The following is a 56838-nucleotide window of genomic DNA, read 5'->3' on the forward strand; positions in this document are numbered from 1 at the left end:
GCCTGTCGATGACGTGGTCATCACGCTCGGCTCCAAGGGGTGCGACTGGGTGACGTCGCGGGGGACGACGCATTTCGACGCCATGAAGGTCGACCCGGTCGATACGACGGGCGCAGGCGACACGTTCACCGGTTACGTTCTTGCCGGTCTCGACCAGGGCATGCCGATGGGGCAGGCGATCGAGCAGGCGACCCGCGCCGCCGCGCTGATGGTGACGCGGCACGGAACGTCTGACGTCATCCCGGACCTTTCCGAGGTTCGCGCGTTCAGGATGTAGGGTGCGCGCTCGATGCGCACCCGTGTGGAGGACACGCCATGAGCGAGATCGTCATCACCACCTACGACTGGGTCCCCGAGCCGCCGCGCGGATACGTTCGCGACATTCGACTGCGCTGGGCGCTGGAAGAAGCCGGGTTGCCCTATCGCGTCGAAAGCACGTCGTTCAGGGATCGCGGTCCCGGACACCTCGAGCGGCAGCCGTTCGGACAGGTGCCCTGGATCACCGATGGCGGGATCTCGGTCTTCGAAAGCGGTGCAGGCCTGCTCCATATCGCTGAAAAGAGCGAACTCCTGATGCCGAAGGACCCTGCCCTGCGGACCGAGGTGGTCGAATGGCTCTTTGCCGCGCTGAACTCGGTCGAGATGGCGTCGCTTCCGTGGAGCCTGTTCGTCTTCACCGGCGACGAAACCGAATCGCGCGGCAAGTTCGACGACTTCCTCGCCAACCGGCTCAGTCGCCTCGAGCCCGTGATGGCGGAGCGCGAGTGGCTCGCCGGCGGACGGTTCACGGTGGCGGATCTCATCATGGCGGAGGTGCTGCGTCTGCCCGACCGCTTCGACGCGCTGGGCCCCTACCCGTCCGTAAAGGCTTATGTCGACCGGATGACGGCCCGGCCGGCCTTCCGCAAGGCCTACGACGACCAGATGGCGCACTTCGCGGACTAGCGGAGCTCCATCTGCGTGTAACGCGCCCGCATCTGGTGCGGCGACAGGCCGTAGGCAGATCGGAAGTGGTCGTAGAACTGGCTGGTGGAGGTGAATCCCGACTGTTCCACCACCTGCCCGATGCCCATGGACGACCCCATCAATAGTGCCCTCGCCCGCAGCAGGCGCATCCGGATGATGAACTTTTTCATCGGCAGCCGCATGGTGCGCGAGAACAGCGACAGCGCGTAATTCTGGTGGAGCCCGGTGACGGCGGCGACGTCCGCGTTGGTCAGCGGCTCGGACAGGTGTTCGAGGATGTGCTTCACCATCGCCACCACGTGCCGGATGTGCGCCGATGACAGGATGCGCTCCTCTCCAATCTCGGCCAGCGGCGCGAGCAGGTAGGGAATGTCGTCGAGCAATGCCCGTCGAAGGAGCGCGTTGAGCTCCATCTTCATGATCTCGAGCCGCTCGTACTCGTTCGCGCGGTAATCCTTGTACCAGCCCTCGATGCAGTCTGAGGTCACCATATCCTCCGGCAACGCGGCAATCGCACCGCCGAGCAGCGACACCTGCAGGCGCGCGATGTGCGGCATGAAGAGAAACGCATCGAGCGGCAGGTAGATGTTGGCGAGTCGCGGCGTGCCGGTTCCGGTTGGCGTGACTTCGACAAGCTGGTGCGGGAGCCCGGCCCAGAACAGGATCAGCCGGCCCTCCGGCACATGCACGCGGACGCCGTCGACATCGTAGATCATCGTCGCGCCGGTGATGAAATTGCCTTCGACGTGGCCGTGCCAGTGCGGCGCGTCCATCACGGAAGGTTCGAACAGGCGCATGCCGAAGCGGCCGATGGCGCGCGTCAGGGCGTAGAAGTGCCGCTCGTGGCTGGGGACGCCCTTGAGAGGGCCGGCATCAATTTGGTCGCGAGGCATATGACTTCGGTGCCGATCTTAAAAACCCGGAATACAATTTCGCATTTCGCTGTTGAGGATGCAACGTCCTTGGGCGCAAGTTCTGTGCCACCGACACGGTCGCGTTCGAGGAGAGATGCGAGCCGGAAAGGTGAATGGCAGAAAAAGCCGGGTCGCCCGCGACCCAATGGGAGGACACTACATGAGACTTATGTCGCGCGCCGCTCCGGCGGCGCTCCTTATCGGCGTCGCCGCGCCTGCGATGGCGCAGGTGGTTGAGCCGACAGCTCCGCCGGAACCCCCGCCTTTCTCGGCGCAGGGCGAGCCTAACTTCGTCAACAGAGACGAGATCTTCACGTATCGCAGCCTGGATAGCTACAGCCAGCCCGAATACATGGATGCCTTCGTCGAGAACGGCACGCTGCCGCCCGTCGAGGAGCGTCTGCCGACCGAACCGATGGTCTACGAGACCTCGAACATGGTCGACGGTGCCGGCGTCTACGGCGACACCATGCGCCACGTCATTGGTGGCCGGCCCGAGGGCTGGAACTACTGGGGCGGCCAGGTGACCGGCTGGGGCGGCATCGACATCGGCCTGTTCGAGTGCCTGACCCGTACCGGCCCGCTGTTCACCCTGAACGCCGACAGCCTCGAGCCGCTGCCGAACCTGGCGAAAAGCTGGGAGTGGTCCGACGACGGCATGGAGCTGACGGTCAGTCTGATCGAAGGCGCCAAGTGGTCCGACGGCGACCCGTTCGATTCCGAGGACGTCATGTTCTACTGGGATCACATCGTACAGGATCCGGAAGTGCAGCCGCTCAACGGCGCCACGCCCGAGACCTTCGGCCAGGGCACGACGCTCGAGAAGGTCGATGACTATACGGTCAAGTTCACCTTCACGACCGAGCGGCCCGAGCAGGTGCTCTACTCGATGGCCTACGGCACGTTCTGCCCGGGACCGAGCCACATCCTCGCGCCCGAGCATCCGGCCAACAACCCGGACAATTCCTACGAGGATTTCCGTAATGCCTTCCCGCCGGAGTACATGAACTTCCCGGTCATGGGCGGTTGGGTTCCGGTCGAGTACCGGGCCGACGATATCGTCGTGATGCGGCGCAACCCCTACTACTGGAAAGTCGACAGCGACGGAAACCAGCTGCCCTACCTGAACGAGATGCAGTACCGCCTGTCCACCTGGGCGGACCGTGACGTTCAGGCCGTGGCCGGCACCGGCGACTTCAGCAACCTCGAACAGGCCGAGAACTTCGTCGAATCGCTGCGTCGCGCGGCAGAGGACGATGCGCCGGCCCGTCTCGAGTTCGGTCCCCGGATCATCGGCTATTCGCTCTACATGAACTTTTCCGGCAACGGATGGGGCGAGCCCGACGACCGTCAGCAGGCCGTGCGCGAGCTGAACCGCAACCTCGAATTCCGCCAGGGCGTCACGCAGGCGCTGGATCGGGTCCGGCTGGGCGAAAGCCTGGTGAAAGGTCCGTTCACCTCGCAATATCCGGGCGGCCTCTACGCGGGCACGACGTTCTATGACAAGGACAGCACCGTCTTCTATCCCTACTCGCTCGAAAGCGCGGCTGCGCATTTCGAGGCCGCAGGGCTCGAGGATACCGACGGCAACGGGTTCTACAACTGGCCCGAGGGTTCGCCCGCCGGTGACGGTGACGTGACCATCACGCTGCTGGCGAACACCGACTACCAGACCGACCGTAACCTCGCCGAGGCCGTGGTCGCGATGATGGAAGAGGCTGGCATCAAGCTGTCCCTCAACCTGATGTCGGGTAACGACCGGGACGCCACGCGCGACTCCGGCCGGTACGACTGGCGGGTCGAGCGGAACGCGTCGGACCTGATCACCGTGGTGCAGAACACCGCGCAGCTGGCTCCGACCGGCCCGCGGACGAGCTCCGTCCACTTCGCCAACGACGACGGCGAACTCGACCTGATGCCCTTCGAGGAAGAGATGGTCGACGCAGTGAACGGCTTCATGGCCACGAACGATTCCGAAGAGCGGGCCGAGCTGATGAAGACCTATCAGCAGCTCTACACCGAGAACCTCTACGGCATCGGTCTGACCAACTACCCGGGTGCACTGATCATCAACAAGCGTTTCGACAACATCCCGTCGGGGGCGCCGATCTTCATGTACAACTGGGCCGAGGACAACATCATCCGCGAGCGGGTGTTCGTCCCGGAGGCCGACCAGATGGATACCGAACTGTATCCTGATGCAATTCCGGGTGAGCCCGGCAGCGACGGTCCCGTGACCGCAGGCTGACCTGTTCCTCCCAGGCTCCGGGGCGGCGGCACGCTGTCGCCCCGGGTCCGTTCCCAGACTGCTCCCGGAGCGCAAATGCTGCGATTTCTCGTCATAAGACTGCTTCAGGCGATCCCGGTGCTGATCGTCATGTCGATCATCACCTTCATCATCATCAACGCGCCGCCGGGCGACTACGGCGACTACATCCGCACGATGATGATCACGCAGGGCAACGCCTCCATCGCCGTCGCCAATGAGGCGGCCGAGCGTTACCGCGAGGCGAACGGCCTGAACGACCCCATGGTCATCCAGTACTTCCGCTGGATCTGGGGCATCGTCAGCGAGGGCGACTTCGGTCACTCGTTCTACTACAACAAGCCCGTGGCCGAGGTCGTGGGCGAGCGCCTGCCCCGCACCATCCTGCTGGCGCTGACCTGTCACTTCTTCGCGTCGCTGCTCGGCATCGGCTTCGGCATCATCGCCGCGACGCGCCAGTATTCCTGGGCCGATACGGTGCTGTCCTTCGTGTCGTTCCTCGGGATGACCGTGCCGCGCTTCCTGCTGGCGCTCATCATCCTCTACGTCCTCGCGTTCAAACTGAACGTGCAGGAGCTGGGCAGCTTTTATTCCAGCCGTTACGGCGGTCAGCCCTACTGGCTTGGTCCGTTCGACTTCAACTGGGCCAAGCTCTGGAACCTGATCCAGCACGTCTGGCCCGTGGTCTTCATCGCCACCGTCGGCGGCCTGGCCTACAACCTGCGTGTCATGCGGGGGAACCTGCTCGACACGCTGAACCAGCAATATGTCGAAACCGCCCGCGCCAAGGGCCTGCCCGAGCGGCGGGTCATCATGGGCCACGCCGTGCCGAACGCCCTGCACCCGCTCGTCGCCTATCAGGGCGTCGTGCTGCCCTACATGCTGACCGGCGAGATTGAGGTGGCCATCGTCTTTTCGCTGGCGACCGTCGGTCCCGCGATCGTCGGCTCGATGGGCATCGGCGATGTCTACGTGACGGCGACGTTGCTGCTCGTGCTCGGGGCGACTCTGATCATCGGCAACATCATCGCAGACCTTCTGCTTGCGGTTCTCGATCCGCGAATCCGGGTTGGGAGCGACTGAGATGACTCACGGACCGGACTACACCGACGACAAGGATCCGATGCGCCGCATCACCGATGAACTGGCACCGCCGGTGGACGAGGGCGAGGACATGCGTCTCTCGACCGTCTCGACCGAGAGCCAGTCCTACAGCTCGCTCGTCTGGCAGCGGTTCCGCCGCTCGATCCCGGGGATGCTGGGGCTGACGATGGTGGTGATGCTGCTGGTGATCGCACTCTTCGGTCAGTTCTTCGCCCCGATGAACCCGAAGGAGCCGGACATCGCCTTCGCCCCGCCGGCCAAGTTCTCCTGGTACGTGCCGGAGATCGAGAACCCGCCCGAAGGCCGGGTCGAGCCGGGCTGGCGGCTGATGCCGGTGGTCTACCCGATCGTCGAGAGCGAGGAGTACGACCCGATCACGTTCCAGCCGCTGATGGCGCCCGATTACGAGAACCCGCGCCGGATCGTGCTCTTCGCCAAAGGCTGGGAGTACCAGATGCTCGGCATGACGTGGGAGCGGCACTTCATCGGCACGGCCGACGGCTCTCCGCTGCACTTCCTGGGCACCGACAAGCTGGGCCGGGACATCCTGAGCCGCGGCATCGTCGGCAGCCAGATTTCGCTGGCGATCGCGCTGAGTTCGATCACCCTCATCACGATCATCGGCACGCTTGTCGGGATCACCTCGGGTTATATCGGCGGTCGGTTCGACCTCTGGTTCCAGCGGTTCGTCGAGATCATCCTCGCCTTCCCGCAGCTGCCCTTCTACCTGGCGCTGACCACGCTGATCCCCGTTACGGCGCCGTCGACACTTTTCATCAGCTTCGTGGTGCTGGTGATCGTCGGGCTGGGGTGGGCACAGCTCTCGCGAGAGGTGCGCGGAAAGACGATGGCGCTCCGCCAGGTGGATTACGTCCGCGCGGCGATGGCCGTGGGAGCGAGCGACCGGCGGATCATCACGCGGCACATCCTGCCCAACGTGACCAGCCACGTGATCGTCGCCGTCACCCTCGGCATCCCGACGATCGTTCTGCTCGAGAGCTTCCTCGGCTTCCTCGGCTTCGCCGTGAAACCGCCGCTGATCTCCTGGGGGCTGATGCTTCAGGATGCCGGCACCTTCTCGGTCATTGGGTCCTATCCGTGGATCCTGTCGCCGGTCGGCTTCGTGCTCGTCACCGTCTTCGCCTTCAACGCGCTCGGCGACGGGCTGCGTGACGCGATCGACCCGTATTGAGGAAGGACAATGACAATGACTTCTTTCCCCAATGCGGCTCTGACAAAGGCGTTCGGCCATGAATGACCTCACTCCCATCCTCGACGCGCACAAGGTCGGCGTGACCTTCACCGTGGACGGCGGCAAGGTCGAAGCGGTGCGGGACGTGTCCTTCAAGCTCTACCCCGGCAAGACGACCGCGCTGGTCGGCGAGTCCGGATCGGGCAAGTCGGTCACGGCGCGGGCCGTGATGCGGCTGTTGTCCAAGCGGGCAACCGTCTCGAACGACACCAAGATCATGTACCGTGACAAGGACATGGCGCACCTTTCGCTGAAGGAGATGCGCCAGCTTCGGGGCAACCGGATCAGCATGATCTTCCAGGAGCCGATGTCGTCGCTCAACCCGATCTACAAGATCGGCGTTCAGCTGGTGGAGGTCATCATGCTCCACCAGAGGCTCGGCAAGAAAGCCGCTTGGAACCGCGCGATCGAGCTGCTGGACGAAGTGCGCATTCCGAACCCCGAAGCGCGGGTGCAGCAGTATCCGCACCAGCTCTCGGGCGGGCAGCGGCAGCGGGTGATGATCGCGATGGCGCTGGCCAATCGTCCCGACGTGCTGATCGCGGATGAGCCGACCACGGCGCTCGACGTGACAGTGCAGGCGGAAATCCTGCATCTGATCGACGACCTGAAGGACAAGTTCGGGATGGGCGTCGTGCTCATCACCCACGACCTGACGGTCGTGCGCGAGTTCGCGGACCACGTCTATGTCATGCAGCACGGCGAAGTGCGCGAACAGGGCCCGACGGAGCAGATCTTCACCAACCCGACGCACGCCTATACCAAGCGGCTGCTCGCGGCGGAACCGACGGGCCAGGCCAATCCGCTGGAGGGCGATCAAGAGTCCGTCCTGACCGGTGAGGGCGTCCGGGTGGAGTTCATGCTCCGCAAGGGTGGCGCCTTCCGGGGCACCTACGAACCGCTCATCGCGGTCGACAGCCTCGACCTCGACCTCAAGCGAGGCGAGACGCTCGGCCTCGTCGGCGAATCCGGCTCGGGAAAGACCACCTTCGGGCAGGCCATGCTGCGGCTGATCCACATGGACGACGGCCGCGTCACGTTCCTCGGCGACGAGATCCAGAACAAGACCCGCAAGGAGATGGTGCCCTACCGCTCCCGGATGCAGATCGTGTTCCAGGACCCCTTCGCCTCGCTCAACCCCCGGATGTCGGTCCGCCAGATCATCGAGGAAGGTCTCGTGGTCAACGGCATCGGCAACAGCCGCCGGGAGCGCTACGAGCGCATGAAGCAGGCGCTCCGCGACGCGGGGTTGCCCGACACGATCTCTCACCGTTTCCCGCACGAGTTCTCGGGCGGGCAACGGCAGAGGCTCGCCATCGCGCGTGCCATCGCGCTGGAGCCGGAATTCATCCTGCTGGATGAGCCGACCTCGGCGCTCGATCTTTCCGTGCAGGCCCAGATCATCGAGCTGTTGCGCAAGCTGCAGCGCGAAAAGGGTCTGAGCTACCTGTTCATCAGCCATGACCTGAAGGTGGTGAGAGCGCTGTGCCACCGGGTCATGGTGATGCAGCACGGCAAGATCGTCGAACAGGGCCCGGTCAACGAGGTCCTCGTAAACCCGAAATCCGACTACACACAGCGGCTTGTCCGCGCAGCCTTCGAGATTGCCACATGACGACAGTTACCTTCATCGGCGCCGGCAGCGCCGTGTTCGCCAAGAACCTCGCCGGCGACATCCTTCAGCGTCCCGCATTGAAGAATGCGACCATCCGGCTGATGGACATCAACCCCCAGCGGCTCGAGGAATCCGAGCTGATCATCGGCAAGATGGCCAAGACGCTCGGCGGCCACGCCAAGATCGAAACCTACACCGACCAGCGCCGCGCGCTCGCCGGCACGGACTTCGTCGTCTGCTGCTTCCAAGTGGGCGGCTACGAGCCCTGCACCGTCACGGACTTCGAGGTGCCGAAGAAATTCGGCCTCCGCCAGACGATCGCCGACACGCTCGGCATCGGCGGCATCATGCGCGGCCTGCGCACGGTGCCCGTGCTCTGGAGCATCTGCGAGGACCTGATGGAGGTCGCCCCGAACGCGATCGTCATGCAGTACGTGAACCCGATGGCGATCAACACCTGGGCGATCGGCGCGAAGTTCCCGTCGATCCAGCAGGTCGGTCTCTGCCACTCGGTCCAGGGTACGGCGGAAGAGCTGGCCAAGGATCTCGACATCCCGATCGGCGACATCCGCTACCAGTGCGCCGGCATCAACCACATGGCGTTCTACAAGTACTTCGAGCAGCGCCAGCCCGACGGCAGCTACAAGGATCTCTACCCGGCGCTGAAGCAGGGCTACCTCGAGGGTCGCTTCCCGAAAGCCGGCTGGAACCCGCGCTGCCCGAACAAGGTGCGCTACGAGATGTTCACCCGTCTGGGCTACTTCGTCACTGAATCGTCGGAGCACTTCGCCGAGTACGTGCCCTATTTCATCAAGCGCGACCGTCCGGACCTGATCGAGAAGTTCGGTATCCCGCTCGACGAATACCCGAAGCGCTGCGTGGAACAGGTCGAACGCTGGACCAAGCAGGCGCAGGAATACCGTGACGCCGAAGAAGTTGTCGTGAAGCCGTCCCATGAATACGCGTCGGAGATCGTGAACTCCGTCATCACGGGCGAGCCCTCGGTGATCTATGGCAACTTCCCGAACAAGGGGAACATCCCGCAGCTGCCCGACGGCTGTGCCATCGAGGTGCCGACCCTGGTCGACGCGAACGGCCTGCAACCGACCGTGGTGGAAGACATCCCGCCGCAGCTCATCGCGCTGATGCGGACCAACATCAACGTGCAGGACCTCACGGTTCAGGCGCTCCTGACGGAGAACCCGGAGCACATCTACCACGCCGCGATGCTTGACCCGCACACGGCGGCGGAGCTCGATCTTGACCAGATCTGGGATCTGACCCACGACCTGCTGGCCGCCCACGGCGACTGGTTGCCGGAATGGGCCCGTCCGGAGCAGCGCAAGTCGGCATGAGCAAACGTGTCGTCATCGTCGGAGGGGGCACGGCGGGCTGGCTCGCCGCGCTCATCCTCTCTCGCGCGCCGGGTCGGCGCGTGACGGTGGTCGAATCCTCCCGCATCCCGACCATCGGGGTGGGGGAGGGGACCACGGCGGTGTTCCGGCACATGCTCAAGCACCTCGGTCTCGATGAACGCAAGTTCATCGCGGAGACCGGGGCGACGGTGAAATACGGCATTCGTCACAGGGACTGGCGCCGCAAGGGCCACAGCTATGACGGGCCGATCGACGAGATCGCGCAGGTGGCGGGGCAGGGGCTTGACCTATACGCCGTTGCCTCCGGTCGTCCGGTAGGCGAGGCGCACCTCTTCCGTCACCTGATGGAGAAGCGCCGCGCGCCCTATGCCGAGGTGAAGGGCCGTGAAGTCGCGGCCGGTCCGTTTCATTTCGCCTACCATTTCGACCAGGCGAAGGCCGGCGCCTGGCTCAAGAGCCAAGCTAGCGGGATCACCCTTGTCGACGACGTGGTCGAAGGGTTGGAGCGAGACGGCGAAACAGGCTCTGTAAAGGGGCTTCGGCTCGAATCCGGACAGGTTCTGGAAGGCGACGTCTTCCTCGACTGCACCGGCTTCCGCCGGGCGCTGATCGGACCGATGGGTGCGGAGTGGCAGAGCTACTCGGACACGCTGCCGGTCAACCGGGCGATGCCGTTCTGGATCGACCTGAAACCGGGAGAGGAGATAGACCCCCTTACGCTCGCATGGGCGCAGGGGGCGGGCTGGATGTGGAAGATCCCGACCTCGGATCGCTACGGCTGCGGCTACGTCTACTCGGACGCGCACACGTCGCCGGACGAGGCCAGGGCGGAGATCGAAACCGCGCTCGGCCACGCGATCGAGCCGCGCAACGACATCAGGATCGACGCAGGCCGCCTGAAGGACGCTTGGATCGGCAACGTCATCGCGCTGGGCCTGTCGTCGTCATTCCTCGAACCGCTGGAGGCGACGTCGATCCACGGGACAGTGGTGCAGTGCATGTGGCTGGACCGGTGGCTCGACGACCCGAAGGGACGCGATCACTACAATGCCGCCGTCGCGCGGCAGGTCGATGATTTCCGGGACTTCATCCGCCTTCATTACGTCAGCGAGCGGAACGACACGCCGTTCTGGCGCGACGTTGCCGCGAGCCACCCGCAGACCCTGCGCGACCGCCTCGCGGCGTGGCAGACGCGGATGCCCGAGCGGCGAGACTTCACGACCCTGCCGGGGAATTTCCCCCACGTGCAGGAGCAGCTTTATATCCCCGTCCTCGACGGGCTGGGACTTCTGAACCGGGCGGCGGCGAAAGAGGCGCTGTCCCGTGATCCCAAGCGGCGGGCGACGCTGCGCAAGACACACGAGCAACTGACGAAAGATTACACCCGTGCGGCCGGCAAGTGCCTCCCTCACCGGGCCTGGCTTTCGTCCCTAACGAAAGAGATGGCAGCATGAGCTTCAAGATCTGCATCATCGGCGCGGGGAGCGTCGGCTTCACCAAGAAACTCTGTTCCGACATCCTGAAGGTGCCGGAATTCGAAGAGATCGAGATCGCGCTGACCGACATCAACGCGCACAACCTCGACATGGTCCGCCAGATCATCGAGCGGATCGTGGACGTGAATGGCCTCAAGACGACCGTCACCGCGACGACCGACCGGCGCGAGGCGCTGAAGGATGCGCGCTATATCATGTGCTGCGTCCGGATCGGCGGGCTCGAAGCCTTCGAGAGCGACATCAACATCCCGCTCAAGTACGGCGTCGACCAGTGCGTCGGTGACACGATCTGCGCCGGCGGCATCATGTACGGCCAGCGCGGCATCAACGCGATGCTCGACTTCTGCAAGGACATCAAGGAAGTGGCAGAGCCGAATGCCCTGCTTCTGAACTACGCCAACCCGATGGTCATGATGACCTGGGCCGCGCTCGGCGCCGGGATCAACACCGTCGGCCTGTGCCACGGCGTCCCCAACGGCCACCGCCAGATCGCCAAGGCGCTGAAGGTGCCGTTCGAAGATGTCGACATCGTCTGCTCGGGCATCAACCACCAGACGTGGTACCTCGACATCAAGGTGAACGGGCGCGACGTCTCCAAGGAAGAGCTGATCGAGGCGTTCGAGAGCCACAACCTCTATTCCCAGCAGGAAAAGGTGCGCATCGATGTGCTGAAGCGGTTCGGCTACTACTCGACGGAGTCCAACGGACACCTGTCCGAGTACCTGCCGTGGTATCGGAAGCGCCCGGAAGAGATCAACGACTGGATCAGCACCGACGTCTGGATCAACGGTGAGACCGGCGGTTACCTTCGGTATTGCCGCGAGAACCGGAACTGGTTCGAAGAGGACTTTCCGAAGTTCCTCGAGGAAGCGGGCACCAAGCTGGAGGATTACGAGCGTACCGACGAGCACGCGAGCTGGATTCTCGAGGCGATGGAAACCGGCCGCCCGTATCGTGGTCACTTCAATATGCGCAACGGCGGGATCATCACGAACCTGCCCGAGGACTGCATCATCGAAAGCCCCGGCTACGTCGACCGTTTCGGTATCAACATGATCGAAGGCATCGAGTTGCCGATGGCGTGCCAGGCGACCTGCAACGTCTCGGTCAACGTGCAGCGGATGGCCGTTCACGCCGCCCTGACCGGTGACGTCGACCTGCTGAAACAGGCCGTTCTGCACGACCCGCTCGTCGGTGCGATCTGCACCCCGGACGAAGTCTGGCAGATGGTCGACGAGATGCTGATCGCGCAGGCTGAGTGGCTGCCGCAATACGCGCACGCCATTCCGGCGGCAGAAGAGCGGATGAAGAACCCCAAGGTGAAGACGCGCGAGTGGGCCGGTGCAGCCCGCCTGAAGGAGCGCACCGTCGAGGAACTCCGCGAAGCGAAGGAGCGCGCGAAGAAGGGCGCAACGCTTGGCACCGTGATGAGCTGAACGCTCAATCGCTTGGGTCAATGACGAAGGCGGGCAAGAGATTGCCCGCCTTTTTCGATGTTTTTGGCCGGTTTCGGTCGCCTCACGAAACTGTGGCTCTAGGTCGGATTGAAACAAAACAGCCCTGAGGGACAGACGCATGGAACGACTGGCGGCGCGACTCGGACTGCGGACCGATCCGACGATCTTCTTCATCTCGGCAGGGGCGACCATCGTTTTCGTGCTCGCGCTCGTCATAGCGCCGGACACGATCGGCGCGGCCTTCGCGACGGGGCGCGAGTGGATCGTCACCAACCTCGGCTGGTTCTTCATCTTCGGCGTGAACCTCTGGCTCGGCTTCCTGATCTGGGCGGCGGTGTCCCGGCACGGGCATATTCGCCTCGGGCCCAGGGACAGCCGGCCGGACTACGACAACATGTCGTGGTTCACGATGCTCTTCGCCGGCGGCATCGGCACAGTCCTGATGTTCTGGGGCGTGGCAGAGCCGATCAGCCACTTCATGGAGCCGCCGCTTCCCGGTGTCGAACCCTACAGCGAGCAGGCCGCGAAGGACGGTATTTCCATCGCGATCTACCACCTCGGCCTGCACACCTGGACGATCTTCACGCTGCCGGGTCTGGCCTTCGCCTATTTCATCAACCGCTACGATCTGCCGGTGCGCGTGTCATCGGTCTTCTACCCGCTGCTGCGTGAGGGCATCCACGGCCCCGTCGGCAAGGCCATCGACATTGCCTCGATCCTCGGCACGTTGTTCGGGGTCGCCGTGTCGCTCGGCCTCGGGTCCAGCCAGATCGCCGCCGGTCTTTCGGAGCTGTTCGGAGTCGGCGACGGCACCGTCACGCAGGTCCTGATCCTCGCCGTCCTGACCTGCGTTGCGGTCGGGTCGATCGTTGCCGGGCTCGACAAGGGCGTGAAGATGCTCTCGAACCTCAACATCGGCATGGCGATCGCGCTGATGGTCTTCGTGCTGGTCTGCGGATCGACCCTGTTCCTGCTGCGCGGCATCGTCGAGACGTTCGGCCTCTACTTCGGCAACCTGCCGCGACTGGCCTTCTGGAACGACATGCTGGCCGACACCAACCCCGACAACGGTGAATGGGGCTGGCAGGGCAGCTGGACGGTCTTCTACTGGGCGTGGACCGTGACGTGGTCGCCCTTCATCGGCCTGTTCGTCGCCCGCATCAGCCGGGGCCGCACCATCCGGGAGTTCGTCTTCGGTGTGCTGCTGGCACCGTCGCTGTTCACCCTGATCTGGTTCGCGATCTTCGGCTGGCAGGCGATGGAGTTCGACGGCATCGGGCAGGCGGCCCGGACCGCACTTGGCGATCAGGCGGGCGAGATCAGCGACGCAGTCGCGGAGAGCATCCCGCTGGCCATGTTCGCCTTCTTCGAACATTTTCCCTTCACGTCCATCGTGCAGGGCCTCGCCGTCATCATCGTGGCGATCTTCTTCGCTACGTCGTCGGACTCGGCGTCGCTCGTGGTCGACATGCTCTGCACCGGCACGCCCGATCCGGGCCCGGTCCATCAGCGGGTGTTCTGGGGCGCTGCCGAGGGCCTCGTCGCCGCGATGCTGATCGTGTTGGCCGGGGATGCAGGGCTCGACGCGCTGCAACAGGTCATCACCGTGGTTGGTCTGCCGATCTTCATCCTCGTCACGATGATGATCCCGGCGCTGATCCGGGGCTTCATGCTGGAAGACATCGACTCCGTCTCGGTCGGCAAGCGGCCGCAGCTCGAGGGCTTCCACAAGGACGAAGCAGAGGCGTCGAGCTCCTGATCGGGGCAGACTGCACAAGGAAGCGGCAACCGCCCGCGTCCTGAGCGCGGGCGGTATTTTACCATTTGGTAAAATCTCAGGCCTGTGGCAGGCTTTCTCAAAACAGGGAGAGCCGATGACCACTCCATCCACGCCAGGGATCGTTCCGGGACGGCTGCCTCCCGACGAGATCGCCTCGAACTTCGCCGACCTCCACGCGCCCTATGACCCGCACGAGGCACATGTGGCCGCGGATCGCTGTTATTTCTGCCACGATGCGCCCTGCGTCACGGCCTGCCCGACGGCGATCGACATCCCGCTGTTCATCCGCCAGATCGCGACCGGACAGCCGGAGGCCGCGGGCAAGACGATCTTCGACCAGAACATCCTCGGCGGGATGTGCGCCCGTGTCTGTCCGACTGAGGAGCTGTGCGAAGAGGCCTGTGTCCGTGAGCTCGCAGAGGGCAAGCCGGTCGAGATCGGGCGCCTTCAGCGTTACGCCACCGACAGCGTCATGGCGCGGCAGGGGCACCCGTTCGTTCGCGCCGCCGATACGGGAAAATCCATCGCCATCGTCGGGTCCGGCCCGGCCGGCCTCGCCTGTGCGCACCGGCTGGCCATGAAGGGTCACGCGGTCACGATCTACGAGGCGCGGGACAAGGCCGGCGGCCTCAACGAGTACGGTATCGCCTCCTACAAGACGGTCGACGAATTCGCGCAGCGGGAGGTCGACTGGCTTCTCTCCATCGGGGGGATCACGGTGAAGACCAGCGAGGTTATCGACGACGCCCGACTGACCGAGCTGCGGGCGAGCCACGACGCCGTCTTCCTCGGCATCGGTCTGCCCGGCGCCTACGGCCTGCCGGAGCTCGGCGACGAGGGTGTGACGTCGGCCATCGATTTCATCGCGGCGCTGCGGCAGTCTGACGATCTCACCTCGCTTCCCATCGGGCGCAATGTCGTCGTCATCGGTGGTGGCATGACGGCGATCGACGCAGCCGTGCAATCCAAGCTGCTCGGCGCGGATTCAGTCACGATCCTGTACCGCAGAGACAAGGGCGCGATGCCCGCGTCAGAATACGAACAGGACCTCGCCGCCTCGAAAGGGGTGCGCCTGATGTTCAACGCTCAAGCCATCGGCAGCCACGGCACCGGTGCCGACCGGATGATCGAGGTTGCCCGCACCGGAGATCTGGACGGCACGGAGCCGATGCAGATCCCGGCGGACCAGGTGCTGCTTGCGATCGGACAGATGCTCGACACGCCACCGGAAGAGATCGACCTCGACGGCAAGGTGCTGGGGGCAGGGGAGACGGGCAAGACCTCGCTCGCCGGTGTCTGGGCGGGTGGCGACTGTGTCAGTCCCGGCAAGAACCTCACCGTCTGGGCCGTGCGGCAGGGCCGCGATGCGGCCGAGGATATTCACGAGGCACTCTGACTCATGGTCCGCATCACGACACTCGCCCTTCTCTGCCTCGTTGCCGCGCCCGCCACGGCGCAGGAGCGCGAGAGCGAACGTTACGAGCGCAAGCGCCTGAGCGCCGGCGAAGTCGTGTCCCGCACCTATGAATGTTCCGGCGGAATGACGGCGATCTCCGGTGGATACCGGCTGTATGGCCAGCCCGACAACAGCATCGATTTCATGGTCGTTGCCAACTACCCCGACGGTCGGGGTGGATGGCGCATCGACATCCGCAACGTGACGGACCGCGCGCAGGAGCTCGCCTTCCGCATCTACGCGATCTGCCAATAGGAGGCTCTGATGGCTGACCTGACGACGGACTTTCTGGGCATCAAGAGCCCGAACCCCTTCTGGCTGGCCTCCGCGCCGCCGACCGACAAGGAATACAACGTTCGCCGCGCTTTCGACGCAGGCTGGGGCGGGGTCGTGTGGAAGACGCTCGGCGCCGAGGGGCCGCCGGTCGTCAACGTGAACGGCCCCCGGTACGGCGCGATCTACGGTGCCGACCGTCGGCTGCTCGGGCTCAACAACATCGAGCTAATCACCGACCGCCCGCTCGAGACGAACCTCGAGGAAATGACGCGCGTGAAGAAGGACTATCCGGATCACGCGCTGATCGCGTCCATCATGGTCCCCTGTGACGAGGAAAGCTGGCGTGCGATCCTGCCTCGCGTCACAGAGACCAATGCCGACGGGATCGAGCTGAACTTCGGGTGCCCCCACGGGATGAGCGAGCGCGGCATGGGCTCAGCCGTCGGACAGGTGCCCGAGTACATTCAGATGGTCACCGAGTGGTGCAAGAAATACTACGATCGTCCGGTGATCGTGAAGCTGACGCCCAATATCACGGACATCCGCAAACCCGCGGCCGCCGCAAAGGCCGGTGGGGCCGACGCGGTGAGCCTCATCAACACGATCAACTCGATCACCGGGGTGGACCTCGACAATTTCGCGCCGATGCCGACGATCGACGGCAAGGGCTCGCACGGCGGCTATTGCGGCCCGGCGGTAAAGCCGATCGCGATGTCGATGGTCTCCGAGATTGCGCGGGGCGAGGACACGCGCGGCCTGCCGATCAGCGGGATCGGCGGCATCACCACGTGGCGCGACGCGGCGGAGTTCATGGCGCTCGGCTGCGGCAACGTTCAGGTCTGCACGGCGGCGATGACCTACGGCTTCCGCATCGTCGAAGAGATGAAGCGCGGTCTGTCGGCATGGATGGACGAGAAAGGCTACACCTCGACCGCCGATTTCGTCGGCAAGGCTGTTCCGAACGTCACTGATTGGCAGTACCTGAACCTGAATTACGTCACCAAGGCGCGGATCGATCAGGACGCCTGCATCAAGTGCGGCCGCTGCTATGCGGCCTGCGAGGACACGTCTCACCAGGCAATCGCGATGAAAGAAGGCCGGGTGTTCGAGGTGATCGACGAGGAATGCGTCGCCTGCAACCTCTGCGTCGACGTCTGCCCGGTCGAGGATTGCATCACGATGGAACGCCTCGCCGCAGGCACCACCGATCCGAGGACCGGCAAGGTCGTGCAGGACGAATACGCCAACTGGACGACGCACCCGAACAACCCGATGGCCAAAGCGGCGGAGTGATCCGCCGGTTCAGGCCTGCTTAGAGCCTGTTCGCCGCTCGATACCTGGGATTGCAACGGCAATCAGACCCTTGCCGCCGCGGTGCGTGGCGTCATAGTCCGGGGGCAATAGCCCCCGAACTGGACGACACAGATGAAGATCACCGCCATCACTCCCTATCCCGTCCGTATCGGCGTCCGGAACCAGCTTCTGGTCAAGGTCGAGACCGACGAGGGCATCTACGGCTGGGGCGAATCCGGCCTGTCCTACCGCGAACTCGCTGTGGCCGGCGCGATCAAGCATTACGCGAATTTCCTGATCGGGCGTGATCCGATGCAATCCGGCGCTCTCTGGCAGGAGATGTATCGCAGCCAGTACTTTGAAGGCGGGCGCGTGCTGACCGCCGCGCAGGCGGCGCTCGACATCGCGTTCCATGACATCCGGGGCAAGGCGCTTGGCGTGCCGGTGCACCAGCTTCTCGGCGGCCAGCATCGCAAAACGGTTCCGGCATTCGGAACGACTTCGGCCGCGCCGGGGCCGGAGATGGTCGAACAGGCTCTGATCCTGCGCGATGCGGGATGGAATTGCGTCAGGCTCCTCGCCGAAGGGCAGGAGAATCCGGAGATGTTCGAACCCCGCGAGTCGATCGGCAAGACTGCCGAATGGGCCATGAAGGTGCGCGAGGCGATCGGCCACGAGGTCGTGCTCGGGGTCGAGTATCACCATCGCCTCAGTGTCGGCGAAGCGGCGAACTTCGCGCAGAAGGTGCCCGCCGGGACGCTCGATTTCCTCGAAGAACCGATCCGTGACGAGGCCCCCGGCGCCTACGAGGCGTTGCGCCGGATGACCGACATCCCCTTCGCATTGGGCGAGGAGTTCTCGTCCAAGTGGCAGTTCCTGCCCTATCTCGAACGCGACATCGTGCAATATGCCCGCCTCGACATCTGCAACGTCGGCGGTTTCACCGAGGCGATGAAAGTCGCCGGGCTGGCAGAGGCGCATTACATCGACCTGATGCCGCACAACCCGCTCGGACCGGTTTGTACCGCGGCGAGCGTTCATCTCGGCGCGGCAGTGCCGAACTTCGCATGGCTTGAATGCCGGGCGTCCCCGGTCGAACAGCTTGGCTTCGAGAGTGCGGAGCTCTGTCCGAAGAAGGTCGAGCTCGACGGCGCGGCTTACGTGGTGCCGATGGAGCCGGGGCTTGGCGTCGAGGTCGATGAAGAGTTCCTGAAGCGGGCCGAGTTCGAATATATCGACCCGCCGATGCTGCGTCGGCGCGACGGGTCGATCACCAACTGGTAACCCGTCTCAGGTATCGCGCAGGAAGCAGACGACCGGTCCGGTCGAGAACTTCTGCGAGTAATAGAAGCCGCGCTTCATCATCTCGGAGAACACGGTGTTCACGCCGGCAGGCCCGGTAGCCCCGGTGTGAACCTCGACCATGAACTTGTTCACGCTCGGCATCTCCGCCGCCTTGAGCAGTTCGACTTCGCCACCTTCGATGTCGCAGATGATCATCGTCGGCTGACGCTCTGCGACGAAGGCGTTGAAGGACATGGTCGGGACTTCGACTTCGTCCCGGACGAGCGATCCGCCACCCCGCAGGGACGAACCCCAGAACGGCTCGCGAATGTAGAACGTCGCCGTGCCGCCCTCGTCGCCTTCGCGGAACAGCGCGTTGATGACCTCGACCTTCACCGCGTTCAGCGAATGGGTCTTGGCGATGTAGGGGATCAGGGCCGGGTTCGCTTCAACCGTCACGATGGATTTGGTGTACCGGTGCTTGGCGCAGAAGGTGGAGATGAAGCCGAGCCCGGCGCCGATCTCGAGGATCTGTTCGCCCGGCTCGATCAGCTTGTCGAGGAACATGCGTTCCTGCATCTCGTAGTTGCCGTTCAGCAGGTTCTTGCGGACACGCGGGACCACGATCTTCTCGTCATCCTCGAGCACGATTCCCTGGCAATTGATCGTACCGTCGTTCGGCAGCCTCCTGGCCGCCGCGTTCTTGAGCCTCGTCCACATGCTGCGCCCCTCAACCAACTGTCTGTGACAGTCTCATCCGGGGCTGACTATTCCATCCGCGAAGGTGTCAGACCAAACCTTTTGGCGTGGGGTCGCACGAGGCGCGGCAGAATGCCGACGCCTGTGCGAAATCCGACACGTGTCAGGCGGTGACGGGACCTTCGCCCGCACCCGTGGTCTCGATCGCCTTGGTGAGCGCGGCGAGGTCCTCGGAGTCGAGCTCAAGCGTCGCGGCGGGTAGCCAGCCGTCGATCTGCGCGGGGGAGCGCGCCCCGACGATGGTGCCGGTCAGGCCCGGCCAGCTCAGGCACCAGGCTAGGGCGACGGGACCGGTGCCGGGCAGGCCGTGCTTCTCGGCGATCGGTTTCAGGGCTTCGGCGAGGGCGAGGTTCCGCTCCAGTGCCTCGCCCTGGAAGTCGGGTGCGTTACGGCGCCAGTCGTTCTCGGGGAGGTTGGCGGCGCGTTCCGCAGTGAAGGCCCCGGTCAGCAGGCCGGCCTGCATCGGCGAGTAGCAGATCGTGCCGGTGCCGTTCCGGTCGCACCACGGCAGCACAGTGTCACCGGCGGCGCGCTTGATCATCGAGAACGGCGGTTGCAGCGTCTCGACGTGGCCCATCGCCTCGGCCGTGTCGAGCTGGTCGACCCAGTGGTTCGACAAGCCGACATGATTCACAAGGCCGTCTTTCTTCAGGTCCAGCATCGCCTGCCAGCTTTCCTCGAGCGACACGTCGTCGGACGGCCAGTGCAGCTGGTAGAGGTCGATGACGTCGACCTTCAATCGGGCGAGCGACTCCTCGCACTGACGGCGCAGCGTCGCGCCTTCGCGGCGGGGGTTAGTCCCGTCGGCGTCGCGGATGATGCCGCCCTTTGTAAAGACATAGGGGCGATCGGCCTCGGGCATGTCCTTCAGCGCCTCGGCGATCACCTCTTCCGAGTGGCCGTTGCCATAGACGGCGGCCGTGTCGATCCAGTTCACCCCGACAGAGATCGCGTGGCGGATGGCGTCGATGGAGTCCTGATCGTCCTGCGGCCCCCACATGTTGCCACCGATGGCCCATGCGCCGAAGCCGGTGCGGGTGATGTCCATGCCGGTCTTGCCGAACGGTCGTGTGGGAAGCGGGGTCTGCATCGGGGGTCTCCTCTATCTCCGTCCGGTCAGCACATAGCCTGCCGGGCGGAGAGTCCAGTGCCCGTGCGGTCAGAACCCGCCCTTGGCATGGGGACCGGCCCACGTCAGCCAGATTGCAGCGGTCCACGAGAAGTTGCGCCCGCCGGCGGGGGTGCCGTCGACCGGGCTCCAGTATTCGTAGAAGCCGTGATCCTCGATCAGTTCGCGTGTGTCCTTGCGCAGTCGTTCCGCGGTGAGGGTGTGTCCCTGATCCTTGAGACCGATGGCGATAAGCGCATTCATCATGCCCCAGACCGGCCCCCGCCAATAGCGTAGCGGATTGAACGTCTCGGCTCTCGGGTCGTTGCTCGGCACGCCGTAGCGGACCTCGGCAAGGATGGCTTTCAGATGGCTCATCATCTCCGGCGGATCGACACCGGCATACCAGCAGAGGAAAGAACCGGAAGAGAGCGAGCCGGTGAACTCTCCGGTGCGAAGATTCACTGAGTCGTAGTAGCCCTCGGGGTTCCAGTGGTTCGCGACGCCAGCCTCCAGCGTTTCGATCCAGCCTTCGATCTCCGGCGTGTCGTGATCGAGGTCGGCGGCGATCTGCAAGAGGTCCCGACAGGCGCGCAGCAGGATGAATGTCATGCCGACATCGGCAACGCGGAAGGCGGCGTGTTCCGCGATGTATTTCTCGTTCCAGCCATTGTCCCGGCTGAACTGGACGAGCGCGAGGTAGCGGTCGTAATCCTCTTTCTTCGGGCGCATCTCGGGGTTCACGTGGCTCGTGTCGCGGCGGGTGTAGTCGCCGACGTTGCTGCCATCGACCGCCTGCATCGCGCTGTCCCAGTCGACGGCGTTGTCGCGCCCGGATTCCCACGGATGGGTGATCGCGACCATGCCGTCCTGCACGCGGTTCTTCATCCACCAGCGATGCCACGAGACGAGACGCCCGTAGATCAGCTCCATATGGACGCGCCCGGCCTTCTTGTCGGACTCGTAGATCGAGCGGATCATCGTCGCCGCGACCGGCGGCTGGCTGATGCCGCTGGTGTGGGGGACGCGCTCCACCGCCCAGACATCGGGACCGGGGAAATACCCCTCGGCCCGTTTGTGGAAGATGATGTGCGGGATCATTCCGTTATCCCACTGCCCGTAGAGCAGGGTCGTGATCTCGAACCACGCGCGACGCACGTCGAAGGTGGCGATGCCCCAGGCGGAGAACATGGAATCCCAGTTCCACTGGTAGGGGTAAAGGCCCGACGTCGGCACCGTGTAGCCGCCCCGGTCGTTGTCACGCAGGATCTTGCGCGCCTGCTTGTCGAGCTTCTCGTCGGTAACGGCGGTCACGTATCCTATCCTTTGACCGGCCCGGTGGCCGGACTGCTGGTCAAGCGGCGCGGTCTGCCGGAACAGAGACTGGTCCGGGGAGGGCGGTACCGCCGATCGCGGCACGCGGTTCGGCCGTGCCGGGCTGCGGCCTGCGGATGTGGCGTGGCTTTTCGGGCAAGTGTCGTCCTTCCGGCTTCAAGTGTTCGTGCCGAAGCCGGATGAGGCAAGTCTTTATTCCCGACAGCCCCGATCGGTGGCCGTCTGTCGGCGGCACCGCTGCGAAACGACAATGAATTTGGCAGGTTAAGGGTCTGTTTTGCGTGACGGGGGCAATCTGGCGGCCCTGAGGGCCGCGCCGCGAGGGCAGGGCGGGCCGGTGGCCCGCCCCCGTCTTTCACATATCGCCGCCGAGCGCTTCGTCGGTGATATCGGTCGTGTAGGCGCCTTCCGGCTCTTCCGTGATCGCCGGGTTGTCTTCGGACACGGCGGACAGCAGCGTGGCGACCGTCTGCTCGTAATCGGCCGGGTCGAGCGCACCTTCGGAGCCTTCGGTCAGCTTGGCGACCTCACCCATCATGTAGATCTGGTGCTCAAGCGTCTGGGCGCCGGTCTGGTCGTTGTCGACCACGATCTGCGCGGCCTCTTCCGGGTTTTCCTCGGCCCATTTCCAGCCCTTCATCGAAGCGCGGACGAAGCGGACCATCTTGTCGGCGAACTCCGGATCCTCAAGGTCTTCCTCAAGCACGTAGAGCCCGTCTTCGAGCATCCCGTTGCCCATCTCGAGGTAGTTGAAGTTCACCAGCTCGTCTTCCGAGATACCGGCATCAAGGACCTGGCCGTACTCGTTGTAGGTCATGGTCGAGATGCAATCGGCCTGACCTTCGAGAAGCGGGTTCACGTTGAACGCCTGGCGGAGCACGTCCACCCCGTCCTCATCCGCGCCATCGGTTGCGATGCCGAGCTGCGCCATCCACGCGTAGAATGGATATTCGTTGCCGTAGAACCAGACGCCGAGCGTCTTGCCGGGGAAATCCTCTTCCGTCTCAATGCCGGAGGATTTCAGGCAGGTGAGCTGCAGACCACCCGTCTTGAACGGCTGCGCGATGTTGACGAGTCCGAGGCCCCGTTCCCGCGCGGCGAGTGCGGCAGCCATCCAGGTGGTGATGACGTCGGCCCCGTCGCCGGCGATCACCTGCTCGGGCGCGATGTCCGGGCCGCCGGGAAGGATGGTGACGTCGAGCCCCTCTTCCTCGTAGAAGCCCTGGTCCTGCGCCACGTAGTAGCCCGCGAACTGGGCCTGCGTGACCCACTTCAACTGAAGTGTCACCTCGTCCTGCGCCCATGCCGGGGCGGCCAGACCGAGCGCGGCAACCGCCGCTGTCACTAGTGTCTTCATTGTCCGTTCTCCAAGTATTTCCCTGTTGGTCTTTTCTTTGCTCTTGCCTCAATGCCAGTGCGACGGGTGCCAGAAGGTCACGCGCCGTTCGAACCAAGCGACCAGCCCGTAGAACAACGTGCCGGCGAGGGCGGCGACTGCAATCTCAGCCCAGACGAGGTCGATGCTCAAGCTTCCGACGCCGGTGGAGATGCGAAATCCCATTCCGTGCGTGGGAGAGCCGAAATACTCGGCAACGATGGCCCCGATCAGCGCGAGAGAGCTGGAAATCTTGAGCCCGTTGAAGATGAACGGCATCGCTGCCGGAAGCCGCAGCTTCATCAGCGTCTGCCAGTAGGATGCCCCGTAGGTGCGCATCAGGTCGCGCTGCATGGCGTCCGTTTCGCGCAGGCCCTGGACGGTGTTCACCAGCATCGGGAAGAACACCATGACGACGACCACGGCTGCCTTGCTTTGCCAGTCGAAGCCGTACCAGCTGACGAGGATCGGGGCGATGCCGACGATCGGAAGCGCCGCCACGAAGTTCCCGATCGGCAGAAGCCCTCGAGTCAGAAACGGCACCCGGTCGATCAGGACCGCGACAAGGAACGCCACCACGCAGCCGATGGCATAGCCCGACAGAGCACCTTTCAGCAGCGTCTGGCGGAAGTCGATCCACAGCATACCGGTCGAGCCGGCGATCGTCTGAGCCACCTGCGACGGGGGCGGCAGGATGACGCCCGGCACGTTGAACGCGGTGACCAGACCTTCCCACAGGACGAGCAGCGCCACGCCGAACATAAGCGGCACCATGACCCGTGCCGGCGTGGTGTCGCGCCCGGGTGAGTTCGCGATCGCGACGTTCATGCCCCACGCGGCGAGCCAGAAGACGATGGCGGCGACCAGCATCAGCGCACTCCCATCCGGCGTAGCGTCAGCCTCTGCGTCACGTCGAGCAGCGTGACGAGGATGCCGGCGAGGATCGCGGCGGCGAACAGGGCCGCCCAGATGGCGAGCGGCGTGCCGAACTGGTCGCCGATCAGGATCCGCGCGCCGAGCCCGGAGATCGCGCCGGTCGGCAGCTCTCCGACGATGGTTCCGACAAGCGCCGCCGCGATGCCGATCTTGAGCGAGGCGAAGAGATAGGGCAGCGACGCCGGCATCCGCAGCTTGGAAAAGACCTGCCATTGCGAGGCGTTGTAAGTCTTCAGCAGGTCGAGCTGCGACCGGTCGGGGGACCGCAGCCCGGTCACCATCCCGACCAGAACAGGGAAATAGCAGAGGTAGGCCGAGATGATCGCCTTTGGCACGCCGCGCCCGTCGATGCCGACCTGGCTCGACAGGACGATGATCATCGGGGCGAGCGCGACGATCGGGATCGTCTGGCTGATGATCGCCCACGGCATCAGGCTCATGTCCACGACGCGCGCATGCACGATCGCAACCGCGCCGAGCAGGCCAAGGAAAGTACCGAGAAGGAAGCCCCAGAGGGTCGAGCGCAGCGTGATCCAGCCATGATAGATCAGCGACCGGTTGGAGAATCCGTTCCCCTCCAGCGCCATTGCGCCGGTCGAGGCCCATAGCTCGCCGGCCACTTGGCCCGGTGTCGGCAGCCGGGGCCGGTCGAGCCCGTAGGCGAGGTGGATGTGGTCGGGATTGTCGGCCATCAGTTTCCAGACCGACACGTCGAAGCGGGTCGAGGTGCCCTCCGGCACCACTGTCTCGCCCGACCGCTCCGCGACCATCAGCGCGCCGCGAATGTTCATCGGGGCGACGGCCGCGTACCAGAGGCCCGCGATCACGGCGAGGACGACCAGAACGGGGACGAGATTCCTCATGCGGCTCGGTCCCCGCGTGACGGGAGAAAGCGGCGCACGCTACTCATCGATATGCCCCGCCCGCAGACCTTCGCGCACGCGGTGCGCGACCTCGATGAATTCCCGGCTGTCGCGGATGTCGAGCGGTCGCTCCGCAGGAAGCGGGCTTTCGATCACGTCTGTGATCCGGCCCGGCCGCGGCGACATGACGACGATCCGGGTCGAGAGGTAGACCGCCTCGGGGATCGAGTGGGTCACGAAACCGACCGTCTTGCCGGTGCGCGCCCAGAGGTCGAGCAGCTCCTCGTTCAGGCGGTCGCGCACGATCTCGTCCAGCGCGCCGAACGGTTCGTCCATCAGCAGGATGTCGGCATCGAAGGACAGGGCACGCGCGATGCTCGCCCGTTGCTGCATACCGCCCGACAGTTGCCACGGATATTTCTTCTCGAACCCGCCCAGATCGACGAGCTCCAGCGTATCGCGCACGCGCCGCGCCTGTTCCTCTTTCGAGAAGCCCATGATCTCCAGCGGAAGGCGGACGTTGCCGCCGATGGTCCGCCAGGGATAGAGCCCCGCTGCCTGGAAGACGTAACCATAGGCGCGGGCGCGCCGTGCCTCGTCCGGGCTCATGCCGTTGACGGTCAGCTTGCCGCCGGTCGGTGTCTCCAGGCCGGCGATACAACGCAGGAACGTCGTCTTGCCGCAGCCGGACGGACCGATGAAGCTGACGAACTCGCCCTTGCCGATGTCGAGGTTCACCCCCGACAGCGCATGGACGGGGCCGTCGTTGGTGCGAAACGTGAGGTCCACGTCGCGGGCGGAGACGACCGCACCACTCACGCGGCGCGCTCCGTCATGGACGGCGCGGCGCTGCCGTTGCTCAGGTGGTGGCTCATCAGACCCCCGTCGCCGGGATGCCGGACCGTTCCACCGGGCGTGGCGCGGTGAGGTCTTTCCACTGCGACAGAGCCTTGTTGACGGTGCCGTTCGGGGCGCGCTTCACAAACTCGCCGTGACCCTCCTTCGGCTTCACCTCGCCGTCGACCAGCGCGACGCGGCCCCGAGTGAGGGTGTAGCGGGGCAGACCCTTCACGTGCTTGCCCTCGAAGACGTTGTAGTCGATCGCAGAGACCTGCTTGTCGGCCGTGATCGTCTTTTCCTTCTCCGGATCCCATACGACGATGTCGGCGTCGGCCCCGACCAGGATCGCACCCTTGCGCGGGTAACAGTTCAGGATCTTGGCGATGTTGGTCGATGTGACGGCCACGAACTCGTTCGGGGTCAGCCGTCCGGTGCCCACGCCGTAGGTCCAGAGCATGGGCATCCGGTCCTCGAGCCCGCCGGTGCCGTTCGGGATCTTGGTGAAATCGCCGACGCCGTAGCGCTTCTGATCCGTGGTGAAGGCGCAGTGATCGGTCGCCACCACCGACAGCGTGCCGGACTGAAGGCCGGCCCAGAGACTGTCCTGGTGTTTCTTGTCACGGAACGGCGGGGACATGACGCGACGGGCGGCATGGTCCCAGTCCTGGTTGAAATACTCGGACTCATCGAGCGTCAGGTGCTGGATCAGCGGCTCGCCCCAGACCCGCTTGCCGGCCATCTTGGCCCGCCGGATCGCTTCGTGGCTCTCTTCGCAGGAGGTGTGAACGACGTAGAGCGGCACGCCCGCCATGTCGGCGATCATGATCGCGCGGTTCGTGGCCTCGCCCTCGACCTGGCTGGGGCGGGAATAGGCGTGGGCCTCGGGGCCGGTATTGCCGGCTGCGAGCAGCTTGGCCGACAGTTCCGCGACGACGTCACCGTTCTCGGCATGGACCATCGCGATGGCGCCGAGTTCGGCCAGGCGCTGGAACGACGAATACATCTCGTCGTCGTTGACCATCAGCGCGTCCTTGTAGGCCATGAAGTGTTTGAAGGTGTTGATCCCCCGCTCCTTCACGACTGTCTCCATCTCGTTGAAGACCTGCTCGCTCCACCACGTGACGGCCATGTGGAAAGAGTAGTCGCAATGGGCGCGGGTCGACTTGTTGTCCCACATCTGGATCGCGTCGAGCAGACCCTGTCCCGGCTGCGGAAGCGCGAAATCGACGACCATCGTCGTGCCGCCGGCGAGCGCGGCCTGCGTGCCGCTGTCGAAATCGTCGGTGGAGTAGGTGCCCATGAACGGCATCTCGAGGTGCGTGTGCGGGTCGATCCCGCCGGGCATCACGTAGCAGCCGGTCGCGTCGAGGACCTCGTCGCCTTTCAGGTCGGGGCCGATCTCGACGATCTTGCCGCCCTCGACCAAGACGTCGGCCTCGTAGGTCAGGTCCGCCGTGACGATGGTGCCGTTCTTGATGACGGTGGTCATGGGTCGTTCTCCCTGTTTCGTGCTTCGCCCCGGCGGACCGGGACGTTCACCAGTCGCGTGCCTCGCACGCCGTGATTAGGTCTTCAGCGGACAGGCCGGCCGATGCGAAGGCGCTGCCTTCGACAAGGCTGCAGGCCTGTGCCGCGTAGTCGATTTCCATCTCGTAGACGTCTTCGAACATGCCGTTGGCGGTGGTCATTGCCGTCTCGTAGTATACGGCGGCGCTGCTGCGCTCGTTGTTGATGATGAGCCCGTCGCGCAGTTCGATGCTGGCCGCGCCGAACCCGCCGAGGTCGCCCATGTAGGACCAGCCCGCCTCGGTCGGCGTCCAGACCTGGTTGTAGATGTTCACCATGCCGGCGGAGTAGGGCACGAACAGCTCCGCCGTGCCGTCGCCGGTGATGTCGCGCAGCTCGGGCGCGGTGTTCACGCCCTCCACATCGATGACGGGCGAGGTGAAGAGTACGGTCTCACTGTCGAGCTCGATGAAGGCGAGTTGCCAGAGGCCCTCGTCGCCGGTGTAGTCGAAGACGAGGCGAGCCTCGCCGCGACCGGGCAAGGAGCAGTCGACACCGCCGGCATCGCCGGGCTCGAGCGTGTCACAAGCCGGCAGGGCCTCCTGAGCCGCAGCGCCCGTGGCCGCCAGCGCGACGAGAATGGACAGGACCGTTTTCATGCCAGGCACTCCTCGATGATCGTCTCTCCGCCGTCGGGCGTGTAGCGGGAGCAGCTTTCCCGCGTCGGGGCGGGCGGCTCCATCGTACCGGCGGGCATCGGGAACGCACCCGGCGGCGGGCCGGGACGCGGCGGGCTACAAGCGGCTGCGAGAAGCAGCGGTAGCAGTAGAATGACTTTTTTCATCAATGACGTCGCCTTCTTACATAATGCAGTTCAGCAGCACCTCTTCGCCGCGGTCGTTCCTGTAGAAATAGCAGGGACCGCCCGGAGGCTCCGATGAGCGGCTGTAGACTTCGGAGGGCGAAACGCCCGGCGGCAGCTCCTCGAGTATACCGGCGGGAACAGGCTCCACCGGCATGGAAGGATCGGGCTGACACGCGGCCAATCCGAGCGGAAGAAGGAGGAGGCCGAAGACCCTCACGCCGGTATCAGCGCGACGGGTCGCGGTGCCTTGAAGTCGCGGTTCTGAAGCTGAATGGTCATGTACAGATCCTCTGGCCAGACGGTCCCTCGATCGAGAGGATAACGTCGATCTGGTAGTAATAGGCCCAGCATCCGTCATTGAGTTGCAGCGTGTCGCTGATCGGGACGCCCTCGGGCAGGTTCGCGCGGACAACGTCGGGCACATCGACCGGCACTACCGCCTCTGTCGCGCAGGCCGCGAGCAGAGTGAGCGGCGCGAGCCACTTCACTCGACGATCTCCGCCGTCTCGACGACCGCGTGGAACAGCACGTCGGCCCCGGCCTTGGCCCAGTCCTTGCTGATCTCCTCGGCCTCGTTGTGGGACAGGCCGTCGACGCAGGGACACATCACCATCGCCGTCGGAGCGACCTGGTTGATCCAGCAGGCGTCGTGGCCGGCGCCGGAAATCAGGTTCATGTGGCTGTAGCCGAGCCGATCCGCCGCGTTGCGGACGGCGGTCACGCAGCCGGCGTCGAACTCCACCGGATCGAAGCCGCCGACCTTCTCGAACTCGACCGAGAGGCCCATCTGCTCGCAAATCTCGGTCGCTTCCTCGCGGAGGCGGCGCTCCATGTCCTCGATCACCTCCAGCTCGGGCGAGCGGAAGTCGACGGTGAAGACCGCCTTGCCCGGGATCACGTTGCGGCTGTTGGGATAGACATTGATCTGGCCCGCCGCGCCCACGGCGTGGGGCTTGTGGCTCCACGCGATCGCGTCGACCCGCTCCAGCACGCGGGCCATGCCGAGGCCGGCGTTCTTGCGCATCGGCATCGGAGTGGAGCCGGTGTGCGCCTCCTTCCCGGTGATCGTGACCTGCGTCCAGCTGAGGCCCTGACCGTGAGTGACCACGCCGATGTCGGTCTTCTCGGCCTCGAGGATCGGGCCCTGTTCGATGTGCAACTCGAAGAACGCGTGCATCTTGCGCGCGCCGACCTCCTCGTCGCCCTTCCAGCCGATACGTTCCAGTTCAGACCCGAAGGCCTTGCCGTCCGCGTCGGTGCGGTCATAGGCCCAGTCCTGCGTGTGAACGCCGGCAAAGACGCCGGACGACAGCATGGCCGGGGCGAAGCGGGTGCCTTCCTCGTTCGTCCAGTTGGTCACGACGATCGGGTGCTTCGTCTTGATGTTCAGGTCATTGAGCGAGCGGATGATCTCGAGCGCGCCGAGCACACCGAGCACGCCGTCGTACTTGCCGCCGGTCGGCTGCGTGTCGAGGTGCGAGCCTACATAGACCGGCAGCGCGTCCGGATCGGTGCCGTCGCGCCGGGCGAACATGTTGCCCATCTGGTCGAGGCCCATCGTGCAGCCCGCGTCCTCGCACCATGTCTGGAACAGCGCGCGGCCTTCCGCATCGGCATCCGTGAGGGTCTGTCGGTTGTTGCCGCCGGCAATGCCGGGGCCGATCTTCGCCATCTCCATGAGGCTGTCCCAGAGCCTGTCGCCATTGATCGTGAGGTTCGCGGCGGGGGCTGCAGGCATGCTCTCTCCTGTCGGCATGGCTGGTGCGCCTCGGACCCGGCGCACCTTCTGATTTGACCATCTGGTCAAACTGACGCTACCAGAGCCGAAAGGTCAGTCAAGGCGGCGGAGGCTGTCAGCGGCCCCGAAGTGCCCGCTCGACGGGCAAATGCACAGTTGGTCGGCAGTGGCCCTCGCGATACGGATAGATATGACCGCCGAGACCCGGATCCAGAAGAAGAACAGGGAAGCGATCCTCGACGCGGGGCTCGAAGCGTTTTCCGAAGCGGGCTTTCGCGGTGCGACCCTCGACCGGATCGCCAGCGGGGCCGGGCTGTCGAAGCCGAACCTGCTGTATTACTTTCCGTCGAAAGAGGCGATCTACACTGCCCTGCTGGAAGAGTTGCTGTCGATCTGGCTCGCGCCGCTGCAGGCGCTCGACCCCGAGGGCGACCCGATGGAGGAACTGCTTCTCTACGTGGACCGCAAGCTCGCCCTGTCCCGCGACTACCCGCGTGAGAGCCGCCTGTTCGCCAACGAGGTCCTGCAAGGCGCGCCCCACATCCTCGGCGCGCTCGAAGGAGAGCTGCGCGACATGGTCGATCACGCGTCGTCCGTGATCCAGAGGTGGGTGTCGGAAGGGCGGATCGCGGCGCTCGACCCGACGCACCTGATCTTCTCGGTCTGGGCGCTGACTCAGCATTACGCGGATTTCGACGTGCAAATACGTGCGGTACGCGGCAATACAGACCCATTCGACGGCGCCGGGCCGCATCTTGACCTTCTGTTCCGGCGTTTCCTCGCTCCCGGCGGCGATACCGCTTGAACTGCTATGTCCTTGGTCTAGGAATGACCTCTAAATTTCGATCCGGCCTTTCTCATTATGCGTGCTGACGAACACCCACAGGAATCCAAGAGGCTCGAAGAGCTGGCGTCGTATGACATCCTCGACACGCCCCAGGACGTGGCGTTCGACGATATCGTCGGCCTCGCAACCCGGATCTGCGAAGCGCCGGTCGGGCTTATCAGCCTCGTCGCCGAGGGTCGTCAGTGGTTCAAGTCGGAGCAGGGGCTCGGCGAACCGGAGACGGACCTCGACCGGTCGATCTGCGCCCATGCGATCCAACAGTCCGACATCTTCGAAATTCCGGACACGCTGAAGGACGAGCGGACGCTCGACAATCCGATCTGCGTCGGCGACCCGAACCTGCGGTTCTATGCCGGTGCGCCACTGATCACGTCGTCCGGACTGCCGCTCGGCACGCTCTGTATTCTCGACTACAAGCCGCGCACCCTGACGGACCTGCAGAAGACGACCCTCCGCATCCTCGCCGACCAGGTCGTCGCACGGATGGAAGGCAAGCGGGCGCTGCGCCTTGCCGAGGTCCAGCAGAAGGAAGTCGACCACCGGGTGAAGAACTCGCTCCAGTCGATCGCCTCCTACGCCCGGTTGCTCGGCCTCGACGCCAAGGAGGAGGAGACGAAGCTTGCGCTTTCGACCCTGCGCAGCCGGATCGAGACTGTCGCGGCACTGCACGAGGCGCTCTACCAGTCCGGCACGGACTCGCTGATCGACCTCGGCAACTACCTCTCCCGGGTGACCCGGCTGCTGCAGAACAACACGCCGGACAACATCCGCATCAAGCTTGATCCGGTGAAGGCGCGGGTTCATTCGCGGACCGCGACGGCCTGTGCCGTGATCCTGAACGAAGTCGTCGCCAATGCCGTGAAGCACGCCTTCCCGGACGGACAGGACGGCGAGGTCACGATCCGCTGCGAACGGGACGCGGATGATTATCGGCTGGTCTGCATCGACAACGGCGTCGGCATGGATGACGAGGCGACCCCGGGACTCGGCCTGCGGATCATCGACTCCGCGGTGAACCAGCTCGGCGGCGAGCTCGAGCGTCTGACGCTCGACACCGGCGGGCACGGTATTGCCATCACCCTTCCCATGACCGTCGACGACTGACCTCAGACGGGCATTGACAGCCTCGGCGCTACCGCTAACGGTGTGGCGCGAGGAGGACTTATGTCGAACATCGGGAAAGGTGCCGAGAAATCGGGGCCCGTGCTGTCTCTTGACGCCATCGACCGGAGCTTTGGCCCGGTTCAGGTGCTGTTCGGCGTGTCGCTCGACATGCGGCCGGGCGAAGTCCATGCGCTGATCGGTGAGAACGGCGCGGGCAAATCCACCACCATGAAGATCATGTCCGGCTACCTGTCCCCCACGTCGGGAACGGTCAGCCTCGCCGGTACGCCGCATCGCTTCCGCAACAGCCAGCAGGCCGAAGCCGAAGGCGTCGTACTGATCCACCAGGAGTTCAACCTTGCCGAGCAACTGACGGTCGAGGAGAACATCTTCCTCGGCCATGAGCTTCGGAAGGGCATGTTCCTCGACAAGGCGCGGATGCGGTCGGAGACGGTGTCGCTGCTTGAGCGGCTGCACTGCCGGGTCGATCCGAGAGCGCGGGTTCGGGACATCTCGACCCCCGACAAGCAGATGGTTGAAATCGCGAAGGCGCTGCTGCGCAACGCCCGCGTGCTCATCATGGACGAACCGACGGCCGTGCTCACCAGCCGCGAGTCCGAGGTGCTGTTCGAGCAGATCGAACGCCTGAAGGCGGACGGCGTCGCGATCCTGTTCACCAGTCACAAGCTCGACGAGGTGAAGCGCATCTCCGACCGGCTGACGATCATGCGGGACGGTCGCGTGGTACATTCCGGCCCAACGTCGGAGATGAGCGAAGACCAGATGGCAGAGGGTATGGTCGGCCGCGAATTGTCCGACCTGTTCCCGGAACGCGCGACCAGCATCGGCGACGATGTCGCGCTGTCGGTGAAGGACCTGACGGTGCCCGGCTACGCGAAAGGCGTGTCCTTCGACCTCCGCAAGAGCGAGATCCTCGGCATTGCCGGGTTGATCGGCTCCGGCCGGACGGAAGCGATGGAGGGCCTCGTCGGCCTGCGCACCCATAGCGGCGCAGTCGAGATCGACGGCAAATCCGTTCGCATCTCCTCGCCCCGCGACGCACAGCGGCTGGGGCTCGTCTACCTGACGGAGGACCGGAAAGGTCGGGGCCTCGTCCTCAACATGGGGCTGAAGGAGAACCTGACGCTTCAGTCCCTTCCGCGGTTCGCCAAGCCGTTCCTGAACGACGCGGAAGAGGTGGAGGCGCTGGACAAGGCGATTTCCGATTTCGACATCCGCGCCCCGCAGAAGCGGATGAACGCCGGCAACCTGTCGGGCGGCAACCAGCAGAAGCTGCTGATCGCCAAGATCATGCTGGCCGATCCGCGCATCGTCATCATCGACGAGCCGACGCGCGGCATCGACATTGGCACGAAGCAGCAGATCTACGATTTCATTCACGACCTCGCCGCCAAAGGCGTGTCGATCATCGTCATCAGTTCCGAAATGACCGAGGTCATCGGCCTATCCGACCGGGTGCTGGTCATGCGGCAGGGCCGCATCGCCGGCGAAGTCTCCGGCGCGGACAAGTCCGAAGACGCCATCGTCCGCCTCGCCATGGGGCTGGAACACAAGATCGAAGAGGCCTCCCCATGAGCGCATCCGACACTGCAACGCCCGCTCCCGCCCGCCGGGGGCTCGACCTGCATGCGCTGGGCCCGCTGATCGCGCTGCTCGTGCTTGTGGTGGTCGGGGCGCTGATGAACAGCAACTTCCTGAGCTACGCCAACATCACGAACGTGCTCGCACGCTCGGCCTTCATCGGGATCATCGCGGTCGGCATGACCTTCGTCATCACGGCCGGCGGGCTCGATCTGTCGGTCGGGTCGATGGCGGCCTTCATCGCGGGTCTGATGATCCTCGTGATGAACTGGCTGCTGCCGTCGATGGGGCAGGGGGTGCCGATCATCCTCGTCGGGATGGTCGCCGCGCTGATCGCGGGGCTCGGGGCTGGGTTCCTGAACGGGTTTCTCATAACGAACATGCGGATCGAAGCCTTCATCGTCACGCTCGGCACGATGGGCATCTACCGCTCGCTCGTCACGTGGCTGGCGGACGGGGGGACGCTGTCGCTCGACTTCGGGCTGCGGCAGACCTACCGGCCGGTCTATTACGACGGGCTTCTGGGGATCAGCTGGCCGATCATCGTCTTCGCGATCGTCGCGATCATCGGTGAGGTCATCATGCGCAAGACGACCTTCGGGCGCTATTGTGCCGCGTTGGGGTCGAACGACCAGGTCGCGCGCTATTCCTCGATCGACGTGAACCGGGTGCGGATCATGACCTACATCCTGCTTGGCCTGCTCGTGGGGGTGGCGACGATCATGTACGTGCCGCGCCTCGGCTCCGCATCGGCCTCGACCGGCGTGTTGTGGGAGCTCGAAGCGATCGCCGCCGTCATCATCGGCGGCACCATGCTGAAGGGTGGCTTCGGCCGGGTCTGGGGCACCGTTGTCGGTGTGCTGATCCTGTCCCTGATCGGCAATATCCTGAACCTCACGGACTTCGTGTCGCCGTACCTGAACGGCGCGATCCAGGGGATCATCATCATTCTCGCTGTGATCCTGCAGCGAGGGAAGACTGCGGAGGGGTAAACCCCCGCATCATGGTTGTTAATGGAGGAGGTAACCCATGAAACATCTTGCAACGGCCAGCGTGCTCGCGCTTCTCGCCGCGCCCGCGTTCGCCCAGGACACCACCGTGATCGGTGTCTCGATCCCGGCGGCCACGCACGGCTGGGCCGGCGGCATGAACTACCACGCGCAGGAAGCCGTGGATCGACTGGAAGAAGTCTATCCCGAGCTCGACTTCGTGCTGGCCACCGCCGGTGACCCGGCTGAACAGGTGTCCGACATCGAGGACATGGTCGCGACGCGCAACATCTCCGCGCTCGTCGTGCTTCCCTTCGAATCCGAGCCGCTGACCGGCCCGGTGAAGTCCGTCGCCGACAGCGGCGTCTGGGTGACAGTCGTCGACCGTGGCCTGTCGGAAGAGGGGATCGAGGACCTGTATGTCGCCGGTGACAACTCCGGCTTCGGACAGGTGTCCGGTGAATACATGGCCGCCAATCTCGAGGAAGGCGCCAAGATCGTCGGCCTGCGCGGCATCCCGACGACCATCGACAACATGCGTGTCGAAGGGTTCGAGGCCGCGATCGAGGGCTCCGGCATCGAAGTGCTCGAGATGGAGCACGGCAACTGGAACCGCGACGACAGCTTCACCGTGATGCAGGACTTCCTGTCGAAGTATCCGGAAATCGACGCTGTGTGGGCTTCGGATGACGACATGGCCGTCGGCGTTCTGGCTGCCATCGACGCAGCCGGCCGCGACGACATCCAGTTCGTGCTCGGCGGTGCCGGCATGAAGGAGATGATCCAGCGCACGATGGAAGGCGACGAGATGATCCCCGCCAACGTGACCTACCCGCCGGCGATGATCGCCACCGCGATCGAGATGACGGCTGTCGGCATGACCTCGTCGGCTCCGGTCTCCGGCACCTTCACCATCGGCTCCGTGCTCATCACGCCGGACAACGCGGAAGACTACTACTTCCCCGACAGCCCGTTCTGATCGGGACGGAGGCGGGCCGTCGCGGCCCGCCTCCTCACGCCCATGTGTTCCGTCCGGGTCTGGACGGGGCACCCCGCACGGGCACACTTGCCGCCATGCGCATCGCATCCCGCCTTTTCGTCGTCGTCGCGCTCTGTTTCGCGATGCTGCCCCTCGGGGCCTTCTCCGCGCGACTGCCGGCGACTGATGGGCCATCCATTTCGGCGACTTCGCCAGAGGATGGCGGCACGGTCCTTGCGCTCCTGAAACATTGTCGCAGCACCTCACTGCCCGCCTCGATCTGCTGGCCCGACCGGGCGCTGCCGTCCGACGTCGACCTGCCCTGCGTGCCCGACGAGGTCGCCGTGCTCCTGCCGGCGACCGGAAGGTTCCTGTCCGATCCCGGCCAGGCCCCGCCGCGGAGGCCCCCGAGACCTGTCTGATCCCTCGCCCGTCAGATCAGACAGTCAAAGGACCAGACACATGTTCACCAGACGCACTTTTCTTGGCGCAGCCTCGGCTGCTGCCGTTTCCGCCTGTACTCGGACGCCGGAGCCACAACCGGCGATGGCGTTCCAGCAGACCGACGCACCCCCGCCGGAGCCTGTCATTCCGCCGCTCCCAGCGCGCTATGGCGCCATCACCGACGAACCGTTCCCGGTGCCCGCGATTCCCGAAGGGGTCGTGCCCGAGAACCTCTGGATGCAGGAGGTCGACAGCCCGTTCAGAGGCCATGCGCCGGGGTCGATCGTGATCGACCCCGATGCGGGGTTCCTGCACTTCATGCTGCAGGACGGTCGCGCCCTGCGTTACGGCGTCGGGACCGGTGCGCAGGGGCGTGGCTGGCATGGCGAAGCGGTCGTGCAGTTCGCCCGCGAGTGGCCGCGCTGGAAAGTTCCGGACGAGATGATCGCCCGCCGGCCCGACCTCGAACCCTACTCGGTCGCCAATGGCGGCATGGACGGCGGGCCGGGCAACCCGCTCGGGGCGCGGGCGCTCTACCTGTTTCAGAACGGGCAGGACACGCTCTATCGCATCCACGGCGCCTGCGAGCCGGAGTATCTGGGGCAGGCCGTGTCGTCGGGCTGTATCCGGATGCTGGACCAGGACGTGATCGACCTGAACGAGCGGGTGGCCCACCACGCGAAGGTGACGGTCCTGCCGTCGCTGCGTCCCGGACCGCTGCCGGGCGTCTATTGACGGCGTCGGGGGCATCGCCCCCGACCCCACCCGGGGAGTACGGTCGAAATCGCGAATCCTCGCAACTCTTTCCCGACTGACTGCGTTCAGACACTGGATATGTCAGGGGACGCATCATGGCGAATGCCGGTCTTGCAGAGACAACGGACCACTTCACCGCGCGCAAGGTGCGGGTCATCGCGAACCCCGGGTCGGGGCGCAATTCCCGTGACAAGGAGGCGATCGACGCCGCGCTGGATGTGTTCGGCGCAGAGACGGAGCTTGTTCGCTGGGACCCGAAAGAAGACATCGCTGAACTGGTCCGCCGGCTGATCGACGACGGCGCGGACCTGATCGTCTCGGCGGGGGGCGATGGCACCACGATGGCGATCGCTGGTGCCATGGTCGGGACCGGTGTGCCGATGGGTGCGCTACCCCTCGGCACTTTCAACTATTTTGCCCGTGGCCTTGGCCTGTCGGAAGAACCCGAGGAAGCGGCGCGGCAGATCCTGAAGGGCGCGCCGCATGCGATCCGGGTCGGCATGGTGAACGGACAGGTCTTCCTGAACAATGCCAGCCTCGGCATCTATCCGTCGATCCTGCGCGAGCGGGAGACGGTGTACAAACGGTGGGGCCGCTTGCGGCTGATGGCGCACTGGTCGGTCGCCAAGACGTTCTTCCGCTTCCAAAGGCCCATGCACCTCGAGATCGACGCCGACGGCAAGAAGACGACCCAGCGCACCGCGCTGGTCTTCGTGTCGCGCTCCGCCTTCCAGCTGGAGCGGTTTGGGCTCGAGGGCGAGCCTGCGATTTCACACGACGCCTTCGCCGTTCTGGTCGCGAACGCCGAAAGCCGCCTCGACCTGTTCAAGTTGTCTTGGCGGCTGGTCATGCGCACCGTGCGCAGCGGCCGGGACTACGACGTGATCGAGGCAAAGACCCTCGACATCGCCACCCGCCGTCGCAAGGCGCTGCTCGCGTTCGATGGCGAAAAGCGGCTCGAAGAGAGCCCGTTCAATTTCCGAATGTCCGACGAGGATTTGCTGATCATGATCCCTGAAGAAGGACCGGCATGAGCCGGATCGTCCATCTCTCTGACCTGCATTTCGGCCGGGACAGGCCCGAACTGGAAGACCCGCTCCTCGCCAAGCTGGAAGAGATCGACCCCGATCTCGTCGTGATCTCGGGCGATTTCACCCAGCGCGCCCGCGTCTCGCAATACGAAGAAGCGCGGCGCTTCGTCGAGCGGATCGGCCCGCGCGTCATCGCGGTGCCCGGCAATCATGACACGCCGCTCGACAACCTGTGGGTCCGTTTCGTGCGCCCGTGGGCGCGTTATCGTGCCGCCATCGACCGGGAGCTGGAGCCGACCTTCTCCGACAATTCAGTCGTGATCGTCGGGGTAAACACGGTGAACCGCTTCTCGTGGCAACGCGGCAAGATCGGGCGCCATACGGTCGATCGCGTCTGCCGTGCCTTCGACGGGGTCGAGCGCCGCACCCGGATCGCGGTGATGCACCATCCGCTCGAGCACGGGCCCGATGTCGACAAACGACTGATGCAGGGATCGAACGAGGCGCTTCGGCGTCTCGAGGCCTGCGGAACCGACCTCGTCCTGTCGGGGCATCTGCACAATGCCTCCGCCGCGCCGTTTACCAATGCGCCGGGCCTGTTGTTCGTTCAGGCCGGTACGGGGCTGTCGACGCGGTTGCGAGGCGAGGCGAACACCTTCAACCTGATCGAGGCAGAGCCCGGGTTGATCCATATCGACGTCTATTCGGCCGGCGAAAGCCCGACTTTCGAGAAGCGCGAAAGCGCGTCATTCTACCGGACGGGACATGGCTGGGCCGAGACGCCGTCGGACGAGCCGAAGGCGCAGCGCGCTCAGGCGTGACCGAGGACCGGCGCGCCGGAGCAGGCGTGTACCGCGCATTCCAGTTCCAGCGTCGAATGCTCGATCCCGAAACGGTCGTGCAGGCGTGACTTGATCTTGGACTTGATCGCGTCCGCGTCGGCCCAGCGGCCATTCGCGATGACCACGTGCGCCTCGAACCCGGCGAGCCGTTCCTCGACCTGCCAGAGGTGGACATGGTGCACGTCGCGCACCCCGGACACGCCGGCGATCTCGGCGATGACCTTGCCGGTGTCGATCCCGGTGGGTTTGCCCAGCATCAGGACGCGGATCACTTCGCCGATCTCGGAGAACGACATCCAAAGGATGTAGGCCGAGATCAGCAGCGTGATGACCGGGTCGATCCACATCCAGCCGAACATGATGATGAGCGTGCCCGAAAGGATCACCGCGACGGACCCTGCCGCGTCGGCCACGTTGTGCAGGAAGGCGGCGCGGATGTTCTGGCTCGACTTCGACATCGCGTAGGTCAGCGCGGCGGTCGCCAGGTCGATGACCAGCGCGATGCCCGCGATGATGACCACGGCCCAGCCTGCCACCGGCTCCGGCGAGAAGAAGCGCATGACTGCTTCGTAGGCGAGGTAGAGGCCCAGGACGATCAGTGTGGTGTAGTTGATCAGCGCCGCGACCGTTTCGGCCCGCGCGTACCCGAAGGTCATGTCCTTGTCCGCCGGACGCCGCGCGATCTTGCGGGCGGCAAAGGCGATGACGAGCGCCATCGCGTCCGACAGGTTGTGCAGCGCGTCGGCGATCAGTGCGAGCGAGCCCGAGAAGATACCACCGACGATCTGCGCGACCGTCAGGCCGAGGTTGCCGGCCACCGCAAGCGCAAGCCGCCCATCGCCTTCGGGGACTTCGTGATGATGGTGATGGTGGCTGTGATCGTGCGGCATGCTCGACAGCTAAACATCAAAAATATTCATGTCGAGTGTCACAAGTTGGTGCGCACCGGATATTGACCGGACCCGCTGTGACTGAAGAACAATACAGGCGGCGGCGATGTAGGGAAAACCAGTCTTGGTGAACGGCGCGCGTGCGGATTAAATTCCTGAAAAGCAATTTTGCATGACGGAGCCGATCCATGTTTCCCAGACCACTATTCCTGCTCTTTTCACTCCTTTTGTTTCCCCTTCAGGCCATGGCCGAAGGCCGGTTCTCCGGCGCTTGGGAAGTCGTGCTGAACGGCTCCGGCCCGCAGATCATGTGGCTCGAACTTTTTGACGACGGCGCGGGCGACGTGACCGGGTCGGGTACGACGACAGATGACTTCCAACCGGGCGGGGCGTCGTCCGTGTCGGTGCTGTCGGGCACGACGGTCGGTAACTCCATGCAGCTGGTTATGCGGAGCGACTTCTCCGCCGGCGGCAGCGCGACGGTGCAGCTTTCCGCGGTCGAGTCTGGCGGCGGCCTTTCGGGCTCCATCATCCACAACGGCTCTTTCCTGCCTGTCACACTCGTCAATCGCGCCGCGCCGTCCGACCCGGCGAGTTGCCTCGAGCTCGACGCGGTGACCGCGGAGTTGAACGCCTCCGCCGACACCGAGATGGTGCAGCAGATCCGTGGCATCTACACGATCAACGGCCTCGCCTTCGGAGGAGAACGCACGGACGCCAAGTGCAGCGCCGCGCTGATCGACCTCGAGGAGATGGTCTACAGCATGAATGAACCAAACCCGCTCGCCCCGGTTCGGGTCGATCCGGTGACTTACGATGTCAGTTCGTGGCGGCCGGTTGCGGGTGGCTCGGGCATTTCGCTCTGGAATCACAACAACTCGTCGATGGGGTGGGAAAGCGGCCCCGGTGATCGCCGCGTGATCTGGTATTACCAACCGCGCAGCGGGCTGAGCGGCGTCGGCGTCCGGCAGGGCACCCTGCTGTTCGAGGGCACCCGCGTCGGCAACCGGATGGAAGGCCGCGCCCGGATCTTCACCGGGGCTTGCGGTCCTTACAGCTACTACGTCGAAGGGCCGATCGCTTCGAACAATATCGAGGTGACGATGACGGGTCAGAAGCCCGTGGTGAACGATGCCTGCCAGATCACCGGCACCGCGCCCGATACGCTGCGCTTCAACTATGTCGCTGATGCGCCGAATTCCGGCCCGGCAGAGCCGTCGGACGAGCCGATGGAGGGTGATGTGCCCGGTTTCGGCGTCTGGGCCGACCGTTTCGCCGTGCAGCGTGTCGCCTCGAATGACACCCTGAATGTCCGCACCGGGCCCGGAACGGGCTATGCCGTCGTCGGAGAACTGCCGCCAACCGCGCAGGGCATTCTGGTCGAGGCGGGCGGCTGCACCCCCGAGATGGACCAGATCGCCTACGATCAGGCGAACCGGGCCCAGCGGACGCAGATGATCTCGACCCGGTGGTGCGACGTCTCGTGGGGCAGCCTGCGCGGCTGGGTCTATGCGGGGTATCTGCGGTCCAGCGACTGACCTGTTCGCCCCGTCCCTCGACGGGCGGGGCGAAATGCTTCGGCGCCTCACGTTCGCGTTTGGCCGATGGACGAAAGCGCAGCCATGGTGCACGACTTGTCGCACCATGCTGGACGCCGCTTTTCGCAAGATCATCGACCCGCCACTCAACCGGCTTGGCCGGAGGATGGCCGACCGTGGGATCAGCGCGAATGCCGTCACGCTCGCCGGGCTCGGGATCGGCATCCTCGCGGTGCCGGCGATCTGGGCCGGGGCTTTTGGCCTCGCCCTGGTGATCGTGCTGGTATCGCGATTGTCGGACGGTCTCGACGGGGCGATTGCGCGGGCGTCGCAGAAGACCGCGTTCGGCGGCTACCTCGACATTGTCGCCGACTTCGCCTTCTACGGGATCATCCCGCTCGCCTTCGTGCTGCATGACCCTGACGCGAACGGACTGGCCGGGGCGTTCGTGCTCGCCAGTTTCTACGTCAACGGCAGCAGCTTCCTCGGCTACGCGATCCTCGCCGAGAAGAAAGGGATCGAGACCTCAGCCCAGGGGCAAAAGACGCTCTACTACTCCAACGGCCTGCTGGAGGGCGCGGAGACGATCGGTTTCTTCGTCGCCATCTGCCTGTTCCCGGACGCCTTCCCGGCGCTCGCGTGGGTCTTCGGTGGCCTCTGTTTCGTTACTGCGACCCTGCGCGTCTACGGCGCCAGCAGGGTCTTCACCGCCTGAAAGGACAAGAACATGCGTGCTGTCGTCATCGCCGCGCTCATCGCGACCCCCGCTTTCGCCGACCCCGATCCCGCCGACTGGGATGCCGTGCTGGCCGAGGCCGAGGGGCAGACCGTCTACTGGTACGCCTGGGGCGGGTCGACCACGACCAACGACTTCATCGCCTGGACCGGTGAGCGGTTGTCGGAAGAGTACGGCGTCACGGTCGAGCAAGTGAAACTCACCGACACTGCCGACGCTGTCACCCGCGTGCTGGCGGAGCGTGAAGCGGGCGAGGACGCTGACGGCGCGGTCGATCTCATCTGGATCAACGGCGCGAACTTCGCTTCCATGAAAGAGCAGGAGCTTCTGTTTGGCCCCTTCGCCGAGGACCTGCCGAACTGGCAATATGTCGATGTCGACGGCAAGACCGTGCAGACCGACTTTACCGTTCCCACTGAAGGCTACGAGTCCCCGTGGGCGATGGCGCAGGTCGTCTTCATGCACGACACCGCCGACCTCGAAGAGCCGCTCGGCTCCATGGAAGAGATCCTCACCTGGGCAGAAGCGAATCCGGGTCGGTTCACCTATCCCCAGCCGCCGGACTTCCTCGGCACCACGTTCCTGAAACAGGCACTGATCGAACTGGTCGACGATCCCGCTGTCCTGTCGGAGCCTGTGGACGCAGTCGATTACGAGGCTGTCACCGCGCCGCTCTGGGAGTATCTCGACGCTCTGACGCCGGTCCTCTGGCGGGAAGGGCGGGCCTATCCCGACACCGGGCCCCGGCAGCTTCAGCTGATGAACGACGAGGAAATCGACCTCGCCATTTCCTTCTCGCCGGGGGAGGCCTCGACCGCCATCGCCAACTTCCAGCTGCCCGAGACAGTGCGGACCTTCGTTCTGGACGACGGAACCATCGGCAACGCCTCCTTCCTCGCCATCCCCTACAATTCCGGCAGCAAGGCCGGCGCGATGGTGTTGGCCAACTTCATCCTGTCGCCCGAGGCGCAGGCGCGGGCGCAGGATCCCGAAGTGCTTGGCTACGGCACGGTCCTCGACCTGTCGACGCTGGATGAAGAAGACCGGCAGGCGTTTGAGATGATCCAGCTCGGCATGGCGACCCTGCCGCCGGAAGAGCTCGGCACCGTCCAGGACGAGCCGCACCCGAGCTGGGCAACCGCACTCGCTGACGACTGGCAGGAGCGCTACGGCGTCGCGGACTGATATGTCGCCGCGGCGGCGTCTTCCGCCACTCGTCCCGGCCCTGATGGTGCTGGCCCTGCTGGGGCCAGTCGCCGTCGGACTGTGGTGCACGATCCTCCCCGCCTTCGGCATGTTGCCCGGCGCCGAGGGGGACGGACTGTCGCTTGCCGCCTTTGGTCGCCTGTTCGATTGGCGCGGTCTGCCGGGCGCGGTTTGGCTGTCGGCCTTCACTGGGATCATCTCGACCGCCGGCGCGCTTCTGGTGGCGACGCTGGTTCTGGCCGGCTGGACCGGAACGCGGACTTTCGCCCTGTTGCAACGGACCTTGTCCCCGCTCCTGGCGCTGCCGCACGCCGCGGCGGCCTTCGGGCTGGCCTTCCTGATCGCGCCATCGGGCTGGATCGCGCGGGCCCTGTCGCCGTGGCTGACGGGCTGGGACAAGCCGCCCGACCTGCTGATCCCGCAGGATCCGTGGGGCATCGCGCTGATCCTCGGGCTGATCGCGAAGGAGGCGCCGTTCCTGCTGCTGATGTCACTCGCGGCCCTGCCGCAAGCGCAACCCGCGCAAAGCCGCCTCGTCTCGACCGCGCTTGGCTACGGGCGGGTCACCGGATTTCTGAAGGCGGTCTACCCCCGGCTCTATGCCCAGATCCGGCTACCGGTCTACGTCACGCTCGCCTACTCGATGTCGACGGTCGACGTGGCGATGATCCTTGGTCCGAACACGCCGCCGACCCTGTCGGTGCAGATCGTGCGTTGGATGGCAGACCCCGACCTGACCTACCGGCTCCAGGCGGCGGCGGCCGCGCTCCTGCAACTTGCCCTCGTCGTCGCGGCGATCGGTCTTTGGCGCGTTGGCGAGCTTGTCGCCGCCATGATCTGGCAGCGATGGGTCGAGGCCGGCACGCGCGGTCGCTTCGACGCGCCCCTGCGCGGTCTCGGCCTCATCCTCGGCACCTCAGCGGCGCTGGCAGTGATCCTCGGTCTGATCTCGCTTCTTGTCTGGTCCTTCGCGGCAAGGTGGAGCTTTCCCTCCGCCCTGCCGGAAGCACCGACCCTCATAAGCTGGATGCGGCATGGTCCGGAGGCGCTCCACACGCTCGGCAGCACGGTCCTGATCGCAGGGACCGCAACGCTCATCGCACTCGCCCTGACCATCGCCTGCCTCGAGGCGGAGCATCGCAACGAAGTGCGCATGGGGCGCAGTATCGTCATCCTCTACCTGCCGCTGCTGATCCCGCAGACCGCCTTCCTGCCGGGGCTTCAGATCATGCTGTTGAACCTGTCGCTGGACCGGGGCCTGTTGCCGGTGATCGCGGCGCACCTCGTCTTCGTGCTGCCCTATGTCTACCTGTCGCTGCAGACGCCGTTTCATGCGTGGGACACGCGGCAGGCAACCGTTGCGGCCGCGCTCGGAGCGGGGCCGGGACGCATCCTCTGGCGCGTGCGGTTGCCGATGCTGCTCCGCTCGGTTCTGACGGCGGGTGCGGTGGGCTTTGCCGTCTCCGTCGGGCAGTATCTGCCGACCCTGCTGACCGGAGGAGGCCGCGTGCAGACCCTGACCACCGAAGCCGTTGCCCTGTCATCCGGCGGCGACCGCCGCGCGATCGGTGTCTGGGGCCTGATGCAGACGCTGGCCGCGTTCCTGCCCTTCGCGCTCGCGCTCGGCCTTCCCGCCATCGTCTGGCGCAACCGGAGGGGGCTGGCCGATGTCTGAGGGACTGACGCTCGACCAAGTGCGGATCACGCGCAAGGGGGAGACCCTCGTCGCTGTCGACCGGACAGTCGGACCCGGCGACGTGCTCACGATCATGGGGCCGTCCGGCTCCGGCAAGTCGACGTTGCTGGCCTTCGTCACCGGCACCCTGTCCCGCGCGTTCGAGGCGGAGGGCCGGGTGCTGCTGAACGGCACGGACGTGACCGACCTGCCGCCCGAGCGCCGCCGCATCGGCATCCTGCTACAGGACGACCTGCTGTTCCCGCACATGTCGGTTGCCCAGAACCTCGCCTTCGGCCTGCGCCCCGGCCCCGACCGACGGCAGCGGATCGAGGAAGCCCTCGCCGAAGTCGACCTCGCCGGTTACGGCCTGCGCGACCCGGCGACCCTGTCGGGTGGTCAGAGGTCCCGGATCGCCCTGATGCGGATGCTGCTGTCGGAACCGGCTGCGCTGCTCCTCGACGAACCGTTCTCGCGCCTCGACGCGGCCCTGCGCGACCGTGTCAGGGACCTGGTCTTCACCCGCGCCCGCGCCCGCCAGCTGCCCGTCCTGCTGGTCACCCACGACGCCGCCGATGCCGACGCAGCGAGCGGAGATGTCGTGACGCTGGAGACAAACTGAAAAGGCTCGCGCGGCGGCAACCACACGAGCCCTTGCTGGATACGAAAAGCCACGCTGCTGATCGTTGTTTTCGATCCCGAATATAGCAAATACGTTCTGTTCTCGCAACGCTTAGTCGCTCGCACTTGCGCACTTCGCTATTTTGGCACCCAGTGCATATCGATGCGACTTACGACGCCGGCAGGAACGGGGCGTCGCTGCCCCAGAGTTCTTCGATCCGGGCGTCGCGGCCGCAGCCTTCGCGGTAGAAGTCGTATGCCTCGGACTGACGCTTCGGGCCGCCGCGGGTCAGGATCAGGTTGGAGCCCTTGTAGTAATCCTGGTGCTTGTCCTCGGCGATGTAGAACGGCTGCAGATCGAGGATCGGCGTGACGATCTCCTGCCCGAGTTCTTCCTCCGCCGCGGCCTTGGCGGCTTCGGCGACCTGGCGCTCTTCTTCGGAGCCGACGAAGACAGCCGTGCGGTAGCTCTCGCCACGGTCGCAGAACTGGCCGCCCGCGTCTGTCGGGTCGATCGAGCGGAAGAACAGGTCCAGTAGCTGGCGGCGGTCGACGACGGAGGGGTCGTACATGATCTCGACCGCCTCGTAGTGGCCGGTGCCGCCACGGCTCACTTCCCGGTAGGTCGGGTTCTCGGTCGTGCCGCCAGTATAGCCGGACACGGCCTCGCTGACGCCTTGGACCTTTTCGAAGTCCGCTTCGACGCACCAGAAGCAGCCGCCGGCCACGGTGAGCACGCCCTGGTCCTGGGCGCGGGCCTTGCCGCCGGTGAGGGCCATGCCGGCCGCGATGGCGCCGACCAGGGCGATGGTTTTGACGCAACTCTTGAGACTGTTCATCTTGATACCTCCAGTTGGCGCAACCCTCTGCCGCGCAATGCGATCCGGCAACACACCCGGTCGTGAGGTCACGTCCTCTTTATATCTTGGAACATTTCCGCCCAGGACATAGCGTTCGCCGGACCGCCGCAACCGGGAGCCCCAGATGAAGATCGCCTGCTGGTCAGGACCGCGGAACCTGTCGACCGCGATGATGTATTCCTTCGCCAGCCGGCCCGATTTCGCTGTGTGGGACGAGCCTTTCTACGCGGCCTACCTGCTTCATACCGGCATTCCCCACCCGATGCGGGACGAGATCATTGCGAGCCATGAGCCCGACCCAAACCTCGTCGGGGCGATGTGCAAGGGGACGATCCCGGAGGGGAAGGCGAACTTCTACATGAAACATATGGCGCTCCATATGTTACCGGAATTCCCGATGGACTGGGCGGAGAGCTGCACCAACATCCACCTGCTGCGCCATCCGGCGCGGGTCGTCGCCTCCTACGGGGCGAAACGGACCGGAGTCACGCAGGACGACATCGGCTTCCGGCAACAGGTCGAGGTCTACAAAAAGGTGGGCGGTGTCGTGGTCGACAGCGCCGACATCCGCAAGAGCCCGCGCGCCACGCTGGCGCGGCTCTGCAATGCGATCGGGCTGGAGTTCGACCCAGCTATGTTGTCGTGGTCCGAGGGTGGGCACCCCTCTGACGGGATATGGGCCTCTCACTGGTACGGCGCGATCCACAAGAGCACCGGGTTCGCCGGCGCCGAAGGGCCGCTGCCGGAGCTCGAAGGCGATGCTGCCGCCCTGATGGAAGAGGCGCTGCCCTATTACCGGACCCTTGAGGCACACAAGATCTGACGGGCTGTGCACGGTCGGCGACCGGCCGTCAGGTCTTTCGCGACAGCGGTCCGAAGCCGACGCAGGTCGCGCGTCTGGCGGATCTTCGCGCGGCTGCGTGCAACTCGGCCATAAGGGATTACGTGTATTCAGACGTTCCACTCACGGAATGTCGGTGATCCGGTTCCTCCCCCCGAAATCCGGATCCCGAAACAGCCCGCATGCCGTCCCCTCGGTGCGGGCTGTTTCATTTCAGACAGGCCTCGACAGGATCACTTCCTTGCCGTCCATGTCGCCGGTCGGGGCGAAGCCTGCTGATTGGTAGAAAGCGAGCGCCGCCGCGTTCGTCTCGACACAGCTGGTCATGAGCCGGGGCAGGCCACGGTCACGTGCCCAGTCGCAGATCAAGGCGATCGCCGCCTTGCCGTAACCCTGACGTTGCTTGCCGTCGGCGATCATCATGCGCCAGAGAAATGCGGAGTTCTCGTCATCGTGCGGTTCACGGTGGTCATGTTCGCGCATGTCGATGACCTGGCAGAAGCCGACACGGTCGTCGCCGTCCATGATCCCGAACGCGTGGGCGCCCGTTTCGTAATGGAGCTGCGCGAGGGACCAGACGTTCGGCGCGACGAAGCTGTCCTGATCGGCACCGACCCTCAGCTGGGCCAGCGGGACGACATCGTCGCGGACGACGGGCTTCAGCGTGACGGACATGGGGCGATTTCCTCTTACCGGGGGCTTGGTCAGTTGGCCGATACTTGCCCCGACGCGCCGGGGCGTGTCAGCAGAAAACACCGTCGCAGAAAAACTGAAAAAAGATCTGACGCGATGAAACTTGCTGTCCCAGCCTCACGTGCCTTTGACATATCGGCGGTTAGCTACGCCGAACTTTGAGAGTTTTTGTGACGATCCGGACTGCTGTGACGAGGATGAGCACGTCATGAGTGCCACGACGGCCCAGTGATCTGACCTGATCGAACAGGGCGCGGAGACGACCCCTCGCCGCGCCTCGATGAAGCCCGCGCCCTCCCCTCGGCGCGGGCTTCGTTGTTTTTCGGCGGCGCTTACTTCAGACGGCGCTTGCGACCGGCCAGCAGCTTGAGCCGCAGCGCGTTCAGCTGGATGAAGCCCGCGGCGTCCTTCTGATCGTAGGCGCCAAGATCCTCTTCGAACGTCACGTGCGCCTCTGAGTAAAGCGAGTTCTCCGACCAGCGCGCGACGGTCCGGCAGGAGCCCTTGTAGAGCTTCACGCGAACGGTTCCCGAGACGAGCTCCTGGCTCTTGTCGATCAGCGCCTGGAGCATCTCGCGCTCGGGCGAGAACCAGAAGCCGTTGTAGATCAGCTCCGCGTAGCGCGGCATGATGCTGTCCTTCAGGTGGCCGGAACCGGAATCGAGCGTGATCTGCTCGATCCCCCGATGGGCTTCCAGGAGGATCGTGCCACCGGGCGTTTCGTAGATGCCACGGCTCTTCATGCCGACGAAGCGGTTCTCGACAAGGTCGAGGATACCGACGCCGTGCTTGCCGCCGAGCTCGTTCAGCTTCGTCAGGATGGTCGCGGGCGACATCGCTTCGCCGTTGATCGCGACGGCGTCGCCCTTCTCGAAGGTGATCTCGACCATCTCCGGCTCGTCCGGCGCATCTTCGGGGCGGGTGATCCGCTGAAGCACGTAATCGGGCGCCTCTTCAGAGGGATTCTCCAGCACCTTGCCCTCGGACGAGGTGTGCAGAAGGTTGGCGTCGACCGAGAACGGCGCCTCGCCGCGCTTGTCCTTGGCGATCGGGATCTGATTGGCTTCCGCGAACTCGAGAAGCCGGGTCCGGGAGGTCAGGTCCCACTCGCGCCACGGCGCGATGACCTTGATGTCGGGGTTCAGCGCGTAGGCCGCCAGCTCGAACCGGACCTGGTCGTTGCCCTTGCCCGTCGCGCCGTGCGCTACGGCATCGGCACCGGTCTCTGCCGCGATCTCGACCAGCCGCTTGGAAATCAGCGGGCGCGCGATCGAGGTGCCGAGCAGGTACAGGCCCTCGTACAGCGCGTTGGCGCGGAACATCGGGAAGACGAAGTCTCGGACGAACTCTTCTCGAACATCCTCGATATAGATGTTCTCCGGCTTGATGCCGAGCATCTCCGCTTTCTTGCGGGCCGGCTCAAGCTCCTCCCCCTGGCCGAGGTCGGCGGTGAAGGTCACCACCTCGCAGCCATATTCGGTCTGGAGCCACTTCAGGATGATCGAGGTGTCGAGGCCACCGGAATAGGCGAGCACGACTTTCTTCGGCGCGGACATGTGTCACTCCGTCTTGATGAACGGATGCGAGGTAGCGGGAATCCCCGAAAGGGGCAAGCTGGCCGCTTGACCCGGGGTGGCTCAGCAGGTCACGTAGCGCCGCAAGTCGGAAGGAGTGACCGGGAATGTCTGTCCATATCGTGCGCCACGCGATCATGATGGTGCTGCGCAACATCGTGGACGCGCTGAAGGTCTCGGCCGTACCGGTCGCGCTGGGTCTGATCCTCGCCGTCGTCCTCATCACCGTGCTCGGACTTGACCTCGAAACGGTGCAGATGATGAGCGATCCGGTCGCAATGTCCGATCCGGAAGCGATTGCGGTCGAGGACGCGGGCCCGATGCTCATCCTGCTGCTGGTCCTGATCCCGACGGTCCTGTTTGTCTTCGGCTGGGTGGCCGTCGCGTGGCATCGGTTCGTGCTGCTCGAGGAATATCCGGGTGCAGTGCCGACGACCCCGTTTCCGGCCGTGCGCACCTACGTCGGCCGCTCCCTGTTGATCGGTGTGCTCATCTTGCTTGTGATGGTGCCCTCGATGTTCGTCCTGTCGCTGGTTCTGACGCCGCTGATGATGGTGAACCAGTTGCTCGGCATCTCCGTCTTCACCATCCTGCTCAGCCTCGTGACGAGCTACGTCTCGCTCCGCTGGGCGCTGGTTCTGCCGGCCGCCGCGATCGGCGACAGCATGAAGCTGTCGGAAAGCTGGTCGCGGACGGCGAAGCTGTCCAACCAGATCCTCGGCGTCGCGCTGCTGCTGGCGCTGCTGAACTTCGTGCTCGGCCTGCTCGCCGTGCCGTTCGGAGCGCTGGGCGGACAGGTCATCGGCATCGCCATCACCTGGTTCGTCGGCATGGTCGGCCTCAGCGTGCTGACCACGCTCTACGGTCACCTGGTCGAGAACAGGCCCCTTGCCGAATAGAGCAGCCGGTCGAGCGCGTCGCGCTCCCCGTCGTTCGCCAGCAGGTCCAGCGCCTCTTCCGGGCTGAGCCAGACGGCCACGTGCCCAGGCTCCGTCGGCGCCGAGAGTCGGCGCACCGGACGGGCAATGTAGAGGTGCGCGACCTTCTCCGCCCACATCTCGTAATCCGGCATGAAGGCGAAGCGGCGGTAGGCGCCGATCCGGCGCGGCCGCGCGATGGACCAGCCGGTTTCCTCGTAGACCTCGCGGTGCAGCGCGCGAATTGGGCTTTCGCCGGGGTCGATGCCGCCGCCCGGACACTGGAACTCCGCATCCGGTTCGGCCTGGAACGTGGTAAGCAACTTGCCGTCCCGCGGCAGGATCGCATAGGCGCCAGGGCGGTGCTTGTAGCGCAGGCCGGGTATGACGCGTTCTCCGTAGCGACGGATCATGGGGTTTCACCTTTCCTTGTCGCACCTATATGGACGCGGTATGCCAACCCCCGACAGGTTAGGAAAGCCCATGACCCTCGGCTCTCAGATCGCCTGGGACGATACCGTCCTGCCCTTTCAACTCGACCGCTCGGACGTCCGGGGCCGGGTGGCGCGTCTTGACGGGGTCCTTGAAAAGGTTCTGTCCCAGCATGACTACCCCCCGGCCATCGAGGCGCTCGTCGCCGAAATGGCCCTGCTCACCGCGCTGATCGGCCAGACGATCAAGCTGCGCTGGAAGCTGTCCCTGCAAGTGCGCGGCGACGGCCCGGCCCGGCTGATCGCCACCGACTATTACGGCCCCTCCAAGGAGGGTGAGCCGGCGCAGATTCGTGCCTATGCCAGCTACGACGCGGACCGGCTCGACCCCACGGGCGATGCCTTTCCGCAGATCGGCAAGGGCTATTTCGCCATCCTGATCGACCAGGGTGACGGGATGACGCCCTACCAGGGGATCACCCCGATCGCCGGCGGCTCGCTTCGCACGTGTGCCGAGACGTACTTCGCCCAGTCCGAACAGCTTCCCACCCGGTTCGCGCTGTCCTTCGGGCGCTCCACCCTCGCGGGTGAGGCCGAACGCTGGCGCGCCGGTGGCGTGATGCTTCAGACCATGCCCAAGGCCTCCCCCTTCGCGAAAGGCGAGGGCGGATCCGGCGAAGGCGGGCTGATGCTGCCGGAAGACATCCTCGACGGCGACGACGAGGAGAACTGGAACCGCGCGAACATCCTGCTCGACACGGTCGACGACATCGAACTGATCGGCCCGCAGGTCCAGCCGACCGACCTTCTGGTCCGGCTGTTCCACGAGGAAACGCCCCGGGTCTTCGACCCGCAGCCCGTGCAGTTCGGTTGCACCTGTTCGTCCGAGCGCGTGCGTCAAAGCTTGTCCATCTACTCCAAGAAGGACATCGCCTACATGACGACCGAGGATGGCATCGTCACCGCCGACTGCCAGTTCTGTGGCGCGCATTACGAGTTCGAGCCCGAGACGCTCGGCTTCCAGGCGACGAAAGAGCCGTGACGGATCTTCGGGCGCGCCTTGTCACCGCGGTCTCCCGCGAGAGCGAGGGCTCGTCCGATTTCGACTTCAACAAGGGCAATAGACCGGCGGGGCGCGTTCTGCGTGCCGCCGGTGTCCTGATCGCCGTCACGGAAGAGGCGCGGGTGATCCTCACCATGCGGTCCTCGCGGCTGAAACATCACCCCGGACAGATCGCCTTTCCTGGCGGCAAGCAGGAGCCGACAGATGCGTCACTCATGGACGCCGCGCTGCGCGAGGCGGAGGAAGAGGTCGGATTGAGCCGGAACAGGGTCGATATGATCGGCCCGCTACCGCCGCATGAGACGGTCACGGGCTTCTCCGCGACGCCGTTCGTGGCGATGGTGCAGGGCCGGTTCGACCCGGTGCCGGAGGCAGGTGAAGTCGCGGAAGTCTTCGAGGTCCCGCTCGATTTCCTGGCCGATCCCGGCAACTACCGGATCGAAAGCCGCGAATGGCAGGGGCAGCGACGCAGCTACCTCGTCTGCCCCTACGGACCGTACTACATCTGGGGCGCCACCGCGCGGATGCTGCGCGGTCTGGCGGACCGCCTGTCATGACCCGGATCGACGCGGACTGGCTGACCTCTGCGCCGTCGCAAGCGGTCTGCGGCGCGCTCACCGATGCCGGGCACCAAGCATGGTTCGTCGGTGGTTGCGTTCGCAACGCGCTGCTGCGCGCGCCGGTCAGCGACCTCGACATCTCGACCGACGCGCATCCAGAACAGGTCATCGCGCTGGCCGAGGCGGCTGGATTGAAGGCCGTGCCGACGGGCGTCGAGCATGGCACCGTCACGGTCATCGCCGACGGCGCACCTTACGAGATCACGACCTTTCGCCGTGATGTAGAGACGGACGGCCGCCGTGCGGTGGTGGCTTTCTCCGACAGTCTGGAGGAAGACGCCCGCCGCCGCGACTTCACGATGAACGCGCTTTATGCGGCGCCGGACGGCACGGTCGCTGATCCGATCGGCGGGTTGCCGGACCTCGAGGCGCGCCATGTCCGCTTCATCGACGACCCGGATCAGCGCATTCGCGAGGATTACCTCCGCATCCTGCGCTTCTTCCGGTTCCACGCGTGGTACGGCGACGCGGGCGAGGGGCTGGACGCAGATGGCCTCGCCGCCTGCGCGGCAAACGTCGAAGGCATCGGCGGCCTCTCGAAAGAGAGGATCGGCCACGAGATGCGCAAGCTGCTCGCCGCGCCCGATCCCGCGCCCGCCATCGCCGCGATGGAGGCCTGCGGGGCGCTGGCGCAGGTTCTGCCTGGGGCGAGTTCCGGACAAGTGGCCGTTCTGGTCCATGTGGAGGGTCAGGCCGGCCTCTCGCCCGACTGGATTCGCCGCCTCGCCGCGATGGGCGGCGTGGAGGTCGGCGACGCGCTCCGGCTGTCGCGGGCCGAATCGCGGGACCTCGAACGGCTGTCCGAAAGCCGCGACAGCGACATGGGCGCGGGGGAGCTCGGCTATCGGCTCGGCGAAAAGGCGCAGGACGTTCTGGTGCTCCGGGACGCGCTTTTCGTGCGCCCGTTCGATAACAGGCAGGCGTCCGAAGCACGGCAGGGTGCAGGGCAAAAGTTCCCTTTGTCCGCTGGCGATCTGAAGGGTCGGCTGGAGGGCAAGGCGCTTGGGGATTACCTGAAATCGGCGGAGCGGAAATGGATCGACAGCGGCTTCAGACTGGACCGCGCAGCGCTATTGCATGACTCGGGCATGTAAGGGGTGACAGCCGCGAAAGATTGGTCTAAGCAACCGTCACGAACATTCAGGAGGTGCTGATGAATACCGGGATTATTAACGAACTGGCCTGACCCAGTCCGATCCCGATCGCGGCGGACTTGGTCTGCACCGCGATAATTTCATCGCCCCTTCCTAGACTACTCCAAAAAATCAGGACTCCTGAGATGTTCCGTTTCTTCGAGAACCTCGTCGACCCCTACAGCCGTTATGACGAAGCCGACAAACCGCCGCGCAAGCTGTGGCCGTTCATGCTCGGTTACCTGCAACCGTTCCGGAAAATGCTCGGCTGGACGATGGTGTTCGCCGCCGTCGTGGCCGCGATCGAGCTCTGGCTGATCTGGTACATGGGTCGGTTCGTCGACGTGCTGACCGCGACTGACCGGGCAGAGGTCTGGCAGAGCTTCGCGGTCGAATTCGTGATGGTGGCGCTGTTCATCCTGATCGTGCGGCCGCTGATCTACGCGATCCATATCGCGCTGCTGAACAACACGCTGGTTCCGACGCTCGGCGCGCTGGTGCGCTGGCGGGCGCACCGTCACGTGCTGCGCCAGTCCGTCGGCTGGTTCGAGAACGACTTCGCCGGGCGGATCGCGAACCGGATCACCCAGACGCCGACCGCCGCGACCGAGGCCACGTTCCAGGTGCTCGATGCCGTGAGCTTCGCGATCGCCTACGTGATCGGCTCCGCCGTCCTGCTGTGGGGCGCCGATCCCCGGCTCCTGATCCCGCTGGTCGTCTGGCTCGGTCTCTACATGTGGCTGATGACATGGGTCGTGAAGAACGTCGGTCCGGCCTCAAAGGCGAGCTCGGACGCGCGGTCGGAATTCACGGGCCGCGTGGTGGACAGCTACACCAACATCAACTCGGTGAAGATGTTCGCGCACCATGATCGTGAGATCGACTACGCCAAGGGCGCGATCGACAAGACGCTGACCACCGTCCAGAAAGAGCACCGCATCTATTCCACGATGGACATCGGCCTGACCGCGCTGAACGGCGTGCTGGTCGTGGTCATCACCGGGTGGGCCGCGTGGCTCTACATCAACGGCTCGGCCTCGGTCGGGATCGTCGCGGCGGCGGCGGCGCTGACGCTGCGGCTTTCGGCGATGACCGGCTGGATCATGTGGGCGGTGACGCAGCTGTTCCGCAACCTCGGCATCGTGTCCGAGGGGATGGAGACGATCAGCCAGCCGATCCGGCTGCTCGACTCGCCCAAGGCCGGCACGCTCGAGGTCCACGAGGGCGACATCGCGATCGATAACCTGTCGCACCATTACGGCAAGACTCACGGCGGGCTCGACCGGGTGAACCTGACGATCCGCGCGGGCGAAAAGGTCGGTGTGGTCGGGCGCTCCGGTGCGGGCAAGTCGACGCTCGTGAAGTTGCTGCTGCGGTTCTACGACGCCGAACAGGGTCGCATCCTGATCGACGGTCGCGACATCGCCGAGGTCTCGCAGGACTCGCTGCGGGCCTCGATCGGGATGGTGCAACAGGATAGTGCCCTGCTTCACCGGTCGGTCCGCGACAACATCCTCTATGGTCGCCCCGGCGCCACTGAAGAGGCGATGGTCGACGCGGCGCGCAAGGCCGAGGCGCACGACTTCATCCTCACGCTCGAGGACGGGGAAGGGCGCAAGGGCTACGACGCGCAGGTCGGCGAACGCGGCGTGAAGCTGTCGGGCGGCCAGCGGCAGCGGATCGCGCTGGCCCGGGTCATGCTGAAGGACGCCCCGATCCTGCTGCTCGACGAAGCCACGTCGGCGCTCGATTCCGAAGTCGAGGCCGCCATCCAGGAGACCCTCTACGGGATGATGGAGGGCAAGACGGTGATCGCCATCGCGCACCGGCTGTCCACCATCGCCCAGATGGACCGCATTGTCGTCATGGACCACGGACGTATCATCGAAGACGGCCCCCATGCCGAGCTTCTCGCGCAGGGCGGACTATATGCCCAGCTGTGGAGCCGGCAGTCGGGCGGGTTCCTCGGTGACGACGTGGAGGCGGCGGAGTGATAGCGGACACCTACAGGCGATGGATAGACTGGTGCGCGAGCCTGATCAGCAGCGCGACCCCGGCGGACGGACCTCCGCCGGGGACCCTGATGAAATTCATCAACTGGTGCCTGAAGGGATCGTGGAAAGTCCTCGCTGTCGCCACTTTCCTGTCCGCGCTCGCCGGCGGGTCGGAGATGTTGTCGATGTGGCTTCTCGGCCAGGCGGTGGACGCCGCATCGACCGACATGTCGACCTTCTGGGCCAACTACAGCTGGCTCGTCGCGGCGTCGGTGCTGCTGTTGCTCGTGCTGCGGCCGCTGCTGGTCGGGGCCTCATCGACCTTCCAGTCCGTTGTCATCGCGCCATCCATCTTCACCCTGACACTGTCGCGGCTGCACCGCTGGACGCTCGGCCATTCGGTGACCTTCTTCGACAACGACTTCGCCGGGCGACTGGCGCAGAAGCAGATGCAGCTGTCCCGCGCGCTGACGGATGTCGTGGTCGAGACGGTGAACGCCGTCCTTTTCGGTCTCGCGGCGCTCGTCGGCACGGCGGTCCTGATTTCCGCGGTGAACCCCGTGTTCCTCCTCATCCTGGGCGGCTGGTTCGTCGCCTATGTCGCGCTGCTGTGGTTCTTCCTGCCGCTGATCCGTACCCGGTCCAAGGCGCGCGCCGCTGCCCGAGCGATGGTGACGGGACAGGTCGTGGACACGATCACCAACATCAAGACGGTCAAGCTGTTCGCCCAAGCCGAGCATGAAGATCGCGCCGCAATCGGCGCGATGGAATCGTTCCAGGAAGAATCGACCCGGTTCGGCTCTGTTTCGGCGCTGTTCCGCTTTGGCCTGATCCTGATCGCCGGCTTTCTGCCGATCGCTTTGGTCGGCACCGGCCTGCTGCTTGGTCCCGCCGGCGGGGTGAGCACGGGCGACATCGCCGCGATCGGCGCAATGGCGATCCGGCTCGCGCAGATGACCGGCTGGATATCGTTCACCATGCTCGGCATCTACGGCAACATCGGTGAGATCGAGGATGGCATCAACACGCTGACGCCTGCCCACACGCTGGTCGATGCGCCCAATGCGACGGAGCTCACCGTGCAGGAAGGCGAGATCGTCTTCGACCACGTGAGCTTCGGCTACGGTCGGGATGTCGGCGGTATCCGGGACATCAACCTGACGATTCGCGCGGGTGAGAAGCTGGCCATCGTCGGCGCTTCCGGTGCCGGCAAATCGACGCTCGTCGCGCTGTTGATGCGGCTCTACGATCCGGAACAGGGACAGATCCGCATCGACGGTCAGGACATCCGCGTCGTCACGCAGGAGAGCCTGCGCCGCGCGATCGGGATGGTCACGCAGGAAACCGCGATGTTCAACCGGACGGCTGAGGACAACATCCTCTACGGGCGTCCCGACGCGTCCGAGTCGGACCTTGTCGATGCCGCCGAGCGGGCAGAGGCACACAGCTTCATCGAGTTGCTGGAGGACCACCGGGGCCGCAAGGGTTACGGTGCGCATCTCGGCGAGCGGGGCGTTAAGCTGTCCGGCGGCCAGCGGCAACGGATCGCGCTCGCCCGCGCCATGATCAAGGACGCGCCGATCCTCGTGCTG

The 56838-nt window shown here is 65.0% G+C and carries 52 protein-coding genes (2 of these 52 running past the window's edge); 35 read left to right on the top strand and 17 right to left on the bottom strand.

The features are described from left to right. A protein-coding gene (locus I8N54_RS18795; protein WP_140195058.1) for a ribokinase crosses the window boundary here: on the top strand, positions 1 to 277 show its 3' end. The gene continues 590 nt to the left of window position 1, outside the view; 277 of the gene's 867 nt are visible here — the last part of the coding sequence; its start codon lies beyond the left edge, outside the window; its stop codon occupies positions 275 to 277. A gap of 38 nt (positions 278 to 315) precedes the next feature. After that, positions 316 to 945 (top strand): glutathione S-transferase family protein, encoded by a 630-nt coding sequence (locus tag I8N54_RS18800; protein WP_140195056.1) that lies wholly within the window; start codon positions 316 to 318, stop codon positions 943 to 945. Here I8N54_RS18800 and I8N54_RS18805 read toward each other — a convergent pair. Next, positions 942 to 1859: a helix-turn-helix domain-containing protein gene (locus I8N54_RS18805; RefSeq protein ID WP_140195054.1), complete on the bottom strand. Its 918-nt coding sequence runs from the start codon at positions 1857 to 1859 to the stop codon at positions 942 to 944. The genes I8N54_RS18800 and I8N54_RS18805 overlap by 4 nt on opposite strands. A gap of 181 nt (positions 1860 to 2040) precedes the next feature. Here I8N54_RS18805 and I8N54_RS18810 point away from each other — a divergent pair, with 181 nt between their 5' ends. The 12 genes from I8N54_RS18810 to I8N54_RS18865 all read left to right on the top strand — a co-directional run bounded on the left by I8N54_RS18810 (position 2041) and on the right by I8N54_RS18865 (position 18535). Continuing rightward, positions 2041 to 4128 (top strand): ABC transporter substrate-binding protein, encoded by a 2088-nt coding sequence (locus I8N54_RS18810; protein WP_231592589.1) that lies wholly within the window; start codon positions 2041 to 2043, stop codon positions 4126 to 4128. Between the two features lie 75 nt (positions 4129 to 4203). Continuing rightward, on the top strand, positions 4204 to 5229 hold the full coding sequence (locus I8N54_RS18815; RefSeq protein WP_140195052.1) for an ABC transporter permease: 1026 nt from the start codon (positions 4204 to 4206) through the stop codon (positions 5227 to 5229). A 1-nt stretch (position 5230) separates the two neighbouring features. Then, positions 5231 to 6442, top strand: a complete 1212-nt coding sequence (locus I8N54_RS18820; RefSeq protein ID WP_140195050.1) for an ABC transporter permease — start codon at positions 5231 to 5233, stop codon at positions 6440 to 6442. 58 nt (positions 6443 to 6500) lie between these two features. Next, on the top strand, positions 6501 to 8117 hold the full coding sequence (locus I8N54_RS18825; RefSeq protein ID WP_140195048.1) for an ABC transporter ATP-binding protein: 1617 nt from the start codon (positions 6501 to 6503) through the stop codon (positions 8115 to 8117). Further along, positions 8114 to 9472 carry an alpha-glucosidase/alpha-galactosidase gene (gene melA, locus I8N54_RS18830; RefSeq protein WP_140195046.1) on the top strand — a complete coding sequence of 453 codons (1359 nt, stop codon included), beginning with the start codon at positions 8114 to 8116 and terminating at the stop codon, positions 9470 to 9472. The genes I8N54_RS18825 and melA (I8N54_RS18830) overlap by 4 nt, the downstream gene beginning before the upstream one ends. After that, on the top strand, positions 9469 to 10947 hold the full coding sequence (locus I8N54_RS18835; protein ID WP_197097572.1) for a tryptophan halogenase family protein: 1479 nt from the start codon (positions 9469 to 9471) through the stop codon (positions 10945 to 10947). The genes melA (I8N54_RS18830) and I8N54_RS18835 overlap by 4 nt, the downstream gene beginning before the upstream one ends. Continuing rightward, entirely contained in the window at positions 10944 to 12425 is a 1482-nt protein-coding gene (melA, locus tag I8N54_RS18840; protein ID WP_140195042.1) for an alpha-glucosidase/alpha-galactosidase, read from the top strand. The genes I8N54_RS18835 and melA (I8N54_RS18840) overlap by 4 nt, the downstream gene beginning before the upstream one ends. Before the next feature lie 139 nt (positions 12426 to 12564). Then, positions 12565 to 14205: a BCCT family transporter gene (locus I8N54_RS18845; RefSeq protein WP_140195040.1), complete on the top strand. Its 1641-nt coding sequence runs from the start codon at positions 12565 to 12567 to the stop codon at positions 14203 to 14205. 115 nt (positions 14206 to 14320) lie between these two features. Beyond that, on the top strand, positions 14321 to 15622 hold the full coding sequence (locus I8N54_RS18850; protein WP_140195038.1) for an NAD(P)-dependent oxidoreductase: 1302 nt from the start codon (positions 14321 to 14323) through the stop codon (positions 15620 to 15622). Positions 15623 to 15625: 3 nt separating this feature from the next. Then, on the top strand, positions 15626 to 15937 hold the full coding sequence (locus I8N54_RS18855; protein WP_140195036.1) for a hypothetical protein: 312 nt from the start codon (positions 15626 to 15628) through the stop codon (positions 15935 to 15937). A 9-nt stretch (positions 15938 to 15946) separates the two neighbouring features. Continuing rightward, entirely contained in the window at positions 15947 to 17251 is a 1305-nt protein-coding gene (gene preA / locus I8N54_RS18860) for an NAD-dependent dihydropyrimidine dehydrogenase subunit PreA (RefSeq protein ID WP_140195034.1), read from the top strand. A 132-nt stretch (positions 17252 to 17383) separates the two neighbouring features. Continuing rightward, positions 17384 to 18535, top strand: a complete 1152-nt coding sequence (locus I8N54_RS18865) for a mandelate racemase/muconate lactonizing enzyme family protein (protein WP_140195032.1) — start codon at positions 17384 to 17386, stop codon at positions 18533 to 18535. 6 nt (positions 18536 to 18541) lie between these two features. On the opposite strand, the gene I8N54_RS18870 is transcribed toward I8N54_RS18865, so the two are convergent. From I8N54_RS18870 to I8N54_RS18920, 11 genes are all read right to left on the bottom strand, one after another. After that, a complete protein-coding gene (locus tag I8N54_RS18870) occupies positions 18542 to 19255 on the bottom strand; it encodes an FkbM family methyltransferase (RefSeq protein ID WP_140195030.1) in 714 nt (237 codons plus the stop codon). A gap of 142 nt (positions 19256 to 19397) precedes the next feature. Continuing rightward, positions 19398 to 20384 (bottom strand): aldo/keto reductase, encoded by a 987-nt coding sequence (locus I8N54_RS18875; protein WP_140195028.1) that lies wholly within the window; start codon positions 20382 to 20384, stop codon positions 19398 to 19400. Between the two features lie 69 nt (positions 20385 to 20453). Further along, positions 20454 to 21716: an MGH1-like glycoside hydrolase domain-containing protein gene (locus I8N54_RS18880; RefSeq protein WP_140195026.1), complete on the bottom strand. Its 1263-nt coding sequence runs from the start codon at positions 21714 to 21716 to the stop codon at positions 20454 to 20456. A 376-nt stretch (positions 21717 to 22092) separates the two neighbouring features. After that, positions 22093 to 23094 carry an ABC transporter substrate-binding protein gene (locus tag I8N54_RS18885; RefSeq protein ID WP_140195024.1) on the bottom strand — a complete coding sequence of 334 codons (1002 nt, stop codon included), beginning with the start codon at positions 23092 to 23094 and terminating at the stop codon, positions 22093 to 22095. Positions 23095 to 23142: 48 nt separating this feature from the next. Beyond that, positions 23143 to 23982, bottom strand: coding sequence for an ABC transporter permease (locus tag I8N54_RS18890; RefSeq protein ID WP_140195022.1), 840 nt, complete (start codon positions 23980 to 23982; stop codon positions 23143 to 23145). Continuing rightward, positions 23982 to 24911 carry an ABC transporter permease gene (locus tag I8N54_RS18895; protein ID WP_140195020.1) on the bottom strand — a complete coding sequence of 310 codons (930 nt, stop codon included), beginning with the start codon at positions 24909 to 24911 and terminating at the stop codon, positions 23982 to 23984. Before I8N54_RS18895 ends, I8N54_RS18890 begins: the two co-directional genes overlap by 1 nt. Before the next feature lie 39 nt (positions 24912 to 24950). After that, positions 24951 to 25730 carry an ABC transporter ATP-binding protein gene (locus I8N54_RS18900; RefSeq protein WP_140195018.1) on the bottom strand — a complete coding sequence of 260 codons (780 nt, stop codon included), beginning with the start codon at positions 25728 to 25730 and terminating at the stop codon, positions 24951 to 24953. A gap of 55 nt (positions 25731 to 25785) precedes the next feature. Further along, complete coding sequence (gene hydA, locus I8N54_RS18905; protein WP_198571738.1) at positions 25786 to 27240, bottom strand: dihydropyrimidinase; 1455 nt, start codon at positions 27238 to 27240, stop codon at positions 25786 to 25788. Between the two features lie 46 nt (positions 27241 to 27286). Next, on the bottom strand, positions 27287 to 27916 hold the full coding sequence (locus tag I8N54_RS18910; protein WP_140195014.1) for a hypothetical protein: 630 nt from the start codon (positions 27914 to 27916) through the stop codon (positions 27287 to 27289). Positions 27917 to 28397: 481 nt separating this feature from the next. Further along, complete coding sequence (locus I8N54_RS18915; protein WP_140195010.1) at positions 28398 to 28610, bottom strand: hypothetical protein; 213 nt, start codon at positions 28608 to 28610, stop codon at positions 28398 to 28400. Next, positions 28607 to 29860, bottom strand: a complete 1254-nt coding sequence (locus I8N54_RS18920; RefSeq protein ID WP_140195008.1) for a Zn-dependent hydrolase — start codon at positions 29858 to 29860, stop codon at positions 28607 to 28609. Before I8N54_RS18920 ends, I8N54_RS18915 begins: the two co-directional genes overlap by 4 nt. A 190-nt stretch (positions 29861 to 30050) precedes the next feature. On the opposite strand from I8N54_RS18920, the gene I8N54_RS18925 reads away from it, so the two are divergent. The 9 genes from I8N54_RS18925 to I8N54_RS18965 all read left to right on the top strand — a co-directional run bounded on the left by I8N54_RS18925 (position 30051) and on the right by I8N54_RS18965 (position 38433). Next, positions 30051 to 30665, top strand: a complete 615-nt coding sequence (locus I8N54_RS18925) for a TetR family transcriptional regulator C-terminal domain-containing protein (RefSeq protein ID WP_140195006.1) — start codon at positions 30051 to 30053, stop codon at positions 30663 to 30665. Between the two features lie 57 nt (positions 30666 to 30722). Then, the gene (locus I8N54_RS18930) at positions 30723 to 31811 is read left to right on the top strand and encodes a histidine kinase dimerization/phosphoacceptor domain -containing protein (RefSeq protein ID WP_140195004.1); all 1089 of its coding nucleotides are present in this window, start codon (positions 30723 to 30725) and stop codon (positions 31809 to 31811) included. Between the two features lie 60 nt (positions 31812 to 31871). Continuing rightward, on the top strand, positions 31872 to 33407 hold the full coding sequence (locus I8N54_RS18935; protein WP_140195002.1) for a sugar ABC transporter ATP-binding protein: 1536 nt from the start codon (positions 31872 to 31874) through the stop codon (positions 33405 to 33407). After that, entirely contained in the window at positions 33404 to 34405 is a 1002-nt protein-coding gene (locus I8N54_RS18940; protein WP_140195000.1) for an ABC transporter permease, read from the top strand. The genes I8N54_RS18935 and I8N54_RS18940 overlap by 4 nt, the downstream gene beginning before the upstream one ends. A 37-nt stretch (positions 34406 to 34442) precedes the next feature. Continuing rightward, positions 34443 to 35381: an ABC transporter substrate-binding protein gene (locus I8N54_RS18945; protein ID WP_140194998.1), complete on the top strand. Its 939-nt coding sequence runs from the start codon at positions 34443 to 34445 to the stop codon at positions 35379 to 35381. Between the two features lie 95 nt (positions 35382 to 35476). Next, complete coding sequence (locus I8N54_RS18950) at positions 35477 to 35803, top strand: hypothetical protein (protein WP_140194996.1); 327 nt, start codon at positions 35477 to 35479, stop codon at positions 35801 to 35803. A 40-nt stretch (positions 35804 to 35843) separates the two neighbouring features. Then, positions 35844 to 36560, top strand: coding sequence for a L,D-transpeptidase (locus I8N54_RS20315; RefSeq protein ID WP_140194994.1), 717 nt, complete (start codon positions 35844 to 35846; stop codon positions 36558 to 36560). 116 nt (positions 36561 to 36676) lie between these two features. Next, positions 36677 to 37615: a diacylglycerol/lipid kinase family protein gene (locus I8N54_RS18960; protein ID WP_140194992.1), complete on the top strand. Its 939-nt coding sequence runs from the start codon at positions 36677 to 36679 to the stop codon at positions 37613 to 37615. Continuing rightward, complete coding sequence (locus I8N54_RS18965; protein ID WP_140194990.1) at positions 37612 to 38433, top strand: metallophosphoesterase family protein; 822 nt, start codon at positions 37612 to 37614, stop codon at positions 38431 to 38433. The genes I8N54_RS18960 and I8N54_RS18965 overlap by 4 nt, the downstream gene beginning before the upstream one ends. Here the strand turns inward: I8N54_RS18965 and I8N54_RS18970 are convergent. Further along, entirely contained in the window at positions 38424 to 39344 is a 921-nt protein-coding gene (locus I8N54_RS18970) for a cation diffusion facilitator family transporter (protein ID WP_140194988.1), read from the bottom strand. The two genes, I8N54_RS18965 and I8N54_RS18970, sit on opposite strands and share 10 nt — an antisense overlap. A gap of 188 nt (positions 39345 to 39532) precedes the next feature. On the opposite strand from I8N54_RS18970, the gene I8N54_RS18975 reads away from it, so the two are divergent. From I8N54_RS18975 to I8N54_RS18995, 5 genes are all read left to right on the top strand, one after another. Next, on the top strand, positions 39533 to 40882 hold the full coding sequence (locus I8N54_RS18975; protein ID WP_140194986.1) for an SH3 domain-containing protein: 1350 nt from the start codon (positions 39533 to 39535) through the stop codon (positions 40880 to 40882). A 106-nt stretch (positions 40883 to 40988) separates the two neighbouring features. After that, positions 40989 to 41597 (top strand): CDP-alcohol phosphatidyltransferase family protein, encoded by a 609-nt coding sequence (locus tag I8N54_RS18980; RefSeq protein ID WP_140194984.1) that lies wholly within the window; start codon positions 40989 to 40991, stop codon positions 41595 to 41597. A 12-nt stretch (positions 41598 to 41609) separates the two neighbouring features. Further along, positions 41610 to 42803, top strand: a complete 1194-nt coding sequence (locus tag I8N54_RS18985; RefSeq protein ID WP_140194982.1) for an ABC transporter substrate-binding protein — start codon at positions 41610 to 41612, stop codon at positions 42801 to 42803. A 1-nt stretch (position 42804) separates the two neighbouring features. Further along, positions 42805 to 44499, top strand: a complete 1695-nt coding sequence (locus tag I8N54_RS18990) for an ABC transporter permease (protein ID WP_140194980.1) — start codon at positions 42805 to 42807, stop codon at positions 44497 to 44499. After that, positions 44492 to 45121 carry an ATP-binding cassette domain-containing protein gene (locus I8N54_RS18995; RefSeq protein WP_140194978.1) on the top strand — a complete coding sequence of 210 codons (630 nt, stop codon included), beginning with the start codon at positions 44492 to 44494 and terminating at the stop codon, positions 45119 to 45121. The genes I8N54_RS18990 and I8N54_RS18995 overlap by 8 nt, the downstream gene beginning before the upstream one ends. 169 nt (positions 45122 to 45290) lie before the next feature. Here the strand turns inward: I8N54_RS18995 and msrA are convergent, their stop codons facing one another. Next, positions 45291 to 45959 (bottom strand): peptide-methionine (S)-S-oxide reductase MsrA, encoded by a 669-nt coding sequence (msrA, locus tag I8N54_RS19000; RefSeq protein ID WP_140194976.1) that lies wholly within the window; start codon positions 45957 to 45959, stop codon positions 45291 to 45293. Positions 45960 to 46104: 145 nt separating this feature from the next. Between msrA and I8N54_RS19005 the strand changes: the two genes are divergently transcribed. Further along, positions 46105 to 46803 (top strand): sulfotransferase-like domain-containing protein, encoded by a 699-nt coding sequence (locus I8N54_RS19005; RefSeq protein WP_140194974.1) that lies wholly within the window; start codon positions 46105 to 46107, stop codon positions 46801 to 46803. Between the two features lie 231 nt (positions 46804 to 47034). Here the strand turns inward: I8N54_RS19005 and I8N54_RS19010 are convergent, their stop codons facing one another. Both I8N54_RS19010 and I8N54_RS19015 read right to left on the bottom strand, forming a co-directional pair. Next, the gene (locus tag I8N54_RS19010) at positions 47035 to 47496 is read right to left on the bottom strand and encodes a GNAT family N-acetyltransferase (RefSeq protein ID WP_140194972.1); all 462 of its coding nucleotides are present in this window, start codon (positions 47494 to 47496) and stop codon (positions 47035 to 47037) included. 350 nt (positions 47497 to 47846) lie between these two features. Continuing rightward, positions 47847 to 49070 (bottom strand): argininosuccinate synthase, encoded by a 1224-nt coding sequence (locus I8N54_RS19015; protein ID WP_140194970.1) that lies wholly within the window; start codon positions 49068 to 49070, stop codon positions 47847 to 47849. Positions 49071 to 49195: 125 nt separating this feature from the next. Here I8N54_RS19015 and I8N54_RS19020 point away from each other — a divergent pair, with 125 nt between their 5' ends. After that, positions 49196 to 49987 carry a hypothetical protein gene (locus I8N54_RS19020; protein WP_140194968.1) on the top strand — a complete coding sequence of 264 codons (792 nt, stop codon included), beginning with the start codon at positions 49196 to 49198 and terminating at the stop codon, positions 49985 to 49987. Here the strand turns inward: I8N54_RS19020 and I8N54_RS19025 are convergent. Next, the gene (locus I8N54_RS19025; RefSeq protein WP_140194966.1) at positions 49954 to 50418 is read right to left on the bottom strand and encodes an NUDIX hydrolase; all 465 of its coding nucleotides are present in this window, start codon (positions 50416 to 50418) and stop codon (positions 49954 to 49956) included. The genes I8N54_RS19020 and I8N54_RS19025 overlap by 34 nt on opposite strands. A 70-nt stretch (positions 50419 to 50488) precedes the next feature. Between I8N54_RS19025 and hslO the strand changes: the two genes are divergently transcribed. From hslO to I8N54_RS19050, 5 genes are all read left to right on the top strand, one after another. Next, positions 50489 to 51478, top strand: a complete 990-nt coding sequence (gene hslO / locus I8N54_RS19030) for an Hsp33 family molecular chaperone HslO (protein WP_140194964.1) — start codon at positions 50489 to 50491, stop codon at positions 51476 to 51478. Next, positions 51475 to 52056: a CoA pyrophosphatase gene (locus I8N54_RS19035; RefSeq protein WP_140194962.1), complete on the top strand. Its 582-nt coding sequence runs from the start codon at positions 51475 to 51477 to the stop codon at positions 52054 to 52056. The genes hslO and I8N54_RS19035 overlap by 4 nt, the downstream gene beginning before the upstream one ends. Beyond that, a complete protein-coding gene (locus I8N54_RS19040) occupies positions 52053 to 53213 on the top strand; it encodes a CCA tRNA nucleotidyltransferase (RefSeq protein ID WP_140194960.1) in 1161 nt (386 codons plus the stop codon). The genes I8N54_RS19035 and I8N54_RS19040 overlap by 4 nt, the downstream gene beginning before the upstream one ends. 185 nt (positions 53214 to 53398) lie before the next feature. Then, the gene (locus I8N54_RS19045; protein WP_140194958.1) at positions 53399 to 55246 is read left to right on the top strand and encodes an ABC transporter ATP-binding protein; all 1848 of its coding nucleotides are present in this window, start codon (positions 53399 to 53401) and stop codon (positions 55244 to 55246) included. Between the two features lie 89 nt (positions 55247 to 55335). Next, positions 55336 to 56838 carry the 5' portion of an ABC transporter ATP-binding protein gene (locus I8N54_RS19050; protein WP_197097571.1) on the top strand. The gene runs 258 nt beyond the window's last position, so 1503 of the gene's 1761 nt are visible here — the first part of the coding sequence; its start codon is at positions 55336 to 55338; the stop codon falls past the right edge of the window.

It is taken from the genome of Pelagovum pacificum, from assembly GCF_016134045.1.
Taxonomy (GTDB): Bacteria; Pseudomonadota; Alphaproteobacteria; order Rhodobacterales; family Rhodobacteraceae; genus Oceanicola; species Oceanicola pacificus_A.

What these genes read in the sequence shown, in the direction of transcription:
- I8N54_RS18885 (WP_140195024.1), bottom strand. Translation starts at nt 23,094, where the DNA reads ATGAAGACACTAGTGACAGCGGCGGTTGCCGCGCTCGGTCTGGCCGCC.
- I8N54_RS18980 (WP_140194984.1), top strand. Translation starts at nt 40,989, where the DNA reads ATGCTGGACGCCGCTTTTCGCAAGATCATCGACCCGCCACTCAACCGG.
- msrA (WP_140194976.1), bottom strand. Translation starts at nt 45,959, where the DNA reads ATGAACAGTCTCAAGAGTTGCGTCAAAACCATCGCCCTGGTCGGCGCC.
- I8N54_RS18895 (WP_140195020.1), bottom strand. Translation starts at nt 24,911, where the DNA reads ATGAGGAATCTCGTCCCCGTTCTGGTCGTCCTCGCCGTGATCGCGGGC.
- I8N54_RS18810 (WP_231592589.1), top strand. Translation starts at nt 2,041, where the DNA reads ATGAGACTTATGTCGCGCGCCGCTCCGGCGGCGCTCCTTATCGGCGTC.
- I8N54_RS18995 (WP_140194978.1), top strand. Translation starts at nt 44,492, where the DNA reads ATGTCTGAGGGACTGACGCTCGACCAAGTGCGGATCACGCGCAAGGGG.
- I8N54_RS18820 (WP_140195050.1), top strand. Translation starts at nt 5,231, where the DNA reads ATGACTCACGGACCGGACTACACCGACGACAAGGATCCGATGCGCCGC.
- I8N54_RS18940 (WP_140195000.1), top strand. Translation starts at nt 33,404, where the DNA reads ATGAGCGCATCCGACACTGCAACGCCCGCTCCCGCCCGCCGGGGGCTC.
- I8N54_RS18800 (WP_140195056.1), top strand. Translation starts at nt 316, where the DNA reads ATGAGCGAGATCGTCATCACCACCTACGACTGGGTCCCCGAGCCGCCG.
- I8N54_RS18920 (WP_140195008.1), bottom strand. Translation starts at nt 29,860, where the DNA reads ATGCCTGCAGCCCCCGCCGCGAACCTCACGATCAATGGCGACAGGCTC.
- I8N54_RS18935 (WP_140195002.1), top strand. Translation starts at nt 31,872, where the DNA reads ATGTCGAACATCGGGAAAGGTGCCGAGAAATCGGGGCCCGTGCTGTCT.
- hslO (WP_140194964.1), top strand. Translation starts at nt 50,489, where the DNA reads ATGACCCTCGGCTCTCAGATCGCCTGGGACGATACCGTCCTGCCCTTT.
- I8N54_RS18910 (WP_140195014.1), bottom strand. Translation starts at nt 27,916, where the DNA reads ATGAAAACGGTCCTGTCCATTCTCGTCGCGCTGGCGGCCACGGGCGCT.
- I8N54_RS18835 (WP_197097572.1), top strand. Translation starts at nt 9,469, where the DNA reads ATGAGCAAACGTGTCGTCATCGTCGGAGGGGGCACGGCGGGCTGGCTC.
- I8N54_RS18970 (WP_140194988.1), bottom strand. Translation starts at nt 39,344, where the DNA reads ATGCCGCACGATCACAGCCACCATCACCATCATCACGAAGTCCCCGAA.
- I8N54_RS19020 (WP_140194968.1), top strand. Translation starts at nt 49,196, where the DNA reads ATGTCTGTCCATATCGTGCGCCACGCGATCATGATGGTGCTGCGCAAC.
- I8N54_RS18975 (WP_140194986.1), top strand. Translation starts at nt 39,533, where the DNA reads ATGTTTCCCAGACCACTATTCCTGCTCTTTTCACTCCTTTTGTTTCCC.
- I8N54_RS18870 (WP_140195030.1), bottom strand. Translation starts at nt 19,255, where the DNA reads ATGTGGACGAGGCTCAAGAACGCGGCGGCCAGGAGGCTGCCGAACGAC.
- I8N54_RS18925 (WP_140195006.1), top strand. Translation starts at nt 30,051, where the DNA reads ATGACCGCCGAGACCCGGATCCAGAAGAAGAACAGGGAAGCGATCCTC.
- I8N54_RS19010 (WP_140194972.1), bottom strand. Translation starts at nt 47,496, where the DNA reads ATGTCCGTCACGCTGAAGCCCGTCGTCCGCGACGATGTCGTCCCGCTG.
- I8N54_RS18825 (WP_140195048.1), top strand. Translation starts at nt 6,501, where the DNA reads ATGAATGACCTCACTCCCATCCTCGACGCGCACAAGGTCGGCGTGACC.
- I8N54_RS18945 (WP_140194998.1), top strand. Translation starts at nt 34,443, where the DNA reads ATGAAACATCTTGCAACGGCCAGCGTGCTCGCGCTTCTCGCCGCGCCC.
- I8N54_RS18930 (WP_140195004.1), top strand. Translation starts at nt 30,723, where the DNA reads ATGCGTGCTGACGAACACCCACAGGAATCCAAGAGGCTCGAAGAGCTG.
- I8N54_RS18850 (WP_140195038.1), top strand. Translation starts at nt 14,321, where the DNA reads ATGACCACTCCATCCACGCCAGGGATCGTTCCGGGACGGCTGCCTCCC.
- I8N54_RS19025 (WP_140194966.1), bottom strand. Translation starts at nt 50,418, where the DNA reads ATGATCCGTCGCTACGGAGAACGCGTCATACCCGGCCTGCGCTACAAG.
- I8N54_RS18805 (WP_140195054.1), bottom strand. Translation starts at nt 1,859, where the DNA reads ATGCCTCGCGACCAAATTGATGCCGGCCCTCTCAAGGGCGTCCCCAGC.
- I8N54_RS18890 (WP_140195022.1), bottom strand. Translation starts at nt 23,982, where the DNA reads ATGCTGGTCGCCGCCATCGTCTTCTGGCTCGCCGCGTGGGGCATGAAC.
- I8N54_RS19045 (WP_140194958.1), top strand. Translation starts at nt 53,399, where the DNA reads ATGTTCCGTTTCTTCGAGAACCTCGTCGACCCCTACAGCCGTTATGAC.
- I8N54_RS18965 (WP_140194990.1), top strand. Translation starts at nt 37,612, where the DNA reads ATGAGCCGGATCGTCCATCTCTCTGACCTGCATTTCGGCCGGGACAGG.
- I8N54_RS18855 (WP_140195036.1), top strand. Translation starts at nt 15,626, where the DNA reads ATGGTCCGCATCACGACACTCGCCCTTCTCTGCCTCGTTGCCGCGCCC.
- I8N54_RS18865 (WP_140195032.1), top strand. Translation starts at nt 17,384, where the DNA reads ATGAAGATCACCGCCATCACTCCCTATCCCGTCCGTATCGGCGTCCGG.
- I8N54_RS19040 (WP_140194960.1), top strand. Translation starts at nt 52,053, where the DNA reads ATGACCCGGATCGACGCGGACTGGCTGACCTCTGCGCCGTCGCAAGCG.
- I8N54_RS18845 (WP_140195040.1), top strand. Translation starts at nt 12,565, where the DNA reads ATGGAACGACTGGCGGCGCGACTCGGACTGCGGACCGATCCGACGATC.
- preA (WP_140195034.1), top strand. Translation starts at nt 15,947, where the DNA reads ATGGCTGACCTGACGACGGACTTTCTGGGCATCAAGAGCCCGAACCCC.
- I8N54_RS18950 (WP_140194996.1), top strand. Translation starts at nt 35,477, where the DNA reads ATGCGCATCGCATCCCGCCTTTTCGTCGTCGTCGCGCTCTGTTTCGCG.
- I8N54_RS18990 (WP_140194980.1), top strand. Translation starts at nt 42,805, where the DNA reads ATGTCGCCGCGGCGGCGTCTTCCGCCACTCGTCCCGGCCCTGATGGTG.
- I8N54_RS19015 (WP_140194970.1), bottom strand. Translation starts at nt 49,070, where the DNA reads ATGTCCGCGCCGAAGAAAGTCGTGCTCGCCTATTCCGGTGGCCTCGAC.
- I8N54_RS18875 (WP_140195028.1), bottom strand. Translation starts at nt 20,384, where the DNA reads ATGCAGACCCCGCTTCCCACACGACCGTTCGGCAAGACCGGCATGGAC.
- I8N54_RS18815 (WP_140195052.1), top strand. Translation starts at nt 4,204, where the DNA reads ATGCTGCGATTTCTCGTCATAAGACTGCTTCAGGCGATCCCGGTGCTG.
- melA (WP_140195042.1), top strand. Translation starts at nt 10,944, where the DNA reads ATGAGCTTCAAGATCTGCATCATCGGCGCGGGGAGCGTCGGCTTCACC.
- I8N54_RS20315 (WP_140194994.1), top strand. Translation starts at nt 35,844, where the DNA reads ATGTTCACCAGACGCACTTTTCTTGGCGCAGCCTCGGCTGCTGCCGTT.
- I8N54_RS19005 (WP_140194974.1), top strand. Translation starts at nt 46,105, where the DNA reads ATGAAGATCGCCTGCTGGTCAGGACCGCGGAACCTGTCGACCGCGATG.
- I8N54_RS18960 (WP_140194992.1), top strand. Translation starts at nt 36,677, where the DNA reads ATGGCGAATGCCGGTCTTGCAGAGACAACGGACCACTTCACCGCGCGC.
- hydA (WP_198571738.1), bottom strand. Translation starts at nt 27,240, where the DNA reads ATGACCACCGTCATCAAGAACGGCACCATCGTCACGGCGGACCTGACC.
- I8N54_RS18985 (WP_140194982.1), top strand. Translation starts at nt 41,610, where the DNA reads ATGCGTGCTGTCGTCATCGCCGCGCTCATCGCGACCCCCGCTTTCGCC.
- melA (WP_140195046.1), top strand. Translation starts at nt 8,114, where the DNA reads ATGACGACAGTTACCTTCATCGGCGCCGGCAGCGCCGTGTTCGCCAAG.